The following is a 57,671-nucleotide window of genomic DNA, read 5'->3' on the forward strand; positions in this document are numbered from 1 at the left end:
GCGCGACTCCTTCTACGCGGAAGCCGTCCGTCGTCTACGGCAACTGAGACGGCCTGGCACGCTCCGGGCTCTTCTCCGTCCCAAGCGTCGGCCGCCCCCTGAACGGACTTAGTTCGGCTGGCTTAGCCACGGCAGGTGCGGAGCTGGCCCCGGCGCGAGGGCCACATAAGGCCGCTTGGTGTTGAGGCTTAAGCCGCCAGGGCCAAGAGCGCTAGGCCCCTCCGCGCACCTGCTGGGAGGGCGGCCAGGGCCAGCGTGTACCCCAAGCGGCTGCGCGGCTTCTCCACCGCCTGGCGCACTGCTCGGGCGGCCACCCTCAGCGACCCTCCTCGGCCCCTCCGCTCCACTCCGCCACCTATCACCAGGCCTTCAATCCTTCCTATGCGTCCTGTTCTCCAGGTCGTCGTGAGCTGCGCGTGCTCGCACAAGGCGCCCATCGAGATGAGAAAGGCAACGCCGCGAGGCTCCCTCGTGCGCGGGTTCCTCGCGGCGTTGGTGGTGGTACTGCGCGGTGCGGCCTACTTCATCCGGACCGTGAGGGTACCGGTGCTGGTGTTGAGGGTGATGTAGCCCCGCTCGAACTCCGACTCCCGACCGCCGGTCACGGCGTACTCATCACGCACCGGGTAGCCCAGGCTGCTTCGCTCGTAGCCAAGGGCGCCAAAGACGGCCGCCACGCCCAGGCCGTTCTTCCAGTAGATGCTGCCAAACTCGAAGTGGTTGAAGGAGCCGAGGCCATTGGGCAGCGCCACCTCGTCCGTGACGGGGAAGCCCACCAGACTTCTCTCATAGCCTTTCTGCGCCCACTTCGCGTGGATGAAGCCGTGCACCTCGTGCGCGTGCGTGTTGAGGTGCCAGTAGATGCTGCCGCGCTCGAAGCGGTTGTAGCGGCCCACCGTGTCCGCCGTCGCGAACTCGCCCGACTGGCACAACCCAAGTGAATCGTACTTCTCGGTGTACTTGTCGGAAATCGCCCCGAGGATGACGCAGCACCCGCCCGCGAGCCAGTTGACGCTGTAGTAGACCCGGCAGGCGTTGTCCAGTCCTGCACTCATCAAAAATTGGGGAGAGCAATGAGGCATCTCACCCTCCCTGTGTGAGGCGCGTCACATCGCTAAAGCGGCTCTGGTGGCAACTTAGCTCCCATCCAAACACCAGAGGGTGATCCTCGGTGAACGGATACGACAAAATGTCTCGCAAGAGGAGCAATCCATGCTGAACAAGAGCATTTTCAAGCTTGCATCCGCAGCACCCAGCGCCTCTGCCAAACGGAATCACATTTCCATGACGGGACACGGTCTCCAAGCCAAGCCGTCGTCGAATCTGTCCGCATCCCTCCAGGGAGGGGACACTTGGCAAACGAACGTCTACGGTGGCCAAGGCGGAGTCAGCTTCACTTGGGCATTCGGAGAGTCCATCACCAAGCTCGTGACCTATTCTATCGTCACCGCGACTTCTTCCTCCACCGCGCAGCTGGTTCTCTCAGGAATGCAAGTCACCTTCGATGACGGCACGTCTATTGCGATAGGGAACACCGATTCGAGTCAGGCGCCAACAACCCAAACCATCGATCTCACATCGGACTCGATTGAGAACATGTACATCTTGGTGGTGACGGACCCCATCTTCGCTGGAGACCCGAAAAAGCAAGGTGTCGGCGCCCTCTACTTCGAGACCCTTCAGGGGCAGACCTTCTCTTCAGCCGGGTCCACTTACACGCCCGCTGCGTATAGCGCAAACTGGCAGCTGGTTTCTGTGAACACCAACCCTTGCTCGAACTTCTATCCCGTGGGTCTGATGGGTGCCGCAGCGAACGCGGTCGACTCCCTGTCATTCTATTTTCAGAACGACTCGCTGGTATCCCGCACCGTCGAGGAGTTCGACTATTCAGGGCTGACGCCCAGCACTCCCACGCCCATCAATGTCGCATCCGCGACTGCGACTAATGGAACTGGCGAAGCGCAGGAAATGAGCATCAACTTCAGCGAGTCGGTGACGTCCACATATTCATGGACTGCCACCGCAGGCATTCGGATTGGGGCCGAACTCACGATCAAATCCGGAATCCCTTTTATTGCCGAGGGTGAGGCCAAGATCAGCACGGAACTCTCATTCGATTATACCTGGGGTGAGGACCTCGAGGTGAGCCGGTCTTTCGGGTATGAGGCTGCCGTGACCGTGCCCCCCAGCTCGGCGGTACAGGCCCTTGCCACCGCGAGCAGTTACACCCTGTCAGGAAGCTATACGGCCAATCTCTACGAGAACTGGGCTCATGCAGGCTCGGTCAAAATCCCGGTGCAGGGAACCATCCAGGGGGTCAGCGCGTATGATGTTGACGTGGCTTACAATCCCGTCTCCGGCGCTTAAAAAAGCCACTGACGGGTTTGGCTCATCCTGAGCACGCTCCGAGGGAACCCAGCGACCGGATGATGCGGGGCGTCATGTCTGAGCGACTAAGTATAGGCGAAATAGGAGCCCTCTTGCAGGGAGGAGAAGGAGGGGGCAGGGGCCAGCAAGGCCATGGGCTGCGCCGGTGTAGGGGTCAGAGCACCCCCTGGGGCACACGGCAGCCCTGGCCAGTCTTGCTTGAGGAGAGCGGGAAGGAATTGTTGGTGGTGGGTGCGCTAGCACCAAACGCGCAGAGGGCCCTTTCTTGGTGCATATGGCGGTTCGGCTGCCCCCGAGGGGAGATGGCCTCGCCTCCCTCTGGACGGGCGGAATTTTTCGGGTCACCCGTTTCGGCCCTTTTGCGCGTTTGGTGCTAGCTCCACAGCACGTCGAGGATGACGGCGTAGTGCACGGAGGCCGCGGCGATGACCATGAGGTGGAACAGCTCGTGGTAGCCGAAGACCGTGGGGCGGGGATCCGGCCATCTGCGCGCGTAGACCACGGCGCCCATGGCATAGAGGACGGCCCCGAAGACGAGCCACCCGACACGCGCCGGGCCGATGATGCCTGGCAGCCGCAGCATCACCGGGAGAGACACCGTCCCCAGTACGACATAGAGCACGGAGCGGAGTCCCCTCGGCCCGGAGCGGCCCAGCAGCGCGAGCCCGGCGCCCGTGAGCGCCGCGGCCCACATCACCCAGAGCAGCCGTGGACCCCACCCTCCCGCCTCGTCCAGTGCGGCAATGGGCGTGAAGGAGCCCGCGATGAGGGCATAGATGGCCGCATGGTCGAACCGCTGGATGCGGCGGTAGGTGGCGGGGCTCCAGTTGGGACAGTGGTACGTCGCGCTGATGCCGAACATCAGCACGAGGCTGACGCCGAACACCATGCCGGCCAGGTACCGCATGCCCTCCGCCGGAGCCAGGGCCAGGAAGAAACACCCGGCGAGCGCCGCCACGAACGCGAACGCATGCGACACGCCACGCAGCCTGGGCTTCACTTCATCTTCGACCCGGAGAGTCTCGACGCGCTCTTGGGAGGCCATACCCTGCTCGTACCTCCCGCAGGTCACCATCGTGTCAGCGGGTGGCGTCTCCTGTCCGGGCGCGGACTTCTGGCGCCCGGTCCTGCCCGCGCCGTGCACACTGGTGGACGGGTCAGGCCACGATGAACGTGCCTTCTCCCGACAGCCGCACCTCCGCATACCTCTCGAGCTGTTGGGTGGAGGGGGCGATGAACCCCGGGCCGCGGCTGGTGATGCCCAGGGTGTTGATGTGCACGCTCTGGTCCGAGCCCGTCAGGAGGGCGGGAGGAATCAGCACGCTGAACTGGATGGATTCGGCATCCGCCGCATTCGACTGGAGGACGATCGTCACCAGCTTGCCGATGCCCACATCCACCTGACGAATCTCGTCACCGCGCGCGTTCACCTGACGCCGACGATCGCGATACTGCATGATCGGCTCACCGGTGAAGCTGGTCTCCGAGAAGCTCACGCGAATATCCTTCCCCTTCAGCTCGAAGTGGTTGGGAGAAATGGCCGCGCGCTGCTGGTTGGATTGCACCTGTTCCATGGCTCTGCCTCGCATGTCTGGACGGCGCCCCGCGAGGAGCGCCACGCGTCTGCTCAGTCAGAGCCGCTCGTTCGAAACTGTGACATGCCACCCAGGGAGGGTCGCATCGCACGCCTGCCCGCTTGAAGGGGACCCTCCACTCGGGAATGACTCCTGTGACGGTTGCGTGAACCGCTGATCACTCCCTACCCGGTGGGATTTTCCGGCCACCGGCTCGTGAATTAAGATGGAGGCATGATGAGTCTCGGCTCCGAGGAGGAGCTGTTCCAGCGACTGACCTCCCTGGACCCCACGCACACCGTGCGCGGGTTCTTCTTCAACTCCGTGTTGGAGGTGGTGCGGCTGCTGGGAGACGAGTCCGCCGTGAAGCACTGCCTGGCCGCCGCTGGAGAGCATCGGTACCTGGACTTCTTCACCTACCCCACGAAGTCCTATGTCCGGATGCTCTACACCGCGGCGAAGCTCCTGAGCGGCAGGTATGGAAGCTTCGAGGGAGCCCTGCGGGTGATGGGCGCCCGGACGGTGATGAAGTTCATCGACTCCGCTGCGGGCAGGGCCCTACAGGTGGTGGTGGAGGGCAATCCGAAGCGGTTGCTCGAGAACCTCCCGGCGGCACACAGGATGGGGGTCCGGGGTGGGCAGTGCACGCTGAGGTGGACGGGCTCCACTTGCGGTATCCTGCGCATCGAGCGCATCTCCACTCCCGTCCCCTTCATCGAGGGCGCGCTGCGTACGCTCTTCGAGGCCACGAGAGCACGGAACCTGATGGTGTCCTCGCGGCAGACGGACCCTCTCGACGCCGAGTTCGAGGTGTCCTGGGAATGACCCTGGGGGACGCAAGCCCCGGGGGGCGCGTTCGAGGGGTCCGGGCCGGGATGATATCCTCACTGCCGCATGCCAAGAGTCGAGAGGAATCCGTGGCTGGAGATCACCATCTCGCGCGTCGGTTCCGAGACGCGGATCTCGGCACGTAGCAGCCGCGAGGAGAATCCTCCGGCGCATACCCTCGACCCGTCCTTCTCCCCGGAGCTCCTGCGGGGATTCGCCACGAACCTGAAGCGGGCGGTCGAGGAAGCAGGGCCCCTCGGGCCGGGGCTCATCCAACAGGCCCACGCGTTCCACGAGGCGATCTTCCGGGGGGCTCTCCAGCAAACGCTGTCGCGGTTGCACGAATCGGCGGACGACAGGAAGGTGCTGTTGCGCCTCGTGCTCCAGGACAGCGAGCTCAAGGCCTTTCCCTGGGAAGCGCTCTGCGAGCCCAGGACGAACCGCCATTTCCTGGGCAACTCGCCGACGCTGTTCCCCGTCCGGGGAATCCATTCCGGTGAGCCCTGGCAGGCCCGCGACGTCGGCAGGGGCGTGCACCTGATGGTGGTGGCGCCCTCGGATCTGACCGTGCACGAGCCCCTGCGGCTCAAGCTCCAGGAGTCCATCGAGGCCGGGGAGCTCACGTGGCTGGAGCCCATCGCCGGAGTCAGCGCGAGCGAGGACTACCTCTTCGAGCGCCTGAGGGACGAGCGGGAGCTGCACATCCTCCACTTCATCGGTCACGGACGCGTCCAGGAGTCGACGCCCCAGCTTCGGCTCGTGGACCACGATGGCCAGGAGCACTGGCTCGACGTGGAGCTGCTGGCGCAGGAGATCAAGCAGCTCGACCGGAAGGATCTCCGGTTGATCGTCCTCGAGGCCTGCCGGGGCGCCGAGCCGGGGCCCCTGGCCAGCGCGGCGGAGCTGCTGGTGCAGCACGGCATCGAGGCCGTCATCGCCTACCTGTGGCCGGTGGATGCCAACGTGGCCCGGCTGTGCTCGGCCGCGTTCTACAAGGCGCTCACCAGCGCGGCGAAGCAGCAGGGCGACGTGGCCCAGAGCCTCAACGTCGCCAGGCGGATGGTGCTGAGCAAGTCTCCGAGCGGCGCCGCCGCGTTCTCTCCCGTGCTGTACCTGCGCGGCAGCAACCCCGTCCTCTTCAACTTCAAGCGCCGCAAGCTCTCCCCTGCTCCGGCCTCCACTGCCCCTGCGGAACGCTCGTTCATGCCCCCGGCCCTCCAGGGGGTGCTGGGGGAACGCTTCTCGCTGGTGCTGGGAGATCGCTGGCGGAACGAGCGCCCCTTCCTGGAGCAGTTCCGCGAGCGTCTACAGCAACGGCTCCGGCGGGATGCCCAGGAGAACCCGCCTCCCGGGCTGCCGATGAGCGCCCTGACCCAGCGCTACGCGTTGCGCTTCAACAAGAGCGCCCTGGAGCTCGAGTTCCGGGACATCTTCGAGAACATCGCCCGCCACTCCCCGCTCGTCGAGGCACTGGCGCGGTGGCTCGTCCCTGGCTTCCATCTCACCCTGCTGCGGCTCCCGGTGCTGGAGCTCGCGCTCGCGCGGCGGCAGCCAGGACGGACGATCTGCACCCTCCAACCCTCGGGGCCGGGCGGGACGCGGATCCGGGTGATGTGGCGCACCGCCCACCAGGGTGACGCGTGGAAGAGCCTGCACCTGCCGGCGCCGGGCCTGCCTCCGGAGGACGGGCAGCTCCAGGAGCTGTACCAGGCCATGAATCCACGCCAGTCCATCGTGGTGTTCCGCCCCTACTGCGGCTACCCGCTCAGCCATCCCCTGGAGCTCGAGGAGCCCTTCCTCACCGAGGACGACTACCTGCTGGGAGCCCGCAGGCTGGAGGACTGGCTGCCGCCGGATCTCGCCACGCCGCTGCTGGCCGCGCTGCGCAATCAACCAGCCCTGCTGCTGGGCCTGTCCATGTTGACCTGGCACCACCGGATGCTGCTGCACCGGCTCTTCGACGGGAAGAAGCTGCCGGCCCGGAGCCTCGTGCTCCTGGAGCCCGGCGAGAAGGAACAGGTGTTGTGGGAGCGGGGAGATGGTCTGCCCAGCAAGCAGGGCGTGCGAGCCCTGGAGTTGGGAGACGCGGAGCTCATCACCCAGCTCGAGGCCCATGCGCCCCAAGAGGTCCCATGAGCACCCGCGACTCCCTGGCGCCCCTGCTCGCGAGCGATCCGCCGCTCGCGCCCACCCGGGGCAACGCTCCCCTCCTCAATCCCTTCCCGGGTCCCCAGCCCTACCGCACCACGGACCGAGACCGCTTCTTCGGCCGCGAGGAGATGACGCAGCGGCTGGTGAGCCACCTCCTCGCCTACTCCTGCACCACGCTCTCCGGTCCCTCGGGGGCGGGGAAATCGTCACTGGTGCGCGCCGGGGCCATCCCCCTCCTGGAGGAGGAGCACGAGCACCGCACCGTCATCATCGACGGGTGGCCCTCCGGCAAGGAGCCCCTGGACTGGCTCGTCGAGTCCATGTGCGATCAGCTCGATCTGGAGCGGGGCCCGGCTTCTAGGGGATCGGAGGGGAGCTCCCGCGGCCAGGACGCACTGGACGAGGCCGTGCGGCAGGCGTTCCTGGGCTCGGAACAGACCATCCTGCTCTACCTGGATCAGCTCGAGCAGCTCTTCTTCCCGCTGCGTGACCTGAAGAAGGTGGACGTGCTCCTGGAGCGGCTGGAGGCGCTCACGCGGCAGTCGGCCCCGAATGTGCGGCTGTTGCTGGCGCTGCGCGAGGACTACCTGGGGCCCTTCCGGGAGCGGGCGCGAGGGCACCGGGTGCTGCTGGAGCACGGGTTCCGGTTGGGGCCTCTCACGGTGGCGGAGATGCAGAACGTGGCGTGCCGGGCCGCCGCGGCGGGCAGGCCGCCCCTGACCTGGGCGCCCGAACAGATGCGGGAGCTGATCCTCCAGGTGCGGACCCCCGGGCAGGAGAAGTCACCCGAGGCGGAGGTGCAGGCGACATACGCGCAGATCGTCTGCCGGGCGCTCTGGGAGCAGGAGGTACGGGGTGGAGATCAGGTGGTCCTGATCGAGGCCGCGCCGATCCTCAATCGCTACCTGGAGTCCACGTTGGACGAGCTGGGGCCACTGCGATCGGACGCGGAGCGGCTGCTGGAGGAGCGGCTGATCGACGAGAACGGCGGCCGGACGCTGCTGATGGAGAACCAGGCGCGCGCCGCGTTGCCGGCCAGCAGCGCGGAGCAGGTGCTGGCGCACCTGGAGATGGCGCGGGTGCTGCACGCGGAGGAGCACCAGGGCAGCCGGTACTTCGAGCTGGGGCATGACTGGCTGGCGAAGAAGGTGCTGCAACTCAAGCGGGAGCGGTTGCGGCGGGAGTGGGCGCTGGCGCGCGAGCAGCGGCAGGAAGCCGAACGCAGGCGGCACGAGGAAGCGGAGGCACGGCGCAAGCTCCAGGAGTACCAGGAGCGCAGGCAGCGGGAGGAGGAAGAGAAGCGCAGGCTGAAGGAGGAAGCGGACCGGAGGCTCAGGGGAGAAGCGGAGCGGAGGAGACGGCTACAGCTCATCGCCACGACGGCCTCCACGGCGGCGCTGGTGCTGTGCACGCTGCTCGTGTGGATCTGGATGCAGACGAAGGTCGCGGATCAGACGCGGCAGGACGCGCTCGCCCAGGCGGGCCGGACGCGAGAGCTGTTCCTGCTCGCGGGGGCCCGGGAGCTGGTGAGCCGCAATCAATCCGCGCTGGCCTCGAAGCTGCTGCTGGAGAGCGGTGGGCCCGCGGACATCCCCGGCTGGATGGAGCTCACCTATGAAATCCTGGCCGCCCACCCGCCCGAGCTGACCCTGAGAGGCCTCCAGGCCGCGTCCGCCGCGTTCAGCCCGGATGGCTCGTACCTCGTCACCGCCTCGGAGGATGGCACGGTGCGGGTGTGGAGCGCCGGCGGCTCGGGCCCCATCGTGGTATTCCGGGGACACGAGGGCCTCATCCATTCCGTCACGTTCAGCCCGGATGGGCGGCGCATCGTCACCGCCTCGGAGGATGGCACGGCCCGGGTGTGGAACGCCGATGGCTCGGGAGCCCCCGTGGTGCTTCGGGGTCATGAGAGAGGTGTCACCTCGGCGGCGTTCAGCCCGGAGGGGCTGCGGATCGTCACGGCCTCGGAGGATGGCACGGTGCGGGTGTGGAGCGCTGGGGGCTCGGAACCACCTCGGGTGATCCGGGGACATGAGGGCATCGTGCACTCCGCGGCCTTCAGTCCGGACGGCCAGTCCATCGTCACCGCCTCCGAGGACGGCATGTCACGGGTGTGGCGCGTCAGCGACTCGCGGCCCATCCAGGAGCTCCGGGGACACGAGTGGAGTGTGAGCTCCGCTGCGTTCAGTCCGGATGGTCGGCACATCGTCACCGCTTCCTGGGACGGTACGGCGCGCGTGTGGAACACGGATGGCTCGGGTGCTCCGATGGTGCTCCAGGGACACGGGGGCTGGGTCGTCTCCGCGGCGTTCAGCCCGGATGGTCGGCGCATCGTCACCGCCTCGGAAGATGGCACGGCCCGGTTGTGGAACGCCGATGGCTCGGGTGCTCCGGTGGTGCTCCAGGGACACGGGGGGAGCGTCCGTTCCGCGACGTTCAGCCCGGACGGCCAGCGCATCGTCACGGCCTCCAGGGATGGCGCGGTCCGGGTGTGGAACGTCGAGGGCCCTCGCCTTCCCCTCCGGCTCCAGGGACACACGGGGCGGGTCGTCTCCGCCGCGTTCAGCCCGGGAGGGGGGCGCATCATCACCGCCTCGGAAGACGGCACGGCGCGGGTGTGGCGTACCAACGATGCGGAGCCTCTCGCGGTGCTCCAGGGTCACGAGGGAAAGGTCTACCTGGCCGCGTTCAGCCCGAATGGGCAACGCGTCGTCATCGTCTCGGAGGGAACGGCCCGGGTGCGACGCACCAATGACGATGGGGTTCCCGAGGTGGAGCTGTGGAGCCAGGAAGGAAGGATTCTCTCCGCCGCGTTCAGCCCGGACGGCCAGTCCGTCATCACCGGCTGCGAGGACGGTGCGGCACGAGTGTGGAACGCCGACGGATCGGGACGCCCGGTCACGCTCCGGGGACACGAAGGCTGGGTCACCTCCGCCACGTTCAGCCCGGATGGGCAGCGCATCGTCACGGCCTCCAGGGACGGCACGGCTCGCGTGTGGCGCACGAACGGATTGGGAGCTCCGGTGGTGCTCCAGGGACATGAGGGCTGGGTCACCTCCGCCGCGTTCAGCCCGGATGGGCAGCGCATCGTCACGGCCTCCAAGGACGGCACGGCTCGCGTGTGGAACGTGGACGGAGTGGGCCCCGGTGTGGTGCTCCAGGGACACGAAGGAGGGGTCTACTCGGCCGCGTTCAGCCCGGAGGGGCGACGCATCGCCACGGCCTCCGAGGATGGCACGGTCCGGGTGTGGAGCGCCGACGGCACGGGAACGCCCGTGGTACTTCGGGCTCATGGGGGAGTCGTCTACTCGGCCGCGTTCAGCCCGGATGGCCAGAGCCTCGTCACGGCTTCCGAGGACGGGATCGCGAGGATCTGGACCCTGTCCATCCCAGAGCTCCAGCAGGCACTACGGAAGGTGAGTACCGACTGCCTGCCGATTGGCTTGCGCCGCACCTATCTCGACGAGGGCGATACGAGGGCCCGGCGGCAATACGAAGCCTGCGAGCAGTCATACGGCCGCCGTCCCCTGTCCAGACAGGTGCCTTGAGGCTCCAAGGAGAGTCGTCCCGCGATCAGGCCGCCCTCGAGGGGAGCCGAACCGCCGGATCTCCCAGCAGGATGTAGCCACGCAGGTCGTTGCGCAGCATCCAGTATCCGCCGAGCCTCGCGGGGTTCACCGGGTCTGGCTTGTGCCGGATGGCCGCGTCCTGCCGGAGCTGGTACTGCGCCATCAGGGTGTCGTTCACCTCCCGGTAGAAGCGCATCAGCGCATCGAGCGCGACACCCGCTCGGCCTCCACCCGCCAGGGTCTCCAGCACGGAGAGGAACCTGGAGGCACGGCTGCGATGCAGGTTGTCCGGATCGGAGAACCCCACGGACCAGGCCAGGTCACTGTGACCGATCACCGCCAGGGGTCCGCGAGGGTTGGCCAGCGCGGCTTGTGGCAACGCGGCCAGGAAGGGCCGCTGTCCGGGCTGGGGCAGGCACCGCAACACGTCCTCCGGAGACCCCGGGTAGACACCCGCCTGGGCGAGCATCTCCAGCCACGCATGGAAGGCGCTGACCGGCGGAGTCGCGGCCCCGAAGCACGCCAGACAGAACCAGATGCCCTCCGGCAGGAAGGGCGTGCTCCGGACCATGTCCCCGAACAGCACCTGGCCCGGTCCCAGGCTGAGCGCCCCCTGCATCGCCCATTGCCGCTCCACTGACGACCATCCCCACGGGGGCGCCCCGAGGCCATGGGAGACCGTGAGCATCACTCCCGCACGCGTCCGCCCCGCCGCATCCACCAGCTCGTCGACACCGCATCCCCCATACGGAACGCGCTGGACACGCAGCCCCGGATGCTTCCGCTCCCACTTCGTCTTCATCGCCTCCAGACACGGCTGCACCAGCAGGCGCTCTCCCCACTCGGTAGCGCCCGAGCCGTCGAGCGCCGTGTAGAACAGGGACTCGGGCAGCTCGGCGGCCTCGCGTGCGTGCTCACTGGCCAGCACCTTCCGCGCGTAGGCGGCATGGCCCGCGAGATCCGTCCCGCCCCCGGGCCCGGCGAAGTGCAGCCGGCCCACGAAGGCGCTGTGCACGAGCACCTGCTGCAACTCGATGGAGACCTGGTGGAGATCCCCGAGCACCAGCAGATACCGGGGCCGTTCCTCCTCGGGAACCTCCTCGGCGCGGTACTCGGAATCCCTCCACTGGACCGCCGCCTCCGCGTCCATGCCGGGAGGAACCCGGTACCGGCGCGCGCAGGCACCCTGCTGGCGTTCCCGGTGGCGGATGAGCGGCTCGATCGCCTGGAGCATCTCATCCCCTTCCCTGCCCTCTGGGGCGATCACTCCCCAGCGTTGCGCGGCCAGATCGTTCGGATCCCTTCCGGGCGCATCGAGCGTGTACGCCTCCACGCGGCGCGGGAGCTGGCCGGGTTTCGGGCTGTCCCAGGCCGCGCGGAACTCCAGCCCGGCCTTCAGCACCGGCGCTTGCTCCTCCGCGTCCGCCAGGAGCAGATGCAGCCGTTCATCCATCGAGCACCGTCGCGAGCGCCCGGTACTCGGGCCGCAGCATGCGCTCGGCCTGGGTGCCGGCGACGACCACCGGGAGCATCGCGCCCTCCAGTCCGGCATCGGCCGAGAGCCGCACGGCGATGGGGGCCATCACCCTGGCCTCGATGAGCCGCTTCAACGGCCGGGCACCCAGCTTCGGATCATACCCGTGGTGGGCGAGCCAGGCCCGTGCCTCCGGCTCCACCACCAGCCGCAACCTGCGCCGCAGCAGCCCCGCGCGCGAGGCCGCCTTCTCCAGCTCCAGGTCGACGATGCGCAGCACGTCCGCCTCCGACAGCCGGCGGAACGGGATGACATGATCGATGCGGTTGAACAGCTCCGGACGGAACGCCTGCCGGATGGCACGCAGGAAGTCCTCCGAGCCGCGCTCGGCCCCGAAGCCCGCGGGCTCGGACTGCTCGACGCCGAGGTTGCTCGTCATGCAGACCACCGTCATCCGGAAGTCCACCAGCCGCCCGAGGCTGTCGGTGAGTCTCCCCTCCCCCAGGATGCCAAGCAGCAAATCGAACACATCCGGGTGGGCCTTCTCGATCTCATCGAACAGGACGAGGGACAAGGGCTGCTGGCGCACGCGCTCGGCGAGGCTGGTGATGCCGGGGCCCACCTCCATCAGTCGCTGGGCCGAGCCGGGCAGCATGTACTCGGACATGTCGAGCCGGATCATCCGCTCCTCGTGGCCGAACAGCGTACGCGTGAGCTGCTTGGACAGCTCGGTCTTCCCCACGCCGGTGGGTCCGGCGAAGAGCAGCGTGCCCACCGGCTTCTCCGGATCATTGAGCCCGGCCTTGAAGCGCGCGAGCACGCCCGCGGCCCGCTCGCAGGCGCGGTCCTGTCCGATGACGCCCTGCTTCAACTGCGCCGCGAGCGTGGCCTGATCGGAGGGGACCTCATCGCTGATGAGCTGGAGGGGCAGTCCCGTGTAGCGGGCATAGGCCTCGGAAACGTCGCGGGGATAGAGCGTCCGGGCCTTGCCGCGCTCGCCCTGCTGCTCCAACCAGTCGAGGAAGCGGAAGGCCTTCCCGGGGAACAGGGTGTCGCGCTGGAACGTCTCCAGGTGGCCGACGAGCTGCCGCAGGCCCATGGAGTGGATGCTCACGCGGCTGTGCTTCACCGCCTGGTAGCGCTGCATGAGCGCCGGCATCTCCGAGGCCGCGGGCTGCTCGATGCGGATGACGCGGAAGGGCCGCAGGGCCTCGGCGAAGCGCCGCTGGCAGCGCTCGAGCTCGGCCTCGGAGCACTCGGCGATGAGGGAGATCTCCCCGCTCATCGCGGCGGGCAGGAGCAGATCGCCAATGGACGAGCCGTCCGGCTGGGGCGCCAGGAGGGACGTGAGCCGGTCCACGTAGAGGTAGTGGTTCTCGTGCGAGAGCGCGTCGATGATCTTCAGGCAGCGCTCCTGCCACATGCCCAGGTAGACCATTCCGGCCACGATGCGCTCGGCGCTGGTGCGCCAGATGTCCGGCAGGAGTTTCTCCTTGTCCTCGCGCCGCCGCTCCGCGATCACCCGAGCGAGCCTGAGCACCTGGCTCGTCTTGCCGACCCCCGGCCCCCCGACGAAGAGGAGCGACCGCGGTGGCTGGCGCATCGCGTGGCTGATCCAGTCCTCCCGGGTGTCACTGTCATGGACCAGCGGAGGCTGCCTGCTGCCCAGGGCGCGCGAGGTCAGCTCCTCGCCGATCTGCGCGAGTACCGGATGCGGAGGCTCCTCGGTGGAACCGCGCTTCTCGTCCAGCTCCAGGCGCCCCGGATCCCAGCTCCGGACATACTCCTCGCCCTCGTGGCGGAAGTCGTAGAGCCCCTTGGGCTTCTCGCCGAGCAGCGCGGTGGTGAGCGCATGCTGGAGCACCTGGCGGGCGATGGAGAGCTCCTCGATGACGAACGACCAGCCGAAGCGAGGCACGCGCACACGCCAGGCGCCGCTCTCCATCTTCCCGTAGACGTACGTCAGCTTCAGCGGGACGAGCGCCTTGGAGATGATCGGCCGCTTCTTGTGCACGGTCTGCGGGTGGACCTCGACCGCGATGGTCCGGGCCTGCAGCTCCTCCTCCCACAGGAAGCGGTGGATCGTGGTGGGATCGTCGAGCATCAACTGCCGCACCCGCGTCTCCAGGAGCGAATACACCTCGGTCTCGCTGGCGCCGTAGGCGGACGGTGGGGGCTCGTCGAAGAAGCTCTCCCAGACGGGCAGGAGCTGCCCGGTGAGCCGGCCGTCGTGGTGGGTGGTGAAGTAGACGCGAAGGCTCTTGTCGCTCATGGATTCTGGCTCATCCGAAGACGCCACAGGGTGGGCAGGGCATCCGGGAGATGCCTGACGCGGTGGCTGCCGCTGTAGGTGAGCAGGTAGTCGTCGAGCTCCATCACCGACACCTCGCCCTGCCAGGAAGGCGGGTCGAAGCGGTAGGCACGGACGACGGGGGCGGCCGATTCGGGATCCTCGGGCAGAGGGCTCACGTCCTCCTGACGCGCCTTGTGGAACGCCCGGAGCTTCGCTTCGTGCAACTCGAGCAGCCTCGCGGGCTCCGGCGCGTGCTCCTCGTGCACGCGAACCTTCACGATCTCCGGGAGCCGCCCCGAGGACTGCCAGACGTGCAGCCCGGCCTCGCCCTCGAGGAAGGGCCGGATGCCAGGCCCCACCAGCTTGAGCGCGACATGCACCGGCTCCGCGGAGGACGCATGCAGGAGCTCCCGGAGCTGCCGGAGGCCACCGGACACCCGGCCCCCTCCCGGCAGATGGGCGGCGAAGCCCTCGATCTCCCCGCGCGAGCCGGCGTAGGCCTCGCACAGCCACCGGGTGAGCAGGGAGCCCGCGGTCGCCCCCTGCCGCCACTGCCCGAGCGGGAGCAGCTCCAGCGTGACCACGTGCTGGGCGGGGCTGGAGAGACCCCGGAGGACGCGCTGCAGGAAGTACACCTCGGCCAGCGCATCGAGCATCTGTTCGCGGGAGACGGCCTTCGCTGGCGCGAGCGCCCGCCGATCGAAGATCCGGATGCGATCCACCACACCGTCATCGGTCATGGTGCGCTCCATGACGCCGAAGCGCTCGACCTCGATCAGCTCCCTCGCCTCGTCTTCGGGAGCCCGCGCGAAGGACTCCAGCTGGGCCGCGAACTCCTCCAGGTACATCCGCATCGAGTCGAGGGTGTAGAGCGATCCGGCATGCTCGCGGTCCCCGGCCTGGAGCCGCTCGAGGTGGAAGCGGACCTGCTCGGACAGCGCGCCGAGCTCCGTGCTGAGCCGCATCCGCTGCACCTCGTCGCGCGCCTCGATCATCTTCTCTCGCAGCTTCGCCACGGGCAGGGTCAGGAGCGGCTCCAGGGCGAACCCCTCGAGTGCGGGCTCGCGGGGAACGAGCGCATCGGCCTGGACCGAGAAACCGTCCTCACGGGTGTAGAGCTGGAACAGGTGCATCAACCCCCGGGAGCCACCGATGATGGCCTCGGAGAGGACCTGCCCGACCTTCTCCTCCAGGTAGCGCTTGAGCGGGCGGGCGCCCAGGTGGGGATCGAAGGCCTCCTCGACGATGCGGCGCTTCACCGCCTCGTCGGCGGACACGAAGATGTTGCGGGACGTCAACCCGTGCCGGGACAGCAGCCGCGCGAGCTCCTTCTCGACGACCTTCTCGCCCGCCTCGCGCGAGAGCGGCGAGAAGTGCACGATGCGGTCGATGCGGTTGAAGAGCTCGGGCGGGAAGAACTCACGCACGGCCCGGTCGGCGTCGAGCGCGAGCGCCCGCGCGTCCGGCTCGCCGATGCCCACCGCCGGCTTGCGCCGGGCCCCGAGGTTGCTCGTCATGACGATGACGGTGTGCGTGAAATCCGCCGTCTCGCCCGAGGCGTCGGTGAGCCGGCCCTCGTCGAACGTCTGGAGGAGCAGGTTGAGCAGCGAGGGGTGCGCCTTCTCGATCTCATCGAGCAGCACGAGCGAGAAGGGCTGCTCGCGGATGAGGCGGGTCAGGCGGCCCTCGGGCTGGAACACGTCGCCGGTGAGGCGGGCGACGGCATCGGGCGTCTGGAACTCGGCCATGTCGAGCCTCACCAGACGGGACGCATCGCCATACAGGTAGCTGGCCAGCGCGCGGGTGAGCTCGGTCTTCCCGGTGCCGGTGGGTCCGGTGAACAGATAGACGCCATAGGGCCTGCGGGGATCGGTGAGCCCGGAGTGGATGCGCGCGATGAGATCGCACGCCTCCTGGATGGCTTCCGGCTGGCCCATCACCTTGCGGGAGAGCGCCTCCTGGACCTCCTCCGGATCCAGCTTCTTCGTGGGGTGGAGCAGGAACTCCGGCAGGCCCGTCTTGCGCGCGAGGTAGGCGAAGAGGTCTTCGGCGATGATCGGCTCGAAGTCGTGCGTATCGTGCCCATCGTCCGTGGCGAGCTCGCGCAGCAGATCGATCGCCTTGCCCGGCAGCGCGGCTCCGGCGAAGAGCGTGCTGGCCTGCTCGAGCAGGATCGGAAAGAGCGCGGGAGACCAGGAGATGGAATGCCTGGCCTCCAGCTCGCGTGCCTCGTGCAGCAGCATCCGAAGGGTTTCGTCGGCGCTGGTGGGGCGCACGTGGAGCTGGGTGAAGAGCGCGGCGAAGGACGGGGCATCGGACTCGAGGCGCTGGAGCTGTTCCGGCGTCACCGTGCCAACGAGGGTGATCTCCCCCCGCGAGAGCGCGCCCTGGAAGAAGAGCGCGAGGTGGGTGTCACTGTCGCGCGAGCGGCCGATGCGTCCGAAGGCGTGCAGGTCCTCGACGAAGAGGATGCGGCGCCCTCCCCTGGCTTCCTCGAGCAGCTTCTGGCAGCGCTGCTCCCAGTCGCCCACGTAGCTCATGCCCGCGATGATCCGCTTGCCGGCGATCGACCAGACCTCGGTCACCTTGTCCAGGTTGCGGTGGGTCTGGAAACCATCGGCCTCGAGCTGATCGGCCACGAAGCGCTTGAGCAGCGTGCGCTTGCCGACGCCAGGAGGGCCGACGAGGAGCACCGGTGTACGCCGCTCGCCGCCGAGCAGCATCTGCAACTGCTCGCGATAGGGGCTACGTGGCATCCCGGTCTCGAGCGAGCCCTCCACGGCCTGGAGGGTGAGGTTCGTTCCCAGGTTGGGGAGCACCTTGTTGCCATCCCTCGGCTTCTTCTTCTTGCCGGCCGGGTCCTTGAGCTCCAGATCGTCCCAGGGCCCCTTCATCTTGCCGAGCTCGTCGAGCAGCGACCTGGGCCGGGCCACGAACTCGAGCGCCTTGAGGCTGTCCTTGTAGTTGGAGCGCAGGGCGTTGTGCTGGTACGGCTCCAAGCGGGCCCAGGCGCGGGTGAAGAAGATCTTCGCCTGCTCCTCGAGGCTGGTGTCCGGCTCGACCGGGAACCACTCGTCCTGGCGCGCGGGGTGGTAGGCGATGGTCATGAGCTCGCCGCGCGTGCGGAAGCGGGGCTCGAGGATGAGGGGGAAGACGCCGGACAGCCGCCGCGTCTCGGCCGCGGTGCGGACGCGCTTGAAGTCGAGCTCGAGCTGAACGCGCTCCAGGCGGATGCCGCGCGGGAACTGGAACCAGGCCAGGTCCCGGACCGGGAGCTCGCCGATGATGCCGCGCAGGTCCTCCACGAGCTTCTGCTGGAGCTTGACGGTGCTCCTGCCCTCGCGGCCGCGGGTATGGGGTCCGAGCCCGAGCGTGCTCCAGCGGAAGAGGCCGGAGGCATCCCGGATCTGGTAGACGGCGAGGGTGAAGTTCATGACTTCTTCCCCCGGAGCACATCGAGCGCGAAGGAGAGGCTACTGCCGGGGTCGAAGCTCCTGCGCCTCTCGAGGTGGCGGATGTGTTCGAAGAGGATCAACTCGAGCTCTTGGAAGTAGTCACGGTCGCCGAGGAGGAGATAGCGCTCGACATTGCACAACCAGAGCCGGCCATCGGGGTGGAGCTCCCGGATGGAGGGCGTCAGCCGGAGCACCTTGAGCGAGGGCTGGGCGGGTGGCGCGATGGCCGGCAGCTCGAGCTCCTTCTGGTGCAGGAGGGTGAAGGTCGCCACGGGCTGGATCGTGAGCATGACGGGTTCGTCCTTCTCCGTGGGGGGGTAGCGATGCAACCCCTCTTCGAGCGCCAGGAAGGCCCCGGCGTTCGTCCCGTTGACCGAGAGCAGCACCTCATGGAAGGTGCGTGAGGGGTCGACGAGTGCCCGCCGCAGGTCCTCGGCGTTGAGCACGTCACCCCACTTGCGCGTGCGCTCACTGCCCTTGCTGGTCTCCGACAGGCGGCCGCCGACCGACCACCCGCGCCGGGGCGCGTCCGCGAGCAGCGGCAGCAGCCACCGCTCGAGAGCCCGCGTCTCACCGGCCTCCTGGAGGATCATCGTGAGGGCGTCACGCCGGGGTTGCAGGGAGAGCAACAGGGCGGGCATCAACCGGCGGAGGGCCTGGCCCTGCGCGTGGGCGTCCTCGACGAAGGGCGTGGCGTCCTGCTGCTCGAAGAGGGCCATGAGCGCCAGCTCCTCGGCGGCCACGAGTGCCGAGCGCAGCTTCTGGGCCTGGGTCCAGATTTCCTCCAGCCGGCTGTGATCGCTCTGCAGCTTGCCCACCGGGACGGCCTCGGGGCCACGCGGGTTGCGGTCTCCCTGGGAGAGCTGGGCCACGAGGAAGGCGATCTGCTCCTTCAGTTGCTCCACCGCGTCCGACCGGAGGAGCGCGTCGAGGATCCGCCGTTCGGCCTGGAGCTCGCGCACCTGGTTGAACTGGTTCTGGGCGGACCTGGGGCTCCCCCGGGTCAGCTCCACCTCGATGCCCTCCGGGCGCTGGGCGATCACCAGTTGCCCGCCCTGGGCTTCCGGCCCCACCGAGGAGAGCGCGCGGGCGATGGGGACGACGAGCCGCTGGTCCAGGTGCCGGCGCATGGCGCGAGCGCCATAGGCTTCCTGGTAGCCGGACGCGGCGAGCGAGGTGGTGATCTCCGGCGGCACGTGGAGCGAGATGCCCCGCTGCAACAGTCCGCGCCGCATCCGCAGCTTGTCCACGCCGAGCCGCGCCACCTCGGCCGCCTGCTCGGGGGTGAGCGGGTGGAAGGGAATGAGCTGATCGATGCGGTTGACGAACTCGGGCCGGAAGTGACGGTGCACCTCTCGCAGGTAGTACGAGGTGTCGTCCACCTCGCTGGCGCCGATGCCCAGCGGGTTGCGGCGGTGCGCCACCCCGAGGTTGCTCGTCATGATGATGAGGGCGTTGTGGAACCAGGCGGTCTGCCCGCGCGCATCGGTGAGCCGCCCTTCCCCGCACACCTGCAGGAGCAGATCGAACACGGCCGGGTGGGCCTTCTCGATCTCATCGAGCAGGAGGACGCAGAAGGGCTGCTGCCGGACGCGCCGCGTGAGCAGCCCCTCTCCCTGGGCGTTGCCGCGGATGAGGCGCTCGGCGGCCCAGGCGTCCATGAACTCGCTCATGTCGAAGCGGAACATCCGCTCGGGCGAACCGAAGAGGAACGTGGCGAGCAGCCGCGCGAGCTCCGTCTTGCCCACGCCGGTGGGGCCCACGAAGAGGAAGGTGGCCAGCGGCTTGCCCTGGGGCTGGAGTCCCGCCTTCACCATGCACAGCGTCTCCACGACGCGCCGCACGGCGAGCTCCTGGCCGATGAGCTGGCGGCGGAAGCGTGCCTCGACGTCGGCGGCGAGCAGCGCCCGGTCCTCGCGCAGCAGGAACTCGGGGACCCCCGTCTTCAGGCTGAAGAGCGCGTACACCCGCTCGCGGGTGAGCATGGGGGACTGGCCGTTGCCCGTGCGCTCCTGCTGGAGACCCGCCCGCATCTCCTCGTACAGCCGCAGGGCCTTGCCCGGTAGCGCGCGGCCCGGCAGGTAGCGCTCGGCCAGCTCCACGAGCGGCGCCACCGCGTCATCGGCCAGCGTGGGCCGGGAGGACTCCGCCTTGCGCTGCCAGGCCGCCCGGGTGCTCAGGGCCTCGCGGGTGTGCCGCGCATCCAGCGGCTCCAGACGCACGCGCCCGAGCACGGCGAAGAGTCCCGGGTGCCGGCTCTCCAGCAGATCCAACGCGTCGGGGGTGAGCTCGCCGAGCAGGCGCACCCTGCCCTCCTCCAGGAAGGGCTTCATCGCGCCGGGGATGTCGATGGACTCGGTGGAGTGCTGCGCGAGCAGCTCGCCGAGGTTCTCGAAGTACAGGACGGCATCGAGCGCCTGCGCCGCGCGCATCACGCGCAGCACGCGCTCCTGCCACTGGCCGAAGCCGGACATGCCGGCGATCAACCGCGAGCCGCTCGTCGCGTACACCCGGCGCTGGCGGCCGACCTTCCGCTCCGCGCGCAACCACGCGAGGAGCAGCTCCGTCTTGCCCGAGAGCTCCGGGCCGACGAGCAGCACGCCCTGCCGCTTCTCGCCGCCGAGCAGGCCCGACAGCAGCGTGAGCTCGGTGTCCCGGCCGATGAGTGGAGGTCCATGCCGGGCCTCGTCGCGCTCATGCAGCGGCGTGGAGACGGAGAGGAGCACCTCGTGCGCCTGGTCTCGCGCGAGCTTCTCCTGCTGCTGCTTCTTCGCCTGCCGGCTCTTCTCGCTCGCGTCCTGGCGCCGGAGCTGGAGGTGGACGGTCTCGAGCGTCACCGACTTCGGCGGCAGCAGCCGCAGGTACTCATGGGCGGTCGGCTCCCGGGCGGCGAGCAGCCGCTCCAGGTCCGCGCGGACCGTCTCCCGGACGTCCTGGCTCCTGCCCACGTGAACCGTGTGGTCGAGCGCGGGGACGAAGACCCAGATCTCCTCCGGCAGGGGCACGACGACCGTGGCCAGCTCGACGGTGGTGGGCTTGACGAGGGGCCTGGGCAGATCGGCGCGAGGCGCGAGGATCTCCAGCATCTCCAGCCGTACCTGCGCGGGGAGGGAGAAGCGCGCGAGCACCTCGGGCTCGGCGTGGGACAGGTACTCCTCGAGGAACAGGCGCTGCTCGGCGAGACAGGCCTCTCGGGTGGGCGCGTGGCTCGTCAGGGCCGGCGCGGCCACGGGGAACACCTGATGGTCACCGTTCCACAGTTGCTGACAGAGAAGCGGAGTGGAGAACTCGATGATCCCAGCGGCATCGGAAGGAGCCATTCTCCCGGCATCCTACGCCGCGGGTCTTGCTCCGATCACCTCGGCTGCCACTCCGTTCCGTCTCACCACCGGACGTGCATCGAATTGAAGCCCCGGAAGAACAGGGTATCGAGCTTGAGGCGCGGTGGGCTGTCCTCGTCCAGGCGCAGGCCGGGCATGCGATCCAGCATCACCTCGAGGGCGATCTCCAACTCACGGCGGGCCAGACCGGCGCCCAGGCAGTGGTGCGCCCCGAAGCCGAAGCCCAGGTGCTTCTGATGGATGTGATCCCGGGTGATATCGAAACGATCCGGGTCGGGGAAGACCTTGGGATCCCGGTTGGCCGAGGCCGACCCCAGGAACACGACGCTGTCCTTGGGGATGGTCTTGCCATGCAGCTGGATGTCCTGCTTGGCGATACGGACGCTGAAGGGCAGCGCCGGGGAGTAGCGCAGCATCTCCTCCACGGCCGACTTGATCAGGCTGCGATCCTCCCGCAGCTTCTGCAGCTGGTCCGGGTGGGAGAGCAGGTTGTGGAGGCCGGTGGTGAGCTGATCGGTGACGGTCACATGGCCGGCCGTGAGGATGAGGTTGGCGTTGGACAGCAGCTCGTCCATGCTCATGCCACCTCCCTCCTGGAAGTGGATCATCTGGCTGAGCACGTCCTGGCCGGGATGGTGGCGGCGCTCCTCGACGATCTTGAACAGGTACGCCTTGAACTCCTGCATGGCGCGGTTGGCCTGCTTGGTCACCTCCACCATGTCCACGCCCACCGTCGGGCTGGAGAACTGCGCGATGGGCTTCGCCCAGCTCTGGAAGAGCCCCCGGTCCTCCGGGGGAACACCCATCAGGTCGGCGATGACGAGCGGAGGCAACTGGTAGGAGATATGGGACACCACATCCATCCGGCCCTCGGCATGCACCCGGTCCACCAGCATGGTCATGATGCGGCGGATGCTGGGGCGCCACGCATCGAGCGCCTGGGGTGAGAACCCCTGGCTCGCATGGCGGCGCACGCGCAGGTGATCGATCCCATCCTTCATGGCCATCTGCTTGGACAGCACCCCGAGTACATCCTCGGCAATGGCCGGATCCGAGCCCTGGAGCTGGAAGGAGTAGAAATTGAGCCGGTTCGTGCTCAGCCGTGGATCTCGAAAGCACGCGACGACGTCGTCGTAGCGCGTGATGATCCACGCGTGCACCACCTCCGACCAGTGCACCGGATGGTTGTCCCGCAGTTCCTTGTAGAGCGGATACGGGTCGCGGATGTTCTCGGGGCTGACGGGATTGAGGTCAGTCATCTGGGCTGCGCTCTCCTTGTGTCCCTCGTCGACGGGTTTATCAGGAGACGACCAACCCCGCCCCCAGAAAAGCGTTCGGAGCCTCGCCCATCGCGATTCCACCCGTCTGCCCGGAGCTGATTCGCAGGAACCGTGCCAGGGGCGGAAGGGGCCGGGCCCGGCGCATGGCGGGTAGAAAAGTTCGGGTCGGCACTTCCTCGCGAGCGGTGAAGGAGCCCGGCCAGCCCTCTGGAGGCCTTGCGCCGCGGCCCCATTTCGGGGTGGGAGACGACCCGGGGGTCCCACCTCACCCTCGGGCCACCAGGGCTGGAGCGAGGCGGGAGAGCGAACGGGCACCTGCCTCCCCGCCTGCTACAGGGGGGGTGATTCCGGGCGCGCCCCCCATGGAGGGCTTGGGAAATCATCTCTTATGATATACCCCCAGGCAGGTACAGGCACCTCGCCAGAAGGCCCTTCCTGGACGCACATGAGCACAACCAGTCAGGACGTCACCAAGCTAGCCCGCAAGATGTTCTTGCTGCATCAAGTCTTCATTTTCGGCGGGGCGCCATCGCTGCTCTATCTGCTGTCGCTGATGACGGGTCTCACGGCCGAGCAATCCGCGTACATCAACAAGCTCAACATGCCCGTCACGATCTTCAGCGGGCTGATCATCCCGTACCTCGTGATGAAGTGGGCCGTGCGGCGCGCGCTCGAGGCTCCTTCGGGCCTGCCTGAAGGAACGCGGCTGCTGCGGCTGTTGCAGATCCCCTCGATCATCAGCAACACGATGCTGGCCCTGACGATCCCGTCGACCTGCGTCCAGCCCCTGCTCACCATCGCCATGTACGGCAAGAGCATCTGGGTGCTGCCCTGGGCCCTCATCACGGTGTCGCTGCACATGATGCTGCTGATGATCCTCGAGCTGCTCCTCTTCGAGCGCCTCCTGTTCCCCCTCGCCCTGGAAGAGTACAAGCGCAGCCCGAGCAATCTCCCCCGGGGCCGCGGCATCCTCTGGCCCCGCCAGGCGTGGCTGCTGCCCTATGCCTTCGCCGTCTTCGTCTTGTGCACGCTGGCCACGGCGCTCACCATCGTCGGGCGGCTCGGCTACGACGCCCTGGCCCTGACGGTCAGCCAGTTCAAGGGCGGCGACCTCCAGCTCATCGTCGAGCAGACGATGCTGACGCTGCTGAAGAACTCCGCCACGCCCATGTCGCTGATCGGCGGCTACCTGCTGGCGGTCGCCGCGGCGACGGCCTGGGGCATGGCGCGCCGTCAGACGCAGGGCGCCAAGGGCGTGCAGGTGGCACTGGAGGGTCTGGCCCAGGGCCGTCCCGTCCTGCCGGAGTGGGTCTCCACCGACGAGATCGGCGATCTCTCGGCGGCCACGGCCCGCGTGTTCGAGCAGCTGCGCGCCTTCTCGCTGTCGCTGCGTGACTCCGCCATCGCGCTGCAGCGCTCGGCCGCGCAGCTGGGGCAGTCCACCTCCAAGCAGACGGAGGCGATCTCCGTCCAGGCCACCGCCATCCAGGAGACCCAGGTCACCGCCGAGGAGTTCCGGCAGACCTCCCAGGTGGCCGCCCAGACGGCCGGCAACATCATGTCGCAGGCGGAGCGGGCCCGGGAGATCAGCGCCTCGGGCGAGGCCGCCATCCAGGAGGGTCTGGCGGGCATCGAGGAGGTGGGTGCCCAGGTGCGGCAGATGGCCACGAGCATCAAGTCCCTGGACGAGCGCGCCCGGCAGATCGCCCGCATCACGGCGATCGTGAAGGACCTGGCCGACCAGTCGAACATGCTGGCGCTCAACGCCGCCATCGAGGCGGTGCGCTCCGGCGAGAGTGGTCAGGGCTTCGGCGTGGTGGCCAAGGAGATCCGCTCGCTGGCCGACCAGTCCATCCGCGCCACCAACAACATCCGCTCCATTCTCCAGGACATCAGCAGCGCCAGCGCCACCGCCGCCGCGCTGTCGGAGAAGGGCACGCAGCGCGTCGAGGCCAGCCTCAAGCAGATCCGCACCTTCAGCCAGCAGGTGCAGCAGCTGACGGCGATCACCCGCGACAACGGCAACTCGGTGCGGCAGATCTCCGCGGCCGTCACCCAGCAGGACGCCGGCATCGCGCAGATCACCCAGGCCGTGACCGAGCTGACGCGCATCATGGATCAGACCATGTCCCAGCTGCGCGCCTCCGAGCAGGCGCTGAGCGTGGTGCGCGAGGTGGCGGACCAGGTGAACGGCGCCGTGGGTCAGTACGGCTGGTCCAGCGTGGTGCAGGAGGAGATGCAGCAGCGCACGACGGCCTGAAGTGAAGGGCCGCGGGCCTGACGGGCCACCTCATCCTGGAGGTGGCCCCGGCGGGCCCCGCCCTCCCCCGCCTGCTAACGCTTCTATTTCTTCGCCCTAAACCGGTCGTACTCAAAGTAGCTCGCGACCAGCATATTCACCGTATTCACCACGTCCTGGGCCATTGAGCGCCGCTTCTGGGTGTCCCCATCCTCCGTCTTCACCACGCCCTGGGCCATTAGGAGCTGCTCCTGGGTGTCGCGCCCGCTGGTCAGCTCCTCCGTCTTCACCACGCCCTGGGTCATTGGGAGCTGCTCCTGGGTGTCGCGCCCGCTGGTCAGCTCCTCTGTCTTCACCACGCCCTGGGTCATTGGGAGCTGCTCCAGGATGTCGCGCCCGATGGTCAGCTCCTTCATGGCCAGGTCGCGCACCTTGTCGAGCTGAGGCTGTAGCAGGGAGAGCGCTTCTTTGAGCTTCGTGTCGTTCAGCCTGTGTGTGGCGAAGAAGGTCCCCTCCTCCATCCCGAGAATGGTGACGAGGTTGAGGTTGTACTCATTCTTCAGCTCCCGACGGATGCTCCCGATGTCGGAGGCGAACTTGATGGCCAGTGCGAGGTGATCGTAGCCCTTGCGCATCAGACGGTAGGCAGCGGGATCCGGCTCCTCCTTGGAGAAGAGGTAGTCCAGATCCAGGTAGTGCTTGAGGCTCGCGGTCAACGCCGAGTACCGGGCGTACTCCGTCGAGTTGGCCACGAGGGTCGCCTTGTTGTTGATGCAGTCCTCGTAGACGAAGCCGTTCACCATGACCCACAGGTCGAAGTAGAAGGCCTCGCGCAGCTGCGCCTTGGCCGGATCGGTGGGGAGCTTCGTCAGCACCTCCTTCAGCGTGCGGACGGCACTGGAGGTCGATTCGGCGGGGGGCGTCTTGCCCTGGGAGCAGTCCACCAGCAACTGGATGGTCGCGTCGAGCTCGGTCCGGCTCCCGTGGAGGTCCATCTCGTCATCCACCAGGGCGGTCCACAAGCCACAGTAGTTCTTGAGGAGGAGCACCGTCTCCTCGTGCTCCTTGGAGACCACCGGAAGGGTGAGGTCGACGTGCACCTGACCGAGCCGGTTGAAGAACGTCACGGGGTTACCGCGTTCGAACTTGATGCCGTTCTTCTCGATGAAGCGGGCCACGGCATCCGCGCTGGCACTGATTTCCGTTGGACTGAGCATGGGGGCCTACGAATTGGAGGGAGGGACCCCCGAGCGGGACTCGGGGGCGGGAGTGGGACGACTCACGGAGTGGAACGAAGCTCGGGATCGGACTGCAGGGCGACCAGGGCACTCAGCTCGAAGACCCGGTCCACCCGGTAGGGGCAGTACAGCTCCTTGCCAATCCAGTACTTCTCTTTGTGGATCGAGTACTTCTCGCCGGAAGCCCGCCGCAGGTCCGCCTCATGGGCCTCCTGGGCGGTCATCCAACGGGCAGCTCTTCGCAAGGCCGTCTTGATGTCCTCCTTGCCGACCGTCTCCTTGACGGTGTCGAAGAGAGGCAGGTCCTTGAGTGCGTACAGCGCCTGGACGGCATAGGCCGTCTCCGCGAGCGTGGAAACGCGGGTGAACCCCCACCCACCGCCCGGGTGTTGCGCATCGAGCAGGGCCTTGAGTCCCCTGCGCAGCGCGTCCTGGCCATCCGCCCGCAGCAACCGCTTCTTCTCGGCCCAGGCCAGCGCGATCATCACCTGCGCGGTGGTGTAGAGCCAGGACTTGTGCCACTTGTCCCCTCGCCAGTAGCCCTCGGGGTCCTGCCATCCCAGGAGCAGCCCGACCAGATGCGAGGTATCCCGTCCGACGAGCGCGAACGCCAGCGTCGCGTGGGCCGTGGTCGTCACGGAAGGCTGCAACTCGTAATCATAGGTGATGAAGTGCTGGCCCCGCATGAAGCGGTCCAGGATGACCCTGTCCAGGGGGTGGGAACGGCCCGTGTCGACCATCAGGGAGACGGTCGTGGCGGTGATGTCACCATCACAGACGAAGTGGTCACTCATGCCGAGGCCCTTGTTCTTGTTCAGGACCTGACGCAACTCATCGAGCTGCGGACGTGCCGCCTCCATCACCGGCCCTTCTTTCAGCAGTCCCATCACGTACAGGCCAAAGAGGGCCCACGTCTGCTCGAAACGGTTGATGGGCCAGACCGTGGGGACCGCACCCGGAATGCTCGTGAGGGTGGCTTTCGAGGACCTCTCCAGGAAATCCGTCGCGGACTGTTCCAACCTCTGGAACCGCTGCTTGTCCAAGAGCCTCCACAAGAGCTTGCGATTCTTGAGCTCCCGCAGCGCCCTGAGCCAGACGGCGGTGGCGACAGGACTGTGACCAATCCCTCCCGAGCCATCCATGACGTCCATGGCATCCATGCCCTCCACGCCTGGCATGGGGCCCCTCTTCTTCAAATACAACCAGAGCCCCATCTTGACGGGCCAGAGCCCCAGCTTGGCGGGCCAGAGGCCCAGGCTCATGGCCCGGGCTCCCAAACCGATGGGCCAGGGCATCAGGCTGCGGGCAAGCCAGAACGACAGCCCCGCCTTCTTGTCCCAGGCCTCCCAGGTATGCATGGGCGCCCGGCCTTCCGAGGACCTGGATGCCATGTAGAGCATCCCCGTGATGAGCCGCTTGCGCCTGGCGCCCAGGGCATGCACGGCATTGAAGTTCCTCTGGGATACCAGGGGCCGCTGGGGCATCTTGAAGGGCCCTCGAGACCTCCCGAGGAGCCTCCGAACTGGCTTGAGGAGAGCCCGAAGTCGCCTGGAGCGCCTCGGCAGCATCTTGAGGAGTCGCTGCGTTGTCTTGTCGGACAGCAACAGCGGCAGCGTGAGCTCGGCCGCGACGGGGATGTCATCAGGGAGGGAGCCCGCGCTGTCCCTCCTCCACACCTTGGCGGTCCAGCGCAAGAAGCCGATGCCTCTGCTCACCGCGGCCTGCGCTTGCGCCTTCCTGCTCTCGGGAGCCTTCTCGTGGAGGGCGAGAACCGCGGCGAGCGTGGGGACATGACGGGGCAGGCTGTCACTTCCCTCCTCACCGCCCCAACCTCCATCCGGCTGCTGCTGCCGCAGAAGCCAATCCACGAGCTTCTCGACATCATCCGGATTGGCCGGGGGCTCGAACCGGAGAAGCTGGGCCGTGTCGTAGATCGACGGGGAGATCACCCCATCCAATTTGCCCAGATCCCGCACTTCCTGTTTCAGCTGATCGATGTACGCTTTCAGCTGTCCGCCGTCTTTGTCTTCCGCCGGTCCGATGTTGGCGACTACTCGCATATGGCCTCCACACCTCTGGTGGCTATTACCACGAGGAGGCCCTTCGCTTCGAGCAGCCGGACCGGAAGGCCCCCCACGTAGCTCCTTGCTCGCTTACCTCTCACGTTCCACGCCGCGTATAGGCAACCCACAGTCGGCCGTGGTACTCATGAGCTCCCCCCCACGACTTGCCCTGGAGTCCCCCCCATGAATTCCGCACGCCCACAGGCGGCTCCTTCCGAGGTCGGCAATTCCGCAGGAACCGTGCCCCCTCTTCCTCCACGCGCGGGGCTGCCCCTGGTGGGCTCACTGCCCGCCCTCCTCAGGGATCCGCTCGGATTCTTCCTCTCCGCTCCGCGGAAGCATGGAGACGTCTACACCATCGATCTCGGCCTGACACGAATCATCGCCCTCAACCACCCTCGCCACGCCCAGTACGTGCTGCGCGACAACGCGCGCAACTACGGCAAGGGTGGCCCGCTGTGGGACACCATCCGGGGACTCACCGGCAACGGGCTCCCCTCCAGCGAGGGGGACTTCTGGCTGCGCCAGCGCCGCATGATGCAGCCTCAGTTCCACAGGGAGCGCATCAACGCCATGGCCGACCTCATGCTCCAGGCCATCGGCGAGACCATGCAGCCGTGGGAGAAGGCCGCCGAGACGGGGGAGCCCTTCAACGTCGCCAGTGCCCTCAATCACGTGACGCTGAAGGTGGTGGTCAAGGCCATCCTCGGCGGGGACATCTCACGGTCGGAGTCCGAACGGATCAGCTCCGCGCTGGCCTACTCGTTGGATTACATGGTGCGTGGCATGGTCCTCCGCTCGCTGCCGGGCTGGCTGCCGGCGCCGGGCCGGCGGCGCTTCGAGGAGGAGGTACGGGCCATCGACGACATCCTCTTCGGCATCATGCAGCGGCGGCGCAACACCCAGGAGCCCAGTGGCGGGGGGGACATCCTCGGGATGCTGCTCGACTCTGTCGATGCGGAGACGGGTGAGCGCATGACCGACCAGCAGGTGCGTGACGAGGTCGTGTCCCTCGTGGTGGCCGGGTACGAGTCCACCGCCATGTCGCTGGCCTTCTCGTTCGAGTCCCTGAGCCGCCGTCCGGAGCTCATGAAGCGCATCCAGGGGGAGATCGACACCGCCGTGGGACAAGGGCCTCTCAGCCTATCCCATGTCCCTCGGCTCCCCCAGACACTCTCGGTGTTCCAGGAGGCGCTGCGCCTGTACCCCCCGTCGTACTGGATCATGCGCAACGCCGTCGAGGACGATGTCATCGACGGGTTCCGGATCCCCGCGGGCGCGATGGTCGGAGTCATGGCGTGTGTCATCCACCGTCATCCGGACTTCTGGGACGCGCCCGACGAGTTCGATCCCTCGCGGTTCTCGCCCGAGCGCTCGAAGGGGCGGCACCCGCTGGCGTGGTTCCCCTTCGGCGTGGGCCAGCGGTTGTGCATCGGGCGTGAGCTCGCGCTCCTGGAGGCGCAGTTCGCCCTGGCCTGGGCCCTGTCACGCTTCGACTTCGAGCCCATTCCCGGGCGCGAGACCAAGCGGCGCATCAGCACGACGCTCCGGCCCGACGCGGTGTGGCTGCGGCTGAGCCGGCGCTCGCGCTGATCCGTCTCCCGGCCGCCCGCTCCGTGGCGGGCGGCCCGATGGAGCATGTATGTATTTCATTGCAAAACAAAGACATCAACACAAGCAACGACATACAAACACAAACAAAAAAACACGCAAGCAAAACCAATGCCAGTGCAATTGATTGCAACTATCAATACATGAAATCAATTGCGCATATCAATACAAATACATGCAATTTGATTGCGTGTCTTTGGGCTCGATGCATATAATTGCACGCAATTCCACATATGTAATTACATATAATTGCTTGAGTTTGTTTTAAAAATATACAGCCATGCTGTAACATTGGGTTCGGGTAGGCAGATGCATGCATAGTACCCACTCCGGTCGAGCATGCAATCAAATGTAGGCACGATATCCGTCCCGCGAGCGGAGCCCTCGAAAGAGCGGGCAAGCCTTCAACCGTAGGCCATGGCTGGTTGATCTATCGTTCCGGACCCGGCACTCCTGCTCCGAGCGATTCGTGACCTCCCCTTCCCCCTCCCCTGCCCGCCTGCTCGAAGGACGGCGCTGCCTCATCACAGGTGGCTCGCGCAACCTCGGCCGGGCGTTCTGCCTGGCGTTCGCCCGCGCGGGCGCGAAGGTCGCCTTCACCTTCTCCAAACGCACCGAGGACGCGGAGGAGACGCGGCGGCTCCTCCAGAGCGAGGGTTGTGAGCCACTGGTATTCCAGGGCTCGGTCACGGACGGGAAGCACGCGGCGGCCACGGTGGATGCCGTCGGCTCGGCCTGGGGCGGACTGGACGTGCTCGTCAACAACGCCGGCATCACCCAGGTCCTACCCATCGCCCTGATGGACGAGGCGGACTGGGACGCCGTCATGGCCGTCAACGTGAAGGGGGCCTACCTCTTCAGCCGCGCCGCCCTCAAGCCGATGCTCCGCGCCCGCGGCGGGCACATCCTCAACATCGGCTCGTTCTCCACCGACCGCGTCGTGAGCAGCCCCGTCCACTACGCCGCCTCCAAGGCGGCCCTCAAGGGCTTCTCCGAGTCCCTCGCCGCCGAGGTCGGCAAGTACGGGATCGCCGTGAACTACCTGGCGCCGGGCCTGTTGAATGGAGGCCTCGCCAGCCGGCTGCCGCAGCACCGGATCGCCGAATACAAGGGACAGGCCTCGCTCGGGCGGGTGGGGACGATGGAGGAGGTCGCCGCCTTCGCCACCTGGCTCGTGTCACCCCAGAACACCTTCATGACGGGCGCGAAGATCTCGCTCGATGGTGGGCTATGAGCGCCGCCCGCCCTTCCCTCCTCGAGGGGTACGAGCTGTTCCGCCGCCATGTGAATCCGCTCAGCGTCACCCGCGCGGAGATCACCAACGAGCCCTACCGGGTGGTGGCGGTCCGCGACGGGCGGCTCGTGGACTCCGAGGGCCGCGAGGTGGAGGACTTCCTGTCGGGCTGGGGGACGCAGGCCTTCGGACACCGCAACCCGTACGTCGGCCAGGCGATGCGGGAGTTCCTCGCTGGAGACTCCCCCTCGTACTTCACGTCCGTCATCAGCCCGTACGCCGGGATGCTGGCGGCCCGGTTGTCCGAGCGCACCGGGGGCGCCCTGGACCGGGCCTTCTTCGTCAGCGGCGGCAGCGAGGCCGTGGAGGCCGCGCTCAAGCTCGCGCGCGCGGCGACCCGCCGGCCACGCATCCTCTGCCTGGAGCGGGGCTACCACGGCTACACCATGGGCGGCGTGTCGATGATGCACCCGGGCACGTACCGGGATGCCTTCGGCCCCTACCTGCCGGCCGTGGACCGGCTGCCCTTCGGCGATCTCGCCGCCCTGGAGGCCGCGCTCGCGTCGCCGGACGTGGCCGCCTTCGTCGTCGAGCCCATCCAGATCGAAGGAGGCGTCCGCGTCCTCCCACCCGAGTACGTCCGCGTCCTCTGCGAGGAGACCCGGCGGCGCGGCGTGCTCCTGGTGGCCGATGAGATCCAGACCGGGCTGGGGCGCACCGGCCGCTTCCTCGCGAGCGATGCCTGGCCCCGGCGGCCGGACGTGGTGGTGCTCGGCAAGGCACTCGGGGGCGGGCTGATGCCGGTGTCGGCCATGCTGACGCGCGCGGACGTCTTCGATCGCGCCTACGGCACCCACGCCACTGCCGAGTCCCATGCCTCCACCTTCAGCGGGAACGCCCTGGCCTGTGTCGCCTCTCTCGCCTTCCTGGACCTGCTCACCGATGACGCGCTCCAGCGGGTGCGCGAGCGGGGGGCGGAGCTGCACCGCGCGCTCCGGGAGGCGCTCGCGGGGCTGCCACTCGTCGAGGAGATCCGCGGAGAGGGCCTGCTGGCCGGGGTAGCGCTCCGGGCCGCCGACCACCCCGCGCTCACCTTCGAGTACCTGGGCATGCCCGAGTACAGCGAGCGCTCGGCGGTGGGACTGCTCGCCTGCCACCGGCTCTACAGGGCCGGCTTCCTCGTCAACGTGTGTGGCCACGACTGGAGCGTCCTGAGGTTACAGCCCCCGTTGGACACGGGGAGCGAACGGCTCGCGGCGTTCGTGCACGCCTGCCGGGACGCGGTGGAGTACCTATGCGAGCTTCGGTAACGGAGACCGGGTGGATCGGCGGCCGTCGCTTCGATGGCTTCTTCTTCTTCGGGAGCAGTCTGCTCGCCGGGGCCGCGGGCCTGGCCGTGCTCGCGTGGCCCGTGCTCCTGTTGCCCTTGTGGGCCGCGTGGCTGCTGTTACTTGACGGGCCTCACCTGCTGGCCACGTTCGGCCGGACGTACCTGGACACGCGAGAGCGGAAGGAGCGGGCCCGGCTGCTGGTGGGCAGCCTCCTCTTCTTCGTGCCGGGGCTCGTGGCGTGGGGCCTGCTGCGGCTCACCGGCGAGCGCGCCGCGTTCGATCTCTTCCTCGGCTTCGCCACCCTCTGGTCCTTCCACCACGCGGTCCGGCAGAACTACGGCCTGCTGTCCCTCTACGAGAGCTTCGCGCGGGCCTCGCCCCTGGAGCGGAAGATCGACTCCCGGTTCCTGTACGTCTCGCTGTGGGCCGCGTTCGGGCTGTTCCTCCTGGGACATCCCCAGAACCGCATCATCCTGGGGCTCCCCGAGGAGCTGCCCGCCATCGGGAGAGCGGTCCTGGTGGGCGGCGGCGTGGCCCTGGTGCTGCTGTCGCTGGCGTGGCTCGGCTTCGCGGCCGTGCGCATGCGCCGGGGCCGAAGCGGGCGCCCCTCGCTCTTCCTCCTCTGCGCCGCGTTCGGCTCGGCGATCGTCCCCTTCTTCGTCATCGGCCCGTTCGAACCGCTCGTCCAGGGGCCCCAGACGCCCGAGCACATGTTCATGGCGGCGGCCATGGTGGGCGGGGTGATGCACAGCATCCAGTACCTGGGCATCGTGGTGGCCGCGAACCGCCGCCGGTTCTCGCGGCACGAGGAGCGCTCCTTCGCGGCGATGATCGGCCGCGCCCCCGTGGCCGCCTATGGCCTCATGGTGGCAGTGTCGCTGCTCTACCTGCTGCTCAACTCGGTCCGGGGAGCCTCTCCGGTGGGCTCGATCTTCCCCGAGGCGAGCGCGGTGGGTCAGCTCTTCCTCGCCCTGTATTGGGGCGTCTTCTTCCACCACTACTACCTGGACCAGAGGATCTGGCGGGTGCGGCAACAGCCCTCGCTGAAGTACGAGCTGGGCCTCGAGGAGGCAGCGTGAGACGGGCTTTGGTGTTTGGCGGAACGGGGTATCTCGGGAGCGCGGTGCTGCGCGGGCTGGCCGAGGCGGACGTGCCGGCTGAGTTCACCTGGAACACCTCCGCCGAGCGCGCCCGGGCCCTGGAGTCCGAGCTGAAACAGCGGGGGCACGCGCTGGACGCGCGGGACGCGGGAGCCATCCGCCGGCTCTGCGCCTCGCTGGAGTCCGAGGGCCGTACGCCCGACGTGGTGGTGCACTGCCTGGGCGTGGGACAGGACCGGGCGCTCGGGGATATCTCGGAGGAGGACTGGGAGGCGCTGCACGCCATCAACGTGCGCTCGGCGTTCCTGGCCATCCAGTCGCTCGCGGGACCCATGGCGGCACGAGGCGGTGGGGACATCGTGCTCACCGCGTCCTACGACGGGAGCCGGCCGATGCCCGTCCCCGCCCACTTCGCCGCCACCCAGGGAGCGCTCTGCGCCATGGTACGCGCGCTGTCGAAGGAGCTGGGGCCCAGGGGGATTCGCGTGAACCTCGTCACGCCGGGCCTCCTGGAAGGCGGTGTCTCGCAGAGCGTCGACGCGCGGCTGGGAGAAGACTTCCGCAAGTTCAGCGCGTACGGCCGCCGGGGCAACGCCACCGAGGTTTCGCGTGCCATCCTCTGGCTGGCCCTGCACAACACGTACATGACGGGCGCCGTGCTGGCCGTCAACGGAGGGTTGTGATGCGGCGGGGCCTCGGCCTCGCGCTGCTGGCCGCGCTGGTGCTCCATGCCGCGACCAAGGGACAGGCACGGCTCCCGGAGATGTTGTGGGTGTGCCACGTGGCCTCCGTGTTGCTCGCGATGGGATTGCTGACCTCGGTGCGGTGGCTGGTGGCGGTGGGCTTCCTGATCCACGTCGGCATGGGAATGCCGGCCTTCCTGATCGACGTCCTCTTCGGAGAGCGGCCGTCACCGACATCCTGGCTGGTGCACCTCCTCCCGCTGGTGGCGGGATGGAGCGCCTTGCGCGGCACGGGACTCCCGCCGCGAACCTGGAAGGCCGCGTGGGCGATCGTCCTGGTCACGTTCACCGTGAGCATCCTGGCCACGCCACCGGTGCTCAATGTCAACGTGATGCACGAGGCCTGGGGGCCCATGAGAGGACTATTCCCAGGGGCTTGGGCCGTCCGCGTCTTCCACGCGCTGGAAGCGCTGGGCCTCCTCTTCGGAGCGGAACTGCTGCTCCGGCAGCTCATCGCGCCGGCGGCCGCAAGCTGATGGCGAGCGTCTGAGCCAGCGAGGGAGGCAGATCCGCCGCGCACGCGCCCTCCTCGGCATACTCGGCGAAGCTTGGAGGCGCTCCGAGGAGGAACTCCAACCACTTCTCGCGCTCCTTCACCACCCGGTAGAGCCGTTCGTCGATGGTATTGCGAATCAGCGGGTAGAGGACATCGAGCGTGGCGCTGCGATCCCGCTCCCGGAGCCGGAAGGTGAGCGAGCCCAGCCGGTCGATGCGGCCGACACGCTGCTCGAGCTGTGCCGGGTTCCACGCCAGATCATGGTGAACGATCCGCCGGCAGTTGCGGTGCAGATCCAGCCCCTCCTGCATCACCTCGTTGGCAATGAGGACCATGGGATGGAGGGGCGTGTTGAACGCCTCGCGTAGACGCTCCCGGCTCTCCCCGTCCTTCGTCTGGCGCACCAGATCGCCTGTCTTGATGGGGCCGGCGAGGATGTCCCGCTTCTGCTGCTCGTTGCGTCCCACGAAGTAGGCGAGGAACGCGCGGAGCCTGTCGAGCCAGCGCCGCCCATCCTCGTGCCCGGTCCAGAAGCCGTCCACGAACTCCAGCAGCCGTGGGGGATCCACCTCCCCCACGTCGAGTCCCTGGGCACGGGCCGCCGCCAGGACATCCGCCAGGAAGGGGACATCCTTGAAGGTGAGATAGCGAGCCAGCCGCTCCACCACCTCCACGCGGAGATCCACGTCGAGCTGTGCCAGCTCTCCGGAGAGGTGGTCCCACAGGTGCGGGCGTTCAGCGAGCACCTGCCGCGCCTGGGCCTCGCTGATGCGCCAGGAGGGCGTGTGCTCTCCCTGGTCGTCATCCTCCAGCTCGTCCGCCGCGAGGTCCAACCCGTAGGGGATGAAATTCGGATCACACAGCGCCTTCAACGGCCCGGCATGCGCGACGGAGGCCTCGGAGGAATGGTCACGCCAATGAGCAGCCGCGGCGCTCTCGACACACCGTTTGATCAGCTTCCAATCGTGACGCTTGGAGCTCGTCAACCCGACCCGCGCCTCCGCGAGAAGCACATTGGCGGCGCGGACCACCTCGGACAGGTGCTCGAGCGCGTGGGCTTCCACCGGAACCAATGAGCGGAGATAGCGCTCGCGCAGCGCGAGGTACAGCACCTCCTGGGGCCGGTGGAACCGCGCCTGGAGCCGGGAGTGGCGCCCGCGGGAGCGCTGCTCATCCGCGTGCATCTCGTCGAAGATGTCCTCGTGCCGTGCCTCTGGAAAGGCGCGCCTCCACAACTCGAGCATGCGCTGCTCCCACATCCCCTCGAGCGCATGCGCCATCTGCGTCAGGGTGGCCACCCGAGCGCAGAAGATGAGCGTCTTCTCTCCGGCGATGGCGGCATCGAGCGCATCCCGGAGGACGAAGTCCAGCTTGGGGTGATTGCGCCCATCCCTCGGCAACACCTGGAGAATGGACCGGAGCAATTTGCGGTAGGGCTCGGCTTCCGCGGAGACCTCGCCCTCACCCCGCGCCAGCAACTCCCCCTTTTCGGCGGCCTGGTAGGAGGACACCATGTTGATCTGCACCGCGGCCTTGTGCGTCCCCTCCCCCTGACGGAAGAGCTCGGCGATGAAACGCTCGTAGATGAGGAACGGAAGCGCCCCTGCTCCCCTGGGCACGAGCCGCTCCGGCCTTCCCCGGCGGTACTGGCGTTTCTCCTCGCGCAGGCTGCGGATCATCCACCGCCGGAAGCCGGGCTCGATCTTCTCCTGCTTGAGCCGCCGCACCTCCTTCACCGCCGAGGCCACCGCCCGCAGTCCCGGGTCCGCGATGTCCTTCTCCAGGGACTCATCCATGGCGAACAGCGCGGCGAACTCCACCGCGGCGGCCTCGTCCAGCCCCGCCCAGGCCCGGTACAGCGCGTCGTATGCCGCCTGGTACTCGCGGATGTCGGCGAAGAACGCGTCCACCTGCGCCATCAGATCATCCGGCGCTCCCTTCGCTTGCGAGAAGGTGACGAAGACCTGGTTCAGCTCCTCGATGCTCAGTTGGAAGGGCGTTGCCGTGAGGAAGAGTGTCTTGGCGTACTTGCGGCGGAAGACCGTGGAGATCGCCTGCGAGCGCAGCGTGTGCGCGTTCTTGAGCTTGTGGGCCTCGTCGACCACCATCAGGTCGAAGTCCGGCAACAGCGCCCGCACCAGCCGGAAGCGGGCCAGGTCTATGGCCCGCCGCACGGCGTCCTCGCTCGAGAATGCCTCGTATCCCTGTGCCCGGAAGAGATCGTCCAGGCCTTCGTGCGCGTCCCCTCGCCGCCCCCGGCGAAAGGCCTCGTCGAGGTGGGGCTCGAGCTGCTCGAGCCCGTAATGATCCAGGAAGAGCGCATCCTCCACATCCATCTGGGACAACCGCCCCTCGCGGAAGCGTTTGAAGATGGCGTTGATGGTCTGCCCGTGAAGCTCCTGGCCCTGCTTGCGGCGCCACCAGAAATACAGCGAAAGCAGGTGGGCCTGGTCCGCCCCACCCCGCGCGCTGTGGAAGACAGAGACCGGCACCAACAGGATGCGGTAGCGCTTCGCCTGCGTGACGAAGGATTCCAGGGAGTCGGCGGCGAAGACCTCGTCACCAAAGTCGAACAGGGTGATCTTCGGATCACTGAAGCGAACGAACTCCGCCTTCCACTTCGTGTTGAGGTCGGGCCCCGGGGTGACGATGACGATGCGGCTCTTCGGATTCATGTGGCGATGGGCGGCGACCACCCCGAGCGCCTCATACGTCTTGCCCATCCCCACTTCGTCGGCGATGACCACGCCGGGGTTCACGTCGAGCAGATCCAGGGCCTGGAGGACCGTGTCCTCCTGACGGGCGATGTCTCCCGCGGGCACGTTGTCCCGCTCCTTCCGGGCCCCGAGATCCAGGAAGCCCTGAAGCCAGGTGCGCGTCCTCATGCGCCCTCCATGTAGAAGCGGCGGATCCGTTCCATCCAGGGATCCTGGGCGGCACCCGGCGCCAGTTCATCCAATTCCACGTCCAGGGTCCGGATGAAAGCCTCCAGCGCTCCGCGCTTCTCTTCCGCCACCGTGAGCACTTCGGGAGAGACGCCGGAGAGCGCGCGCCGCAGCTCGGCGCCGTAGAACCAGGCCTCGCTACTGGCCAGGGCCCCAGCCCGAGCCGCTTCTCGCAGCTTCATCCACACGGGCTGAGCGCCGAGCGCCCCTTCCAGCCGGAGACGGAATCCTTGGAGCGACAGGCGCTCGTCGCTCAGGTCTTCCTGGACGCCCCACCACGCGCGGAACACATCCGTTGGACCGAATCCCTCGCCGAAGATGGCCGAGAGGACCGCGTTCGTCGCGGCCTGCCCACGATGCGCCCGCAGGAGGGACAACCGCTCGCGCCCGATGCGATTGCCAAGCAACGCCAGCAACTCCTCCAGGCTCAGCTCGCGCAACCCGGCATCCGCCGGCAGCGCGACCATGTCCCGCACGAGGATGGGGACCGAGTACTCATTTCCTTCCACCCGAAGGACCACCTCGCACGAAGCGGGCGAGAGATCGAAGTCCGGGATGACACCTTCCCCGGGGGGCACCTCCGCGCCAGAGGCGAGCGTTCGATTGAGATACACGAGCGCCCATCCTCCGGGCGGCGCCGGATGTGCGGGGTCCCAGGTGATGGTGAGCTGACGGAGGGCCGCATCATGCCAGACGGACTGGATGAGCAGACCCCAGTTCCGGGTCGAGGCGGGGAAGGTTCGCTCCCGCAGCTCCGGTTGTGCCGCATCGCAGGCCACCAGCTCGGGAACGAGCTCCTGGAGTGTGACTTCCCCGTCGAGCACGAATGCAACCGCCGCCTCCACGTTCCGCTCGTTCCTGGCTTCCGCGAGCAGCGCCTTGCGCGAGGCGTTGGGGGAGCCCAGCAGCACGAAGGTCTCGGTACGAGAGCCCCGGCGGACCGTGAAGAGCAGGAGCTTGGCATGCAGCGGTCGCTTGACGAGGCGGCCCCCGTCCAATCGGCGGGCCGGGTGCAACCAGAGTTGGAAGCCGCTGACGCGCGAGCGCACGGTCGAGACGAGCACCGCGGGCGCGAACACCTGGAGGTCCCCCACGGGCCACAGCTCCCCGCGCTCACGAAGGGCCTCGGCGGACCCACGGTCCATCTGCCGCCCGATCCCCGCCGCATCCGTGAACCGCAGCAGCTTCGCGGTCGCATCCGTTGGCGTGAGCCACGTGAGGGAGAGAGGTGGCCCGCTCTCCTTGCGGCACCACAACGTTCCCAGTGCCTCGGAGAACGCAGGAGCCTGGGACGCGGCGGTTTGCGGTGGCTCCTCCCAGAGCACACCGAGGTCGAACGCGCGCTTGCCCTCTCCGTGCTCGGCGAGTGTCAACAGCACCGAGCTGTCCTCGTCCGCGCTGGCGCCACTGACGTCGTCGCGCTCGAGGAAGGGCGCGAGCACGCCCACCCGCACGGCCCGTGCCCCCTCGGGCAGCAGCGCCAGGAACTGCCGCAGCAGGGGGTCGGCATGCTCCGTATGGAGGAACCGGAAGGCCGCCGTCCCCACCGGCGTCTGGCCGATTCGCCGTGAGAGCTCGCCTCGAACCAGGATGAGCTGCGTTCCGGGAACGCGGACCAGAGGCTCCAGTGCGGCGAGGAAGCCGTCCACCTCCTTCAGCACGGCCACGTCATCCGGCTGGTCGTAACGCAGATCCCGGCAGAAGAAGAGCTCCGTGTTCGCGCCGTAGCCGCCCCGGGTCAGATTGCCCGAGCCCACCTGCAAGCGGGCGAAGTCCTCGTACAGGACGAGCGAGACCTTCGGATGGAAGGTGCGGCCATGGACCTCGAGCAGGTCATACGGCAGCCTGTGCCCGGGTTGACGCATGCCCCCATCCACGATGCAGGCAACCGGAACCTCCTGCAGCGCACGACGCCCCTCCTCGCGGAAGCGCTCGGGCTGTTCGAGCGGGTCGGACGTGAGCCGCAGGACGGCCGCCAACACCTGCTCCTCGAAGAAGGCTGGATCAAAGGTAAAGGACGTGAACACGGCGGCCACACACCTCGTGGAGTGCGCGAGCCGATCCACCGCGGATGCAGAGGATACCTTCATCACCGTCACAGCCTTCCCAGGTCGCGCAGCAGCGTGCGGACGACGTTCATCTTCAACGACGGAAACCCCGACTCCTGCGCGAACCCACCATAGGAGCCGAGGCTGAGAACGAGCTCGTCGCCGTCCTCGCGAATCCAGGCCCCTCCGCTCCGGCGGTCCCGTTGGACTTCACGGTGGTAGTACAGGAGCCCGGCCAGGGCTTCTTCGGGCCCTGCCCCCTGGAGCTGCGTCACCAGCCGGATGAAGGGCCGGCCATGCACCTCCAGCCTCTGGAAGTCCGCGGCACGCGACGCGGCCAGGAGCGCGGTACACACGGAGCCCAGCTCCTTCAACGTCTCGGGCGAGAAGACGCTCCTCGCCACCGCCGACTTCTTCGCGACCCAACCCGCTTCGTGGATATGCCGGTAGATGGCATCGAAGCGCTCCTGGAGGGCGACGTACACGTCACCGAATGCGAGCGCCACGAGCAGCCGCTGGCGCAGATCATCCCCCAGAGGTCCCCAACGTCCCTCGAGCGCCGTCTCCAGGAACTCGCGAGGTGCGGTGACCCCCTTCCGGGCCGCCGCGCGAATGCGCTCGGCCAGGGCCAGTGTGCAGTCCCGCGCGTTCTCGAAGAGCGCCGCCCACAGCCGCTCCTGCTGCTCGCGGCGGCCCAGTTCCACCAACGCCGTCAACCGGCTGCGCTCCCCCACCTTGGCCAGCGTGAGCCCGGCGAACCTCCGCTCGATCTTGTCTCGTGACAACTCCAGCGCATGGAGCGCGTAGGAGTCATAGCTCTTCGCCCGGAGGTTGCCAGGCTCGTCCCAGAAGGCGTCGAGGATCCCCCGTGCCGCGGGCGTCGGGTGGAGCGTGCCCGGGAAGACCAGCCCGTAGGAACGCAGCGAGGACAGGTAGGCACCCAGCCCCCCCAGCTCCGTCTGGCGCTCGATCAGCTTGAAATCGAGCGGGAGCGCTTTTTCCCCCCTGAACCAGGCGCGCTTCGCTCCGCGAACTCCGCGCATGGCGTTCTCATCGCCTCGGGCGAGCTGGCCGTCGAGCGACTCGAGCACCGCGAGCGACCAGAAGCGCTCCCAACGATTGAAGAGCGCCTCGCGCATCTCGTCGTCGGCGCGGAGACCCTGTTCACGAATGGAGCGCTCCGCGAGGTCCAACCCGTAGAGCACGACCGCATAGTTCTGCGCGCGGCTGGTCCGCGTGGTGAACGCCTCGAAGAGCCAGTACCCCACCTGCTGCGACAGGTAACCGAGAGCGAGCGGATCTTCTGGGGTGAATTCGGAGTCCGAGTCTGGAGCGGATGCCCAGTACAGATCCTCCTCGAGCACGGAGCGCGGAAGCGGTGCGAGCATGGCGTACGATCCTGCCAGAACGCCAAAAGCCCGCCGATACTCCCAAAGTGGTATACCGCCCGGGACTCTTCACCAGGAGTGCGTATGGAAACTCTCCGGCCCGCGCCAGAGGCCGCCACGCAGCTCCGAGGCTTCTGGTACCCCGTAGCGGACAGCCGGGAGCTGCGGACGGCGCCACTCGAGCGCCGCATCGCGGGAGAGGTGCTCGCCCTGTTCCGGGACACCGGGGGCAAGGCGCGCGTGCTCGCCGCTGGCTGCCCCCACCGGGGGGGCAACCTCGCGCATGGCACGGTGCGCGATGGGTGCATCACCTGCCCCTTCCATGGCTGGCGCTTCGACGGAGACGGGCGCTGCGTGGGCGTGCCCTCCGAGCCTCCCGGTCGCGCCCTGCCTCGCGGAGGCACCCGCGCCTACGAGGTCATCGAACAGCAGGGCCTCATCTGGACGCACCTCGGCGCGCCCGGGACTGCCGTGACGCCTCCGCCTCGCTTCGAAGCCCTGGAGGATCCCTCCTTCCGCGCCTTCCACATCCAGGAGTCCGTTGCCCTCCCCTTCGACTGGTGGGTCGAGAACATCCTCGACGTGACGCACGTGCCCTTCGTGCACCGGCTCTCCTACGGCGGACAGAACCCGGTGATCGAAGGGGGCTACCCGGTCGTGAGCGGTGACGAGCTCGGCTTCACCGCCCGCGTCACCACGCGCCACCGGTACTCGTTCTGGACCCGGGTGCTCCATGGCTCGGTGTCCCACTTCGACATGGAGATCCGCGTCCGGCACGACATGCCGGGCAACACCGTGTTCGACGTGGACATGGGCGGAGGGCGCCGGCAGCAACTCCTCTTCCTCGCCACCCCCGAGGACGGAGAGAACACACGCGTCTGGGTCTTCGTGCTGCGCAACTACCTCCGTCACATTCCCTTCGGAGACGCGGTGGGCCGGGCCTTCACGCGCCAGGTCCTCCGCGAGGATCTCCAACTGGCGAAGCAGGCGGTGTGGAAGATCACCCTCGCGCAGCCCCGGCCGCTCAGCGTCGCCGCGGACGCGCCCTCCGTCGAGTTCCTCCGGCTGCTGAAGCTCTGGCGCGATCGCGAGCGGCGGCCCCACCCCATCCGTGACTCGGAGCAGGCCCATGGCTGACACCCGGCTGCACACGACGACGAGCCTCTGCGCGAAGTGCAAGCGCTCCCTCCCGGCCGAGCTGTGGCGGCGCAACGAGCAGGTGGTCATGACCAAGGCCTGTCCCGAGCACGGCCCCTCGGAGGTGGTCATCTCCTCGGATGCCGCCTGGTACGAGCAGGTGATGGCCTACCCGCCCGAGCTGAAGGCACCCGCCGCGCGCAAGGACGTCTCCCAGGGCTGCCCCTACGACTGCGGCCCCTGCACGCGCCATGAGCAGCGGCTCCTGCTGCCCATCGTGCCCATCACCTCCGCGTGCAACCTCGACTGCCCCATCTGCTACACGCACAACAAGAACGCGGGCGCCTGGCACATGAGCGAGGACGAGCTGCGCTCCCTCCTCCAGCACCTGCGGTTGGCCGCCCCCGAGCGGCGCATCATCAATCTCACCGGCGGCGAGCCCACCCAACACCCGGCCTTCGAGAGGCTGGTGGAGCTGTGCCACGAGGAGGGCATCCACCGCATCACCCTCTCCACCCATGGCATGCGCTTCCTCAAGGACGAGTGGCTGCTGGAGAAGCTCGCCCGCCTGGATGCACGCGTCATCCTCTCCTTCGACTCGTTCGAGAAACAGGCCAACAAGGACATGCTGGGCGGGGACTTCGCGGGCCCCAAGATGCGCGTGCTCGCCCTGCTGGAGAAGCACGGCGTCAACACCACCCTCCTGCCCGTGCTCGCGCGCGGGGTGAACGACCACGAGGTAGCCCGGTTCATCGACCTCGCGCTCTCCAAGGACTTCATCCGCAGTCTGGAGCTCCACACCCTCACCTTCACCGGACAGAGCGGCTCGGCCTTCTCCCGCGGCGCGCGCTACACCACCGTGGATGTGTTGAAGGACATCGAGCGGCTCACCGAGGGCCGGCTGCGCGTGCGCGACTTCGCGCCCTCTCCCGCGGCCCACCCGCTCTGCTATCTCGTCACCTACGTGCTGCGGCTCGGGCCGGAGCGCTGGCTGCCCTTCACCCGCTTCATGGACTGGACGGACATGCGCGCCCTCTTCGGCGGCTCGCTCTACCTGGAGCCTGGTCCGGAGCTGGAAGGCAAGCTTCAGGATCTCATCACCCGGCTCTGGGCCGGGGAGATCGACTGCGAGGAGCGCGACGAGGTGCTCGCCGCCCTCAAGCGCCTCACCCAGGAGCTCTTCGCGCCGGGGCTCTCGGAGGCGGAGCGGCTGCGCATCGCCGAGGCCAGCACCAAGGCCCTCTATGTCCACGCGCACATGGACGAGGAGACGTTCGATACCGATCGCATCCGCGCCTGCCCCGTCGGTGTCCGGGAGCCGGATGGCACCAACGTCCCCTCCTGCGCCTACAACGTGCTCTACCGTGAGCGGGACTCCCGCTACATGAAGGCGCCCCGGCCTCCTCTTCACACGCTCGGACCTGGCCGAAAGTAGGAGCTGGACGTCTCCTGGCCACCACTCGCACGGGGACGTTCCCTACAAACTTTCGCTGGTGCGGGAATTCCGGAATTCCAGCGAAAACTTCCATCGTCACCGCAATCCCTGACATGAAATCAAATGCCTGGGGATGATCGACGCGTGGCCGTTCTCTTGGATTGAGAGTCTGGTTTTACGTCAAAGATTCAGATTCGGATTCCGAGAGGTGCCACATGCCATCCCGCTCCCGTTGGCTGACGCTGCTGCTCCCCGGCTTGTTGTTCTTCTCCCTCCTGGGTGGAACCCCGCGCGATGCCGAGGCGCGCCAGCGGGAGTGCAGGAAGTGCACGCCGGATGGAGGCTCGGACGGCGGCACGGGCCATGACGCCGGCACGCCGGACGCGGGCACCGGCTCCGATGGCGGTACCGGCTACGACGCGGGTACTCCGGACGCGGGCACCGGCTCGGACGCGGGAACGCCTCCTCCCACGAGCTGCCTCGCCGAGCCGCTGCTCCAGTCGCTCGGAAAGGACCATGTGCTCGTCGGCGCGCAGACGGAGAGCGTCGTGGCTGGACTCGCACCGTTCGACGTCCGCTACATCTATCTCGCGGGCGGCCTGTTCGACAGCGCGCAGCCGTGCACCTCGTGCCAGACCTGTACCTCCGCCGGTCAGTCCTGCTCCAACTTGAATCTCAGTGGGTGTGGCTGGTGGGCCTGCTGGCAGTCGGATCTGCTGCCCCCGGGCCAGTACCTGCGTGACTTCATCACGCAGACCTCCCTCCTCGGGCAGATCCCGATGATCACCTACTACGAGATGCTTCACGCCAGCCGCGCGGCGGAGGGCTCCCAAGAGGTCGCCAAGGCGCAAGACGTCGCCTTGATGCAGCGCTACTTCAATGACTGGCGTTTCGTGTTGAAGCAGATCGGGAATTCCACTGCCTTCCTTCACATCGAGCCGGACTTCTGGGCCTATGCCCAGCAGGTGAACACCAATCCCCACCTGATCCCGGCGGCGGTCGCCTCGGCCAACCCCACGGACTGCTCGGGCATGGAGAACAGCATCGCCGGCATGGGCCGCTGCATGATCTCCATGGTGCGCCGGTACGCCCCCAACGCCCGCGTCAGCCTGCATGCCTCGGCGTGGGGGACGAAGATCGACGCCATGATGAACCGCTACCCCACGTTCGACGTGGAGGCCGAGGCGCGCAAGGTGGCCGACTTCCTCCTCGAGTGCGGCGCGGGCGCCGGAGACTTCATCGTGGTGGAGACGAGCGACCGCGATGCCCAGTGGTACCAGGTGACGACGGGGACCGACCACTGGTGGGACCCGACCAACGCCTCGCTCCCGAACTTCCGGCAGGCATTCCGGTGGTCCAAGGCCCTCTCGGAGCGCATGGGCCTGCCCAACCTGTGGTGGCAGATCCCCGTGGGCAACATGTCGCTGCCCGGCTACACCCAGCACTGGAAGGACAACCGGCTGGACTACTTCTTCGACCACCCGGGTGAGGTCGCCGCCGCCCACGGGCTCGGGATGATCTTCGGCGCCGGGGAGCAGGCCCAGACGAACCCCTCCACCGACAACGGGCACCTCGTCCAGCGGGTGAACGAGTACTTCTTCACCGGGGGACAGCCCGCCTGCCCCAACGTCAGCGCCACTCCCTGAGCCCGGGAGCCGGCCCGGCCAGCGTCAGGCGGTGCGCCCCTGACGCTTGGCCTCCGCCAGGTTCACGAACGTCCGCACCGAGAACAGCGCGAGGATCTGCACCGGGCGCAGGCCCGGCTTGATGCGATCGGCAGCCTCGGGCATCAGCTCGCGCAGCCGCGCCAGGCCCGCCTCGGAGATGACTCCGGCTGGAGCGAACTCCTCGTCCGTCATGTCTCCGCGCGCCGCCCGCTCCATCTCCCCGCGCGTGATTTGAATGCCGAAGGCGCGCTCCAGCTTGAACACGATGTCCAGGAAGTCGAGCGACTCGGCTCCCAGGTCCTCCATCAGGTTGTGCTCCAGCTGCACCTCGGAGACATCCCGGGCCAGCGCCTCGGCGATGACCTCGCGAACCACCTGCACCACGTCCTTCTCGGCCTGCGCGGGATGCGTCATGGCGTCTCCCCTCCTCCGGGTGTGTCCTCGAACCAGTTCACCACTCGCTCCAGCCCCTTGCGCGGCTGGCGCTTCGGCTCCTCCGCCGGCCACCCCAGCGCGATGGCTCCCACCATCCGCCAGGGCTCGCGGATGTCCAGCAGGGCTCCGATGCGATCCTTCGCCACCATCGGCCCCGCCATCCAACAGGCTCCCAGTCCCTCCGCGTGCGCCTGGAGCAGCAGCGCCATGCACGCCGCGCTCGTGGAACACAGCTCCGCCTGCATCGCGCTCGCGGTGTGGAAGTCCTTCGGGTTCGCGCCTCCGGACTCCAGCAGGTTCGCGATGAGGTCCGGGTACTCGCGGTACTGCGGCACCACGATGGCCGCCGCGCTCTCCAGCGGCTCGTGGAAGAAGTCCCCGTAGTTGCCGAAGTCCTCCGCGTGGTGGCCCCGGCGGATGATCGCCTTCATCTCCTCGGCCCGCTCCCGCACCGCCGTGGCGATGTCCCGGCGCCGGCTCGCGCTCGTCACCACCGCGAAGCGCCAGGGTTGACGGTTGGTGTTCGAGGGCGCCGTCGTCGCGGCCTCCATCACCCGCTCCAGCACCTCGCGCCCCACCGGGTCGGCTCGGAAGGCTCGCACGCTGCGGCGCGTGCTCAGCCACGACAGCATGTCTTCTCCGGTCCTCATTCCAGCTTGAACCCTCCGTCCACGTTCCACACCTGCCCGGTGACATAGCTCGCGTCTTCACTGCACAGGAAGGCGACCACCCGCGCTACCTCCGCCGGGCGGCCCAGCCTCCGCAGCAGGATACGGCGCTTCAGCTCATCGGGCGCCAGGGCCTGGAGATCGGACGTCATCCCCGTGTCGATGAGGCCCGGGGCAACCGCGTTCACCCGGATGCCTCGCGGGGCCAGTTCCACCGCCAGGGCCCGCGTGAAGGACTCCACCGCCCCCTTCGAGGCCGCGTAGTTGCTCTGTCCCCGACCAGGTCGCTGCGCCCCCACCGAGGAGAGGGTGACGATGGCTCCTCTCCTCCTCCCCACCATCCGGCGGCTCGCCTCGCGGCAGCAGTTCACCACGCCGTCCAGGTTGATCCGGAGCACCGCGTCGAAGTCCTCGGGCTCGCTCGCCCCCAGCAGCGTGTCCCGTGTGATTCCGGCGTTGCACACCAGCACCGAGGCCTCCCCGAGCGTCTCCTCGAGCTTCCGGAACATGTCCGCCACTTCGACGGCGGAGGATACGTCCGCGCGCAGCGCACAGGCCTCCACCCCGAGCTCCTTGATGGCCTCTACCGTCTCGATGGCCTGGACCTCGTTCCGAAGGAAGTTGACTCCTACCGCGTGGCCTCGCTTCGCGAGCTCGAGAGCCACGGCCTTCCCAATGCCACGGGATGCCCCGGTGACGAGCGCTACGGGTCGGGTCATGGCAATACCCTCACCCTAGCCCTCTCCCAGAGGGAGAGGGGACTTGCGACGGATCCAATCTGATTGCTCATGGAACCTCCACACGCACGGCTCCCACGAGCCCCGGTGCTCCCGCTGAGAGGACCAGTGCTTCGCGTGCCGTCGTTTCCTCGGCTTTCATCACGAGTCGCAACGGCCCCGGTCCTGGTTCGCTCAACCCGGCCACCGGAGGCACCACGCCTCGGCGAAGGCAGCTCGCCAGCGCGATGAGCTGCACCACCGGCGCCGATGCTCCCAGTTGCCCCATCGCCGCGGCCGTCGCCGTCAGGAACGCCTCCTCGGGGACAATCCGCGCGAGCGCCTCCCGCTCCGCCGCGTCGAATGTCACGTCCGCGCGTCCCGCTCCATCGATGACCTGTATCCCGGGCGTCACCAGTGACGCCGCCACCCGCGCGAGTGTCTCCACCCGAGGCGCCCCCTTGCTGCCATCCGCTCCGTCCGCCGCCTCGGCCCACGCCAGCGCACGGGTTCCCGCACGCTCCACCGGCTCCAGCACCACCGCCGCCGCGGCCTCCCCAGGGACGAAACCCGCCGAGCGCACGCTGTACGGTGCTTCAAGTGCCTCCAGGCCCGCCCGATTCGCCGCGCCACTCGCGCCCAGTTCCACCAGTACCTCGGGTTCCAACAGCGTGTCCTCCGTGAGCACGATGGCCACGTCCACCGCCCCGGCCACGAGCGCCCTCTGTGCCGACGCGAGCGCCTGCGCCCCCGCGTTCGCCCCTCCGAAGGTCATCCCCTCTCCGCGCGCCTTCAGCGCCACGGATACCAGCGCGTGCGCGTTGTTCGACAGGTGCTGCAACATCCAGAACGGGTGCAGCCCCGCGAGCCCTCGCTTCCAGGCCTCGCGGCCGTCCGGCTCCTGCCGTTCGAGCGCCGGCATCATCTCCTCCCAGTGCGCGCGCAGCCCGCCGAAGCCCGCGAAGAGGCCCACCCGATCCCCACCCTGGACTCCGGCCTGCTCCGCCGCCTCGCGCGCTACCTCCAGGGTGAAGCGTCCCATCCGGCGCAGGAATCGTCCCTCCCGGGAGCGCGCCGGTTGGACTCCCACGGGCGCCACCAGCCGGCACGCGTACGCCTCGGCCTCGATGCCCACCGCAGGCCGGGCCGCGCGCTCTCCCGCGAGCAGCCGCGCCACTCCCTGCTCCACCGTCACGCCCAGCGGCGTCCTCCACGCCCAGCCCGTCACTGCCGCCTTCATGTCACCCTCCCGAGCGCCACGGTTACGTTCTGGCCACCGAAACCGAACGAGTTGGACAGCACCACGTCCACCCGCTCCCGGCGCGGCATGGGGCCGATGATGTCCAGATCGCACTCCGGATCCCGCTCCCGCAGGTGCGCCGTGCCAGGGAGCAGGTCTCGTTCGAAGGCCAGCAGGCTCGCGGCGATCTCCACCGCGCCCGATGCCGCCATCAGGTGCCCCACCGCTCCCTTGATGGAGCTCACGGCCACCCGCTCGGCGTGCGGGCCCAGTGCGCCACGGATTGCCTTCACCTCGGCCGGATCGTTCAGCGGGGTGCCCGTGCCGTGGGCGTTGATGTAGCCCACCGCCTCGGGAGGCAGGCCCGCGTGGCGCAATGCCCGCTCCATGGCCCGGCGTGCGGCGGCTCCGTCCGGGCGAGGAGCCGTCACCCTCCAGGCGTCCTGGGTACGGCCCCAGCCAAGGATGCGCGCCAGGGCCCTCGCGCCCCGCCGCCGCGCACGCTCCTCTGACTCCACGACGAACATCGCCGCGCCCTCGCCCACCACCAGCCCGTCCCGCCGCCGATCGAAGGGCCGGCATGCGTCCGGGGCATTGCGCGGAGACGGCGCCCCCAGCCTCGACATGCCTCCGATTCCGAGCGGGTTCACCATGGAGTCCGCGGCACCGCACAGCACCACCGAGGCCTCGCCCCGCTCGATGAGCGCGGCGGCATGCGCCACGGCCAGCCCTCCGGCCGCGCACGCGGAGACGTGCACCGTCGTCCCACCTCGAAGTCCGAACAGCCGTTGCAGGGCCTCTGCCGCGAGATCGACCCTCGCGCGGAAACGCACGGGGGGCAGGGAGGACTCCGGCTCGCGGGCCCAGTGGATGCGGCCCTCGTCGAACAAGGGACCGAAGTCCTCGAGGAAGGCCTGTTCCAATCCAAGTGCCACGGACAGGGCGGCCTCACCCTCCTCGGGGCCACACCGCGCGCTCCGCCAGGCCTCCTCGGCCGCGAGCAGCCCGAAGACGAGCTTGCGGTCCCGGAGCGCACCGCCCGACCCGAGCGCATCGAGCTCGCGCAGCACGTGTGCTTCGATGGGAGGCACCTCTCCCGCGACCTGGGTGGGGAACGTGCGTGCGTCGAACGCTCGGATGGGACCGACCGCGCCGCGCCCCTCCACCAGCCCACCGAAGAAGGCAGGAACCCCCACCCCGAAGGCGGACACCACCCCGACGCCCGTGATGACGGCGCGGCTCATCGCTCCACCCCCGCCAGCTCCACGAGCCCCACCTCACCGTCCACGCCCGCCGAGAGCACCAGGACTCGGCGTGCCCGTCCTCCCGCGAGCAGATCCACCGCCGCCGTCCAGGCCAGCACCGGAGACGCGGCGAGCGCCTCGCCCAGCACCCTCACGGAGTCGGAGGCTTTCAGGCCCAGGCGCGCGGCCTCATTCCCGAGCGTCTCCGCCAGCTCAGGCCCCCAGGCCGAGGTGAGGACGGCGTCCGCCCGGCCATGGCCGCCAGCGAGCGCACGAGAGAGTCCCTCCATCGAGAGCACCTCGCAGCGCTCGACATGCGCGAGCGCGGGCTCCTCGGGCCGTGAAGAAAGCGCGAGCAACCCCGCCCCCTCGCCAGGTACCAGTCCCCGAGCAGCGAACCCCTCTCGTCCCAATTCGGCCCAGGTCACCGGGTGCAGCGCGGAGTCCGCGCCTCCCGCCAGCGCCCGTTCACACTCTCCACTGGCCACGGTGGCCACCGCCTCGCGCAGGGCCCGCACCGTCCCGGCCCCCCGCGAGAAGAAGGCACCATTCGGCCCTCCCACGCCCTCCAGGATGGCCCCGTGGCAGAGCGTGAAGTTGTTCATCAACTGGAAGGCGAACAGCGGATTGCACGCGGCGAGCCCCTCGCGGCCAAACCTCTCCATCGAGAGCGCCCCACCCTCGATGCTGGCCCGGAGCATGGCCGTCAGCTCGTCCATCGTCCCGCCCGACGCCCCCACTCCGAGGAAGGCGCCGATCTCCTCGTGGCCCTCACTCCAGTGCGCATCGCGGAGGGCCTCGCGCATCACCACCGCCGCCAATCGAGCCCCACGAGACATGAGCTTCCGCTGACGTCCATCTCCCGCGTCCTGCGACGGCGGGAGCGCGGGGACCTCGGCCGCCTCGACCCCGGGGTGCGTGGCCGCGAGCGCATGGGTGGTGGAGCGCAAGGGCTTCCCCGCCAACACCGCGTCACCAAGCCCACGCCACCCCAGGCCAAAAGCGCTCACCGCGGCCGAACCGACGACGGCCACCCTGGGACGAGTCCCCGTCATGAGCAGCGCCGAACCACGAGGCTGGTGTTCGCTCCGCCGAAGGCGAACGCGTTCACCAGCGCGGTCCCGGCCTCCTGGTGCACGGCCGTTCCCATCACATGCGGAAGCTCGCAGTCCGGATCCGGCGTCTCGAGCCCCGCGCTGGGCAGCATCCGCCCGCCCACCACCGCCTCGTACGCACAGACGAGCCCGAGCGCACCTGCACCCGCCACCCAGTGCCCCAGCGCCCCCTTCACGCTGCCCACGCGCGCCCTCGCCAGTCCGTCCCCGAGCACCGCACGGAGCGCCTTCGCCTCCACGGGATCATTGAGCGGCGTGGAGGTGCCATGCGCCTGCACGTAGTCCACCGTCTCCACCCCCGCGTCCCGCAGCGCGGCCGACATGGACCGCCGCGCGCCATCACCCTCGGGGTCTGGCGCGGTGAGGTTGTAGGCATCGAGCGAGCGCCCCACTCCGGCGATCTCCGCCCGTGCCTCGCCGCGCTCGACGGAGAGCACCACCATGGCGGCGCCCTCACCCACCACGAAGCCATCCCGGCGCGCATCGAAAGGACGCGAGCACCCCCTGGCGCTCAGGATGCCCAGGTGGCCGAAGCCCGCCAGCATCAACGGATCCACGTCCGCGCCCACGCCGCCGCACAGGGCCACGTCACAGAGACCGAGCCGGAGCGCCCGCACCGCCTCGATGATGGCCGCGCTGCCGGAGGCGCACGCCAGCGACACGGTCTGCGCCGGGCCGCGCGCGTCCCACTCCCCCGCGAGCGTCGAGGCCACGGCCGCCGGAGACACCACCGAGGCGTCGATCCGCTCCGCGAGCGCGGGAGCCCGAGCGCCGAAGCGGAGGTGATCGAACGTCCGTCCACCCCCCGCCGCCCGGGCCAGCTCGCACACCGTGGCGAGCGTGGCCCGTCCGGACTCCGCGCCGATGAAGACCCCGAGCCGCTCCGGCGCGACGGACACGCCCGCCCGCGTCCAGGCCTCCCGCGCCGCGCGCCGGGCCAGCCCCATCCGGCGATCCGGCCCGTCGAGCTCCGGGTCGAGCACGGGCGCGCCAACGGTGCAGGGAAAACCCTCCACGTCGAAGTGCGTGATGGGGCCGATGGCACAGCGCCCCGCCGCCAGCGCGCCCACGGTGGAAGGCCAGTCCCGGCCCAGCGCGGAGACCACGCCCACCCCGCGGATGAAGGCACGCCGGGCGCTCACGGCTCCTCCGAGGAACCGTGGAGCCACACGTTGAGGACCTCGCGGCGTTTGGCGATCAGCGAGGCGTGCTTCACCTGCGCGAAGGCGAAGGTCAGCTCGGCCTCGGCGGCGAGCTGCTCGTCCACGCGCGCGAACGCCCGCACCTGGCCGCCGTCCTCGCTCGCGGTGAGCCCCCTGGCCTCCAGGAGCATCTTGTCCCCCGGCCGGACGAGCCGCCGGAACTTCGCGCGCTCCACCGACACCAGCAGCGCGTGCAGGTCCGAGCGGCCCCGCGCGCGCATCGTCGCCTCCAGCAGGACGCCACCGAGCTGCGCGAGCGATTCGAGGATGAGCGCGCCGGGCATCACCGGGTGTCCCGGGAAGTGGTCGACGAAGACGTCATCGGCGAGCGAGACGCACTTGACGCCCAGGGCCCGCTCGGGAGGTTGAAGCTCGGAGATCCGGTCCAGCAGCACGTAGCGCATGCGGAGCAGGGAGCATAGGCGCCCCCGCGAGCCCCGCCCAAGGGGCTTCTGACGCACGGAACCCCTTGACCCGGTGAGGGGATGCCGTGCCTTGATCCGGCCCTCCCTACCCGACGTCCCCTGGAGCCTCGATGGACTGCACCACCTGCGGACCCACGCCCACGCCTCGGAAGGACCGGCCCCACACCTTCCTCCTGCACGAGATGTCCCGGTGCCCGACCTGCCGGACCGAGGTGGAAGGCCGTGTCGTCCTGCGCGAGGAGCAGGTCTACTCGCTCCAGCACTGCAACACGTGTGGCCCGTCGGAGCTGCGCATCTCCAACGACGCGAAGGCCTACATCCAGTCGTTCCTGGCGCGGGGCGAGGTGCCCGAGGGCCTCCAGGGCGACCACATCTTCAAGCACACCACGTCCACCTGTCCCCATTGCCTGTCGCTGGTGCGGGCCGAGGTGGTCATCCGCGCGGGCCAGGTCTTCTTCAAGAAGACGTGCGAGAAGTGCGGCCCGTCCGAGGCGCTCGTGTCCGAGGACGCGAAGTACTACGTGAAGGCCTACTCCTTCGCGCGCGCCGGCACCGAGCCGCTGAAGTTCGCCGCCGAGGTGAAGCACGGCTGCCCCACGGACTGTGGGACGTGCGGCGACCACGAGCAGCACACGTGTCTGCCCATCGTGGAGATCACGGATCACTGCAACCTCGAGTGTCCCATCTGCATCGTCAACAACCAGTACGCCAACCACCTGGATCCCGAGGTCTTCCGGAGCATGGTGGACACGCTGGTGCGCAACGAGGGCCAGTGCGAGTCGATCGCGCTCTCGGGCGGCGAGCCCACGAGCCACCCCAAGCTGTTCGAGCTGATCGAGATCGCCAACCGGCCGGAGATCGGCCGCGTGGTGGTCATCACCAACGGCCTGCGGCTGGGGCGGGACCGGGCCTTCGCCGAGCGCCTGAAGGAGACGGGCGCCTACGTGGGCCTGCAGTTCGACGGCTTCACCGCCGACACCCACGAGAAGATCCGCGGCCGGGACTTGTGCAAGGAGAAGGCGGCGGCGCTGGCGATGATCAAGGAGCTGAAGCTGCCCACGCAGCTCATCTTCGTGGCGACGCGCGGGGCGAACGAGCACCAGATCGGCCAGATGGTGGAGCTGTTCCTCTCCGAGGATCACTTCCTGTCGCTCAACTTCCAGCCGGCGGCCTTCACGGGCTTCGGGGGCGGACGCTTCCCGCATGATCCGATGGACCGGCTCACCATCCCGGGCGTCATCAAGGCCATCGAGGAGCAGACGCAGGGCAAGCTGAGGATGAGCGACTTCTCGCCCCTGCCCTGCTCGCATCCACAGTGCGTGTCGCTGACGTACCTGCTGCGCATGGACGATGGCAGCTACATGCCCTTCGGGCGCTTCGTGGACTTCAGGCAGCACGGCACGCTGCTGCGCTCGTCGGCGACGCTGGGGGCCTCGCCGGAGATCCACGACGCGCTCAACGACGTCATCCACGACGTGTTCGCCCGGCAGGACGAGGTCGAGCGCGGCCCGGAGGTCCTCAAGGCGCTGCGGCGCTCGCTGGACGTGATGTTCCCGGACCGCCCGGTCTCCCCGAAGGAGGCGGTGCGGATCGGCGAGCAGCAGGCCAAGTCCATCTTCCTGCACCACTACATGGACCGGCACGACTTCGACCTGGAGCGGCTGCGCAAGTGCTGCCACCACTACCCGCAGGTGGACGGGCGCATCATGCCGGCGTGCGGCTTCAACATGTTCCACCGGGGTGCAGCGAAGGGGCCCGAGACGCCGACCGCCCCCTGGGGCAAGAAGCCCTGGTCGATGCCGCTCCCGGTCCTGCCATGAGCATCCAGGGCGGCCGGTTGCTGGAAGGGCGGCTCGCGCTGGTGACGGGCGGCTCCCGAGGATTGGGCCGGGCCATCTGCCTGTCCCTGGCCCGAGAGGGAGCCTCCGTCGCCTTCAACTACGTGCGCGCGGACGCCGAGGCGGAGAAGACGCTCGCGGAGCTCCGGGAGCTGGGCGCGCGGGCGTGGGCATTCAAGGTGTCGGTGCTGGATCGCCCTGGGCTGTGGGAGATGGTTCGCACGCTGGAGAAGGAAGCCGGGGTGGTGGACGTGCTCGTGAACAACGCGGGCATCGGCCAGGTGGTCCCCCTGGCGCTGATGGAGGAGGAGGACTGGGACCGGATGATGGACGTCAGCGTGAAGGGGGCGTTCCTGACCTCGCAGGCGGTGATGCGGGGGATGGTGCGCGAGCGGCGGGGACGTATCCTCAACATCAGCTCGCTGGCCGGCGTGAAGATGATGCAGGCGCCGGTGCACTACTGCGCGGCGAAGGCGGCGATGAAGGGCTTCACCGAGGGGCTCGCGAAGGAGCTGGGGCGCTACGGCATCACCGTGAACTGCCTGGCGCCCGGCGTGCTGAACGAGGGTGTGAGCCACAACCTGCCCGACAACCGGCTGCAGGAGTTCCTCCGGCACTGCGCGCTCGGGCGGGTGGGCACGGTGCAGGAGTGCGCCGAGGTGGTGACCTTCCTCGTCTCGGATCGCAACAGCTACATGACCGGCAGCACCATCGTGCTGGACGGAGGCGTGTGACGATGAGCGAGGAAACCCCACCGTCACCGCTCCCCTTCCCGGCGAGCCTCTGTCACCGCTGCGCCGCGCCGCCCAAGTACGTGCGGACGAAGACGTCCACGTTCATCCTCTGCCCGCTGCTGCCGAACAAGTACCCGCCCCAGCCGGTGCTCATGTGTCCGCTCTTCCGGCCAAGGCCCCCGGGTGAGGGAGAGGAGTAGCGGGCTGCTGACCGCCGCTCACTCCTCCCGGCTGTCCCAGGGAGCCGATGCGGCGAACAAGCGGGCATCGGTGTCGTTCTCGTACGGCATCCCCCTGGGCATGTGGAGGACCTCCATCTGCATGCCCCATGGGGTCACGAAGTAGACCCACCGGTCACCGGCGATCGGACCCTCGGTGATGGTCTGCGGCTCGCCGAGCACCTTCACGCCGGGCACCGACCGGAGGTAGTCGACCGCGGCATCCACGTCCTCGACGTGGATCGCCAGGTGATGGCCGCCCCAGTCGCTGTTGCGCGGCAGCTCCCGCCGCTGCTCGGGGGCCGTGTACTCGAACAGCTCCAGGTTGGTGACCGGGCCGAAGCGGAGCATGGCGATGTGCGTCGAGGCCCGCGGATGCACGTTGAGCTGGCGGGTCATCCAGTCTCCCGTCTGATCCTCCACCGGACCGATCTGGTACAGCAGCTCGGCGCCCAGGACGTTGACGAAGAAGTCGACCGCTTGAGAGAGATTGGGAACGGTATAGGCGACGTGGTGGACGCTGCGCGCGCCGGGAATGCCCTTGCTGGTTCGGCTCATGGTGCGTACTCCTGGTTGGGGATGGCGCTCATCAACAGCAGGCCGCCATCGACGGTGAGCGTGACGCCCGTGATGTAGGCGGCGTCTGGCCCGGACAGGTGGGCGATGAGCGCCGCGACCTCGCGGGGGCGCCCGGGACGGCCGAGGGGAATCGCGGGACGGGAGAGCTCCGCCGCGTCACGGCCCTCGGGGACGCCGTTCATCGGCGTGGCGGTCTCTCCGGGACTGACGGCGTTGACGGTGATGCCGTAGCGGGCCAGTTCCAGGGCCATCACCTTGGTCAACAGGCCCAGTCCTCCCTTGGAGGCGCAGTAGGAGGAGCCTCCCAGGATGGGCACCAGCTCGTGGACGGACGTCACGTTCACGATCCGGCCCCCGCGCCCCTGCTTCACCATGTGGCGCGCCGCCACCTGGGCGCACAGGAAGGGGCCGGTGGTGTTGAGGGTGAGGATGCGCTGCCAGTCCTCCAGCGTCTCCTCGAGGAAGGAGGCGCGGCGGTTGACTCCGGCGTTGTTGACAAAGACGTCCACGCCGCCCAGCTCGCGGATCGCCCGCTCCACCGCCTCGGCGGCGGCCACCGGATCGTTCAGGTCCATGCGGAAGGGCAGTGCGCGCCCTCCCCGGCTCTCCACCTCCGCGGCGGCCTGCCGCGCCCCCTCCCCGTTCGAGTTGTAACCGAGCCCGACATCGAAGCCCTTTTCGGCCAGGGCGATGGCGGTGGCCTTGCCGATGCCGGAACTGGCACCGGTCACAATGGCGAATCGCTTGCTCATGTCTCTTCCTCCAGCAGCTCGTAGCCGGCCCGGGCGAGGCTCCCCGCTCCCAGGTAGCCGTACACGGTCCGGGTGGTGACCCCGGGATCGGTCCGGAACCCGTGCCATTCGCCGGCCGGGATGTAGGCCAGGTCTCCCGGCTCCAATCGCACCGGGCCCTCTTTCGTCAGGTGCTCGCCTCCTCCTTGCAGCACCAGGAAGAACTCATCGGCGTGCGGGTGCCGATGCAGCTGGTGGCTGCCTCCCGGAGTGAAGGTCGAGGTGGCCACCACCACCGCCCGCGTACCGACGGACTGGGTGGTGGCCAGCCAGTGCACGCCCATGTCGATGAACCCACCTGCCTCGCGCAGGGGGCTGGTGCCCGCGTCCGCCATGCGGGAGATGCGGCAGCCGCACGCGAGGACGCCGTCCGCCGGTTGGGGCACCGCGTCCCGGGGATCGGCGGTCCCGCCATACGCCACCAGGAGCAGCGAGTCCTGATCGCCAGCGGCCTCGAACGCGCGGCGGGTGCCCGGCGGGTTGAACACCCCCTCACCGGGAGTCAGTGGCCAGGGCTGACCGTCCGCGAGCCAGTGGCCCTTCCCGGACAGCATGAAGGTGACCGACTCGGCCCCGGACAGGAGGTGCGCCGGCAGTCTGGAGCCCCTCGACACCTCCTGGACCCCCAGCATGCCGAGCGCCTCCGGGGCGAGCTCCCGGTTGATCAGCCACCGCGTCCCGTCGCTCCGCCGCCGCGAGGGCTCGTTCCAGCCTTCGAGGGTGCGCCGGATCATGCCGCCCTCCCTTCCTGGCTGTCGTTGAAGCGCAGCAGCACCTTGGGTGGACCCGAGCGGCCATGCTCGAGCAGCTCGAAGGCCTGTCCGGCCTTCTCGGGCGGCAGCACCTGGGCGACCAGCGGCCTGGCATCCAGCACACCATCGACGAAGAGCTGGATCGTCCGGTCGTAGTAGTCCAGGCCGTGCCGGATGCCGAAGACATCGATTCCGCGCAGGACGAGCTCCCCGGGCACCATCCCGGCCACCGCCTCGTTCGCCACGCCGATCACCGCCACCCGGCCGCCGGTCTCGGTGAGCTCGAGGCTGCGCAGGAACGCCCGCGACGCCCCGGAGGCCTCGATGACCAGCGAGTAGGCCCCGGGCCTGGCCTGCTCGGGCCGCAGCGTGCGCCGCGCGCCACAGGCGGCGGCCAGCTTCAGCCCCACGTCGTCGATGCCGATCGCATCCACGCTCCGGGCCATTCTCGAGGCCAGTTGCACGGCGAGCAGGCCGATGGTGCCGGTGCCCACCACCGCGACGTCGTCCTCCAGGCCGCAGCCGACCTTGTCGAAGCCTCCCACCACGGTGACGGCCGGCTCGATGAACGCGGCACTCAGGTCCGCGAGGGCATCCGGCAACAGCGTGAGCGAGCGCGCCGGCATGCGGAGGTACTCGGCCGCGGCACCCTGCAATCCGTACAGGCCCACCTCCACCAGCCGCTC

The 57,671-nt window shown here is 68.5% G+C and carries 42 protein-coding genes (1 of these 42 running past the window's edge); 17 read left to right on the top strand and 25 right to left on the bottom strand.

The genetic code is table 11. The annotated features are described in order from the left end of the window. Positions 1 to 518: 518 nt before the first annotated feature. On the bottom strand, positions 519 to 1,055 hold the full coding sequence (locus NR810_RS00005; protein ID WP_257445835.1) for an LGFP repeat-containing protein: 537 nt from the start codon (positions 1,053 to 1,055) through the stop codon (positions 519 to 521). Positions 1,056 to 1,212: 157 nt separating this feature from the next. Between NR810_RS00005 and NR810_RS00010 the strand changes: the two genes are divergently transcribed. Continuing rightward, on the top strand, positions 1,213 to 2,367 hold the full coding sequence (locus NR810_RS00010; RefSeq protein WP_257445837.1) for an ETX/MTX2 family pore-forming toxin: 1,155 nt from the start codon (positions 1,213 to 1,215) through the stop codon (positions 2,365 to 2,367). A gap of 394 nt (positions 2,368 to 2,761) precedes the next feature. On the opposite strand, the gene trhA is transcribed toward NR810_RS00010, so the two are convergent. Together trhA and NR810_RS00020 are read right to left on the bottom strand one after the other, a co-directional pair. After that, on the bottom strand, positions 2,762 to 3,433 hold the full coding sequence (gene trhA, locus NR810_RS00015) for a PAQR family membrane homeostasis protein TrhA (protein WP_257445839.1): 672 nt from the start codon (positions 3,431 to 3,433) through the stop codon (positions 2,762 to 2,764). 112 nt (positions 3,434 to 3,545) lie between these two features. Next, complete coding sequence (locus NR810_RS00020) at positions 3,546 to 3,962, bottom strand: hypothetical protein (protein ID WP_257445842.1); 417 nt, start codon at positions 3,960 to 3,962, stop codon at positions 3,546 to 3,548. A 234-nt stretch (positions 3,963 to 4,196) separates the two neighbouring features. On the opposite strand from NR810_RS00020, the gene NR810_RS00025 reads away from it, so the two are divergent. The 3 genes from NR810_RS00025 to NR810_RS00035 all read left to right on the top strand — a co-directional run bounded on the left by NR810_RS00025 (position 4,197) and on the right by NR810_RS00035 (position 10,489). Beyond that, complete coding sequence (locus NR810_RS00025; protein ID WP_257445843.1) at positions 4,197 to 4,787, top strand: DUF2378 family protein; 591 nt, start codon at positions 4,197 to 4,199, stop codon at positions 4,785 to 4,787. Positions 4,788 to 4,856: 69 nt separating this feature from the next. Beyond that, on the top strand, positions 4,857 to 6,926 hold the full coding sequence (locus tag NR810_RS00030; protein ID WP_257445848.1) for a CHAT domain-containing protein: 2,070 nt from the start codon (positions 4,857 to 4,859) through the stop codon (positions 6,924 to 6,926). Further along, positions 6,923 to 10,489: an nSTAND1 domain-containing NTPase gene (locus tag NR810_RS00035; RefSeq protein WP_257445851.1), complete on the top strand. Its 3,567-nt coding sequence runs from the start codon at positions 6,923 to 6,925 to the stop codon at positions 10,487 to 10,489. Before NR810_RS00030 ends, NR810_RS00035 begins: the two co-directional genes overlap by 4 nt. 25 nt (positions 10,490 to 10,514) lie before the next feature. Here the strand turns inward: NR810_RS00035 and NR810_RS00040 are convergent, their stop codons facing one another. From NR810_RS00040 to NR810_RS00060, 5 genes are all read right to left on the bottom strand, one after another. After that, the gene (locus NR810_RS00040) at positions 10,515 to 11,963 is read right to left on the bottom strand and encodes a hypothetical protein (protein WP_257445853.1); all 1,449 of its coding nucleotides are present in this window, start codon (positions 11,961 to 11,963) and stop codon (positions 10,515 to 10,517) included. After that, on the bottom strand, positions 11,956 to 14,256 hold the full coding sequence (locus tag NR810_RS00045) for an AAA family ATPase (protein ID WP_257445856.1): 2,301 nt from the start codon (positions 14,254 to 14,256) through the stop codon (positions 11,956 to 11,958). The genes NR810_RS00040 and NR810_RS00045 overlap by 8 nt, the downstream gene beginning before the upstream one ends. Further along, positions 14,253 to 17,711 (bottom strand): AAA family ATPase, encoded by a 3,459-nt coding sequence (locus NR810_RS00050; protein WP_257445858.1) that lies wholly within the window; start codon positions 17,709 to 17,711, stop codon positions 14,253 to 14,255. The genes NR810_RS00045 and NR810_RS00050 overlap by 4 nt, the downstream gene beginning before the upstream one ends. Then, complete coding sequence (locus NR810_RS00055) at positions 17,708 to 21,052, bottom strand: AAA family ATPase (RefSeq protein ID WP_257445861.1); 3,345 nt, start codon at positions 21,050 to 21,052, stop codon at positions 17,708 to 17,710. The genes NR810_RS00050 and NR810_RS00055 overlap by 4 nt, the downstream gene beginning before the upstream one ends. 62 nt (positions 21,053 to 21,114) lie before the next feature. Next, a complete protein-coding gene (locus NR810_RS00060; RefSeq protein WP_257445864.1) occupies positions 21,115 to 22,332 on the bottom strand; it encodes a cytochrome P450 in 1,218 nt (405 codons plus the stop codon). A gap of 466 nt (positions 22,333 to 22,798) precedes the next feature. Between NR810_RS00060 and NR810_RS00065 the strand changes: the two genes are divergently transcribed. Then, positions 22,799 to 24,613 carry a methyl-accepting chemotaxis protein gene (locus NR810_RS00065; RefSeq protein WP_257445866.1) on the top strand — a complete coding sequence of 605 codons (1,815 nt, stop codon included), beginning with the start codon at positions 22,799 to 22,801 and terminating at the stop codon, positions 24,611 to 24,613. 83 nt (positions 24,614 to 24,696) lie between these two features. Here NR810_RS00065 and NR810_RS00070 read toward each other — a convergent pair whose 3' ends face one another. Beyond that, the gene (locus NR810_RS00070; protein ID WP_257445869.1) at positions 24,697 to 25,809 is read right to left on the bottom strand and encodes a terpene synthase family protein; all 1,113 of its coding nucleotides are present in this window, start codon (positions 25,807 to 25,809) and stop codon (positions 24,697 to 24,699) included. Positions 25,810 to 25,871: 62 nt separating this feature from the next. Further along, entirely contained in the window at positions 25,872 to 27,890 is a 2,019-nt protein-coding gene (locus NR810_RS00075) for a prenyltransferase/squalene oxidase repeat-containing protein (RefSeq protein ID WP_257445872.1), read from the bottom strand. A 186-nt stretch (positions 27,891 to 28,076) separates the two neighbouring features. Between NR810_RS00075 and NR810_RS00080 the strand changes: the two genes are divergently transcribed. The 6 genes from NR810_RS00080 to NR810_RS00105 all read left to right on the top strand — a co-directional run bounded on the left by NR810_RS00080 (position 28,077) and on the right by NR810_RS00105 (position 34,388). Next, positions 28,077 to 29,486 carry a cytochrome P450 gene (locus NR810_RS00080; protein ID WP_257445886.1) on the top strand — a complete coding sequence of 470 codons (1,410 nt, stop codon included), beginning with the start codon at positions 28,077 to 28,079 and terminating at the stop codon, positions 29,484 to 29,486. Between the two features lie 487 nt (positions 29,487 to 29,973). After that, on the top strand, positions 29,974 to 30,738 hold the full coding sequence (locus NR810_RS00085; protein ID WP_257445889.1) for an SDR family NAD(P)-dependent oxidoreductase: 765 nt from the start codon (positions 29,974 to 29,976) through the stop codon (positions 30,736 to 30,738). Next, a complete protein-coding gene (locus NR810_RS00090) occupies positions 30,735 to 32,048 on the top strand; it encodes an aspartate aminotransferase family protein (protein WP_257445892.1) in 1,314 nt (437 codons plus the stop codon). Before NR810_RS00085 ends, NR810_RS00090 begins: the two co-directional genes overlap by 4 nt. After that, positions 32,033 to 33,148: a hypothetical protein gene (locus tag NR810_RS00095; RefSeq protein WP_257445895.1), complete on the top strand. Its 1,116-nt coding sequence runs from the start codon at positions 32,033 to 32,035 to the stop codon at positions 33,146 to 33,148. The genes NR810_RS00090 and NR810_RS00095 overlap by 16 nt, the downstream gene beginning before the upstream one ends. Then, on the top strand, positions 33,145 to 33,852 hold the full coding sequence (locus NR810_RS00100; protein WP_257445898.1) for an SDR family NAD(P)-dependent oxidoreductase: 708 nt from the start codon (positions 33,145 to 33,147) through the stop codon (positions 33,850 to 33,852). Before NR810_RS00095 ends, NR810_RS00100 begins: the two co-directional genes overlap by 4 nt. Next, on the top strand, positions 33,852 to 34,388 hold the full coding sequence (locus NR810_RS00105) for a hypothetical protein (RefSeq protein ID WP_257445902.1): 537 nt from the start codon (positions 33,852 to 33,854) through the stop codon (positions 34,386 to 34,388). Before NR810_RS00100 ends, NR810_RS00105 begins: the two co-directional genes overlap by 1 nt. Here NR810_RS00105 and NR810_RS00110 read toward each other — a convergent pair. The 3 genes from NR810_RS00110 to NR810_RS00120 form a co-directional block, all read right to left on the bottom strand. Further along, positions 34,363 to 37,293 (bottom strand): helicase-related protein, encoded by a 2,931-nt coding sequence (locus NR810_RS00110; protein ID WP_257445905.1) that lies wholly within the window; start codon positions 37,291 to 37,293, stop codon positions 34,363 to 34,365. The genes NR810_RS00105 and NR810_RS00110 overlap by 26 nt on opposite strands. Then, positions 37,290 to 39,380 carry a phospholipase D-like domain-containing protein gene (locus NR810_RS00115; RefSeq protein WP_257445907.1) on the bottom strand — a complete coding sequence of 697 codons (2,091 nt, stop codon included), beginning with the start codon at positions 39,378 to 39,380 and terminating at the stop codon, positions 37,290 to 37,292. The genes NR810_RS00110 and NR810_RS00115 overlap by 4 nt, the downstream gene beginning before the upstream one ends. Positions 39,381 to 39,448: 68 nt before the next feature. Beyond that, positions 39,449 to 40,789: a hypothetical protein gene (locus NR810_RS00120; RefSeq protein WP_257445909.1), complete on the bottom strand. Its 1,341-nt coding sequence runs from the start codon at positions 40,787 to 40,789 to the stop codon at positions 39,449 to 39,451. Between the two features lie 84 nt (positions 40,790 to 40,873). Between NR810_RS00120 and NR810_RS00125 the strand changes: the two genes are divergently transcribed. From NR810_RS00125 to NR810_RS00135, 3 genes are all read left to right on the top strand, one after another. After that, positions 40,874 to 41,926: an aromatic ring-hydroxylating oxygenase subunit alpha gene (locus NR810_RS00125; protein WP_257445911.1), complete on the top strand. Its 1,053-nt coding sequence runs from the start codon at positions 40,874 to 40,876 to the stop codon at positions 41,924 to 41,926. Then, positions 41,919 to 43,361, top strand: a complete 1,443-nt coding sequence (locus tag NR810_RS00130) for a radical SAM protein (protein WP_257445914.1) — start codon at positions 41,919 to 41,921, stop codon at positions 43,359 to 43,361. Before NR810_RS00125 ends, NR810_RS00130 begins: the two co-directional genes overlap by 8 nt. 215 nt (positions 43,362 to 43,576) lie before the next feature. After that, positions 43,577 to 45,007: a hypothetical protein gene (locus tag NR810_RS00135; protein WP_257445917.1), complete on the top strand. Its 1,431-nt coding sequence runs from the start codon at positions 43,577 to 43,579 to the stop codon at positions 45,005 to 45,007. A 24-nt stretch (positions 45,008 to 45,031) separates the two neighbouring features. Here the strand turns inward: NR810_RS00135 and NR810_RS00140 are convergent, their stop codons facing one another. The 8 genes from NR810_RS00140 to NR810_RS00175 form a co-directional block, all read right to left on the bottom strand. Continuing rightward, on the bottom strand, positions 45,032 to 45,442 hold the full coding sequence (locus NR810_RS00140) for an acyl carrier protein (protein WP_257445919.1): 411 nt from the start codon (positions 45,440 to 45,442) through the stop codon (positions 45,032 to 45,034). Then, positions 45,439 to 46,095: a nitroreductase family protein gene (locus tag NR810_RS00145; RefSeq protein WP_257445920.1), complete on the bottom strand. Its 657-nt coding sequence runs from the start codon at positions 46,093 to 46,095 to the stop codon at positions 45,439 to 45,441. The genes NR810_RS00140 and NR810_RS00145 overlap by 4 nt, the downstream gene beginning before the upstream one ends. 14 nt (positions 46,096 to 46,109) lie before the next feature. Continuing rightward, positions 46,110 to 46,850 (bottom strand): SDR family oxidoreductase, encoded by a 741-nt coding sequence (locus tag NR810_RS00150; RefSeq protein ID WP_257445922.1) that lies wholly within the window; start codon positions 46,848 to 46,850, stop codon positions 46,110 to 46,112. A 67-nt stretch (positions 46,851 to 46,917) separates the two neighbouring features. After that, the gene (locus NR810_RS00155) at positions 46,918 to 48,087 is read right to left on the bottom strand and encodes a beta-ketoacyl synthase N-terminal-like domain-containing protein (RefSeq protein WP_257445924.1); all 1,170 of its coding nucleotides are present in this window, start codon (positions 48,085 to 48,087) and stop codon (positions 46,918 to 46,920) included. Continuing rightward, positions 48,084 to 49,331: a beta-ketoacyl-[acyl-carrier-protein] synthase family protein gene (locus NR810_RS00160; RefSeq protein ID WP_257445926.1), complete on the bottom strand. Its 1,248-nt coding sequence runs from the start codon at positions 49,329 to 49,331 to the stop codon at positions 48,084 to 48,086. Before NR810_RS00160 ends, NR810_RS00155 begins: the two co-directional genes overlap by 4 nt. Continuing rightward, positions 49,328 to 50,386 carry a beta-ketoacyl synthase N-terminal-like domain-containing protein gene (locus NR810_RS00165; protein WP_257445929.1) on the bottom strand — a complete coding sequence of 353 codons (1,059 nt, stop codon included), beginning with the start codon at positions 50,384 to 50,386 and terminating at the stop codon, positions 49,328 to 49,330. The genes NR810_RS00160 and NR810_RS00165 overlap by 4 nt, the downstream gene beginning before the upstream one ends. Next, on the bottom strand, positions 50,383 to 51,588 hold the full coding sequence (locus tag NR810_RS52540; protein ID WP_257445933.1) for a beta-ketoacyl-[acyl-carrier-protein] synthase family protein: 1,206 nt from the start codon (positions 51,586 to 51,588) through the stop codon (positions 50,383 to 50,385). Before NR810_RS52540 ends, NR810_RS00165 begins: the two co-directional genes overlap by 4 nt. Continuing rightward, on the bottom strand, positions 51,585 to 52,052 hold the full coding sequence (locus tag NR810_RS00175; protein WP_257445935.1) for a hotdog family protein: 468 nt from the start codon (positions 52,050 to 52,052) through the stop codon (positions 51,585 to 51,587). The genes NR810_RS52540 and NR810_RS00175 overlap by 4 nt, the downstream gene beginning before the upstream one ends. Before the next feature lie 131 nt (positions 52,053 to 52,183). Here NR810_RS00175 and NR810_RS00180 point away from each other — a divergent pair, with 131 nt between their 5' ends. The 3 genes from NR810_RS00180 to NR810_RS00190 are packed head-to-tail and all read left to right on the top strand — an operon-like array spanning position 52,184 to position 54,845. Next, positions 52,184 to 53,893, top strand: coding sequence for a radical SAM protein (locus tag NR810_RS00180; RefSeq protein ID WP_257445937.1), 1,710 nt, complete (start codon positions 52,184 to 52,186; stop codon positions 53,891 to 53,893). Beyond that, complete coding sequence (locus NR810_RS00185; RefSeq protein ID WP_257445939.1) at positions 53,890 to 54,645, top strand: SDR family NAD(P)-dependent oxidoreductase; 756 nt, start codon at positions 53,890 to 53,892, stop codon at positions 54,643 to 54,645. The genes NR810_RS00180 and NR810_RS00185 overlap by 4 nt, the downstream gene beginning before the upstream one ends. A gap of 2 nt (positions 54,646 to 54,647) precedes the next feature. Next, a complete protein-coding gene (locus tag NR810_RS00190; RefSeq protein WP_257445941.1) occupies positions 54,648 to 54,845 on the top strand; it encodes a hypothetical protein in 198 nt (65 codons plus the stop codon). An 18-nt stretch (positions 54,846 to 54,863) separates the two neighbouring features. On the opposite strand, the gene NR810_RS00195 is transcribed toward NR810_RS00190, so the two are convergent. The 4 genes in view from NR810_RS00195 to NR810_RS00210 are tightly spaced (each overlapping or abutting the next) and all read right to left on the bottom strand, a layout consistent with a single transcriptional unit that may run on beyond the window. Next, complete coding sequence (locus NR810_RS00195; RefSeq protein WP_257445944.1) at positions 54,864 to 55,421, bottom strand: VOC family protein; 558 nt, start codon at positions 55,419 to 55,421, stop codon at positions 54,864 to 54,866. Continuing rightward, positions 55,418 to 56,194, bottom strand: coding sequence for an SDR family oxidoreductase (locus tag NR810_RS00200; RefSeq protein ID WP_257445946.1), 777 nt, complete (start codon positions 56,192 to 56,194; stop codon positions 55,418 to 55,420). Before NR810_RS00200 ends, NR810_RS00195 begins: the two co-directional genes overlap by 4 nt. Beyond that, complete coding sequence (locus NR810_RS00205) at positions 56,191 to 56,967, bottom strand: cupin domain-containing protein (RefSeq protein WP_257445948.1); 777 nt, start codon at positions 56,965 to 56,967, stop codon at positions 56,191 to 56,193. The genes NR810_RS00200 and NR810_RS00205 overlap by 4 nt, the downstream gene beginning before the upstream one ends. Further along, positions 56,964 to 57,671 carry the 3' portion of a zinc-dependent alcohol dehydrogenase gene (locus NR810_RS00210; RefSeq protein ID WP_257445949.1) on the bottom strand. 363 nt of this gene lie beyond the right edge of the window, so 708 of the gene's 1,071 nt are visible here — the last part of the coding sequence; its start codon lies beyond the right edge, outside the window; it ends in the stop codon at positions 56,964 to 56,966. Before NR810_RS00210 ends, NR810_RS00205 begins: the two co-directional genes overlap by 4 nt.

The sequence above is a fragment of the Archangium lipolyticum genome (assembly GCF_024623785.1).
Lineage (GTDB): Bacteria > Myxococcota > Myxococcia > Myxococcales > Myxococcaceae > Archangium > Archangium lipolyticum.

What these genes read in the sequence shown, in the direction of transcription:
- NR810_RS00050 (WP_257445858.1), bottom strand. Translation starts at nt 17,711, where the DNA reads ATGAACTTCACCCTCGCCGTCTACCAGATCCGGGATGCCTCCGGCCTC.
- NR810_RS00190 (WP_257445941.1), top strand. Translation starts at nt 54,648, where the DNA reads ATGAGCGAGGAAACCCCACCGTCACCGCTCCCCTTCCCGGCGAGCCTC.
- NR810_RS00040 (WP_257445853.1), bottom strand. Translation starts at nt 11,963, where the DNA reads ATGGATGAACGGCTGCATCTGCTCCTGGCGGACGCGGAGGAGCAAGCG.
- NR810_RS00110 (WP_257445905.1), bottom strand. Translation starts at nt 37,293, where the DNA reads ATGAGGACGCGCACCTGGCTTCAGGGCTTCCTGGATCTCGGGGCCCGG.
- NR810_RS00180 (WP_257445937.1), top strand. Translation starts at nt 52,184, where the DNA reads ATGGACTGCACCACCTGCGGACCCACGCCCACGCCTCGGAAGGACCGG.
- NR810_RS00135 (WP_257445917.1), top strand. Translation starts at nt 43,577, where the DNA reads ATGCCATCCCGCTCCCGTTGGCTGACGCTGCTGCTCCCCGGCTTGTTG.
- NR810_RS00185 (WP_257445939.1), top strand. Translation starts at nt 53,890, where the DNA reads ATGAGCATCCAGGGCGGCCGGTTGCTGGAAGGGCGGCTCGCGCTGGTG.
- NR810_RS00105 (WP_257445902.1), top strand. Translation starts at nt 33,852, where the DNA reads ATGCGGCGGGGCCTCGGCCTCGCGCTGCTGGCCGCGCTGGTGCTCCAT.
- NR810_RS00200 (WP_257445946.1), bottom strand. Translation starts at nt 56,194, where the DNA reads ATGAGCAAGCGATTCGCCATTGTGACCGGTGCCAGTTCCGGCATCGGC.
- NR810_RS00140 (WP_257445919.1), bottom strand. Translation starts at nt 45,442, where the DNA reads ATGACGCATCCCGCGCAGGCCGAGAAGGACGTGGTGCAGGTGGTTCGC.
- NR810_RS00025 (WP_257445843.1), top strand. Translation starts at nt 4,197, where the DNA reads ATGATGAGTCTCGGCTCCGAGGAGGAGCTGTTCCAGCGACTGACCTCC.
- NR810_RS00090 (WP_257445892.1), top strand. Translation starts at nt 30,735, where the DNA reads ATGAGCGCCGCCCGCCCTTCCCTCCTCGAGGGGTACGAGCTGTTCCGC.
- NR810_RS00095 (WP_257445895.1), top strand. Translation starts at nt 32,033, where the DNA reads ATGCGAGCTTCGGTAACGGAGACCGGGTGGATCGGCGGCCGTCGCTTC.
- NR810_RS00055 (WP_257445861.1), bottom strand. Translation starts at nt 21,052, where the DNA reads ATGGCTCCTTCCGATGCCGCTGGGATCATCGAGTTCTCCACTCCGCTT.
- NR810_RS00080 (WP_257445886.1), top strand. Translation starts at nt 28,077, where the DNA reads ATGAATTCCGCACGCCCACAGGCGGCTCCTTCCGAGGTCGGCAATTCC.
- NR810_RS00065 (WP_257445866.1), top strand. Translation starts at nt 22,799, where the DNA reads ATGAGCACAACCAGTCAGGACGTCACCAAGCTAGCCCGCAAGATGTTC.
- trhA (WP_257445839.1), bottom strand. Translation starts at nt 3,433, where the DNA reads ATGGCCTCCCAAGAGCGCGTCGAGACTCTCCGGGTCGAAGATGAAGTG.
- NR810_RS00035 (WP_257445851.1), top strand. Translation starts at nt 6,923, where the DNA reads ATGAGCACCCGCGACTCCCTGGCGCCCCTGCTCGCGAGCGATCCGCCG.
- NR810_RS00145 (WP_257445920.1), bottom strand. Translation starts at nt 46,095, where the DNA reads ATGCTGTCGTGGCTGAGCACGCGCCGCAGCGTGCGAGCCTTCCGAGCC.
- NR810_RS00175 (WP_257445935.1), bottom strand. Translation starts at nt 52,052, where the DNA reads ATGCGCTACGTGCTGCTGGACCGGATCTCCGAGCTTCAACCTCCCGAG.
- NR810_RS00195 (WP_257445944.1), bottom strand. Translation starts at nt 55,421, where the DNA reads ATGAGCCGAACCAGCAAGGGCATTCCCGGCGCGCGCAGCGTCCACCAC.
- NR810_RS00005 (WP_257445835.1), bottom strand. Translation starts at nt 1,055, where the DNA reads ATGAGTGCAGGACTGGACAACGCCTGCCGGGTCTACTACAGCGTCAAC.
- NR810_RS00160 (WP_257445926.1), bottom strand. Translation starts at nt 49,331, where the DNA reads ATGAGCCGCGCCGTCATCACGGGCGTCGGGGTGGTGTCCGCCTTCGGG.
- NR810_RS00030 (WP_257445848.1), top strand. Translation starts at nt 4,857, where the DNA reads ATGCCAAGAGTCGAGAGGAATCCGTGGCTGGAGATCACCATCTCGCGC.
- NR810_RS00020 (WP_257445842.1), bottom strand. Translation starts at nt 3,962, where the DNA reads ATGGAACAGGTGCAATCCAACCAGCAGCGCGCGGCCATTTCTCCCAAC.
- NR810_RS00060 (WP_257445864.1), bottom strand. Translation starts at nt 22,332, where the DNA reads ATGACTGACCTCAATCCCGTCAGCCCCGAGAACATCCGCGACCCGTAT.
- NR810_RS00045 (WP_257445856.1), bottom strand. Translation starts at nt 14,256, where the DNA reads ATGAGCGACAAGAGCCTTCGCGTCTACTTCACCACCCACCACGACGGC.
- NR810_RS00155 (WP_257445924.1), bottom strand. Translation starts at nt 48,087, where the DNA reads ATGAAGGCGGCAGTGACGGGCTGGGCGTGGAGGACGCCGCTGGGCGTG.
- NR810_RS00010 (WP_257445837.1), top strand. Translation starts at nt 1,213, where the DNA reads ATGCTGAACAAGAGCATTTTCAAGCTTGCATCCGCAGCACCCAGCGCC.
- NR810_RS00075 (WP_257445872.1), bottom strand. Translation starts at nt 27,890, where the DNA reads ATGCGAGTAGTCGCCAACATCGGACCGGCGGAAGACAAAGACGGCGGA.
- NR810_RS00150 (WP_257445922.1), bottom strand. Translation starts at nt 46,850, where the DNA reads ATGACCCGACCCGTAGCGCTCGTCACCGGGGCATCCCGTGGCATTGGG.
- NR810_RS00120 (WP_257445909.1), bottom strand. Translation starts at nt 40,789, where the DNA reads ATGCTCGCACCGCTTCCGCGCTCCGTGCTCGAGGAGGATCTGTACTGG.
- NR810_RS00165 (WP_257445929.1), bottom strand. Translation starts at nt 50,386, where the DNA reads ATGACGGGGACTCGTCCCAGGGTGGCCGTCGTCGGTTCGGCCGCGGTG.
- NR810_RS00125 (WP_257445911.1), top strand. Translation starts at nt 40,874, where the DNA reads ATGGAAACTCTCCGGCCCGCGCCAGAGGCCGCCACGCAGCTCCGAGGC.
- NR810_RS00070 (WP_257445869.1), bottom strand. Translation starts at nt 25,809, where the DNA reads ATGCTCAGTCCAACGGAAATCAGTGCCAGCGCGGATGCCGTGGCCCGC.
- NR810_RS00130 (WP_257445914.1), top strand. Translation starts at nt 41,919, where the DNA reads ATGGCTGACACCCGGCTGCACACGACGACGAGCCTCTGCGCGAAGTGC.
- NR810_RS00205 (WP_257445948.1), bottom strand. Translation starts at nt 56,967, where the DNA reads ATGATCCGGCGCACCCTCGAAGGCTGGAACGAGCCCTCGCGGCGGCGG.